The sequence below is a fragment of the Pseudomonas huaxiensis genome (genome assembly GCF_003231275.1).
Taxonomy (GTDB): Bacteria; Pseudomonadota; Gammaproteobacteria; order Pseudomonadales; family Pseudomonadaceae; genus Aquipseudomonas; species Aquipseudomonas huaxiensis.
In genome coordinates this window covers 1-57,671 of the sequence record NZ_QKVL01000017.1, presented here as the reverse complement: position 1 = coordinate 57,671, position 57,671 = coordinate 1, and the positions used below count along the sequence as shown (strand labels likewise).

Sequence of the window (57,671 nt, the reverse complement as noted above, 5' to 3'; positions counted from 1 at the left end):
GACCGTGAGGTGGCAGACCTGACCATGGTCTGGAACGTGCTGGACTTCGGCGTCGCCTATGTCAGCGCCAAGCAGCAGGCCGACCAGCGTCTGATCCTCGAAGAACGCCGGCGCAAAGTGGTCCACACCATCACCCAGGACGTGCGTTCGGCGTACTGGCGTGCGGTGGCGGCTCAGCGCCTGCTGACCCAGATCGACGGTCTGATGGCGCGTATCCACGAAGCCCGTACCAACAGCCAGCACATGGCCGCTCAACGCGTCGGTGATCCGGTGCAGTCGCTGAGCTACCAGCGCGCGCTGATCGAAGCTACGCGCCAACTGGAAGAGCAACGCCGCGCGCTGTCGCTGGCCAAGACCGAGCTGGCGGCGCTGGTCAACCTGCCGCTGAACACCAACTTCTCCCTGGCGCCGGAAGAAGGTTATGCGGTGCCGGAGTTCAAGGCCGACTTCGCCAAGCTGGAGCAGCAGGCCCTGGCCAGCCGTCCCGAACTGCGCGAGCAGGACTACCAGGCGCGCATCAGCGCCGCAGAAACCCGCAAGGCCATGCTGCGCCTGCTGCCGGGCCTGGAGTTCTCGCTGGGCGGTCATTACGACAGCAACTCCTTCCTGACCAACCAGAGCTGGGCGGACTACGGCGTCAAGGTGACCTGGAACCTGTTCAACGTGCTCTCGGCACCGGCCGCGATCAAGGTTGCCGAAGCGGGTGAAGACGTGGCTGCGGCTCGCCGTCAGGCGATGTCGATGGCGGTGCTGGCGCAGTTGTACGTGGCCAACGCCAACTACAACGAAGCCGTGCGTCAGTTCCATACCAGCGAAGAGCTGGCCAGCCTCGATGGTCAGATCGCCGAGCAACTGCGTAACCGCTACAAGACGCAGAACATCGGTGAACTGGAGCTGATCCAGGGCGAACTGAACAACCTGCAAACCCAGCTCAAGCGTGACCTGTCCTACGCCGAACTGCGCAATGCCTACGCGCAGTTGTACGTCAGCTCGGGTACCGACCTGCTGCCGAGCAGCCTGCCGGACAACAACCTGCAGACGATTGCGACGGCGTTGCAGAACAGCGAGGCTAACTGGAGCCATTGATGGTTCTTGGGGGCTGCTTTGCAGCCCTTCGCGAAGGGCCGCACAGCGGCCCCAAATCTGTTGGCACAGATTGAAATACTTTCCCTGTGTAGTAAAACGCCGCTACAACTGTAGGATCAACGTCCCTTTTTGATCTCAGGTTGATATGACAGTTTTCCCGGAGCCCCCCAGTAGCAGGCCTTTGCGGCCTTCCTTTCTTCATCGTCCTTGCGACGCTTCCTGCATGAGTGCCCAACCATGGAATGGCTAGCCGATCCCACCGCGTGGCTGGGACTGGCCACGCTGATCGTCCTTGAACTGGTTCTGGGCATCGACAACCTCGTCTTCATCGCCATCCTTGCCGACAAACTGCCGCCCCATCAGCGCGACCGCGCGCGGGTGATCGGTCTGTCGCTGGCGCTGATCATGCGTCTTGGCCTGCTGGCCTCGATCTCGTGGATGGTGACCCTCACCGCGCCGCTGTTCGAAGTGTTCGAAAAATCCTTCTCGGGCCGTGACCTGATCATGCTGTTCGGTGGTGTGTTCCTGCTGTTCAAGGCCACCATGGAACTGCACGAACGCCTCGAAGGCCATGTGGTGCAAGCCAACGGACCGGTCCGGCATTCGGCGTTCTGGCCCATCGTGGCGCAGATCGTGGTGCTCGACGCGGTGTTCTCCCTCGACGCGGTGATTACCGCAGTCGGCATGGTCGAACACCTGTCGATCATGATGATCGCGGTGATCTTCTCGATCGGCATCATGATCGTCGCCAGCAAGCCGCTGACCCGCTTCGTCAACGCCCACCCGACAGTGATCATGCTGTGTCTGGGCTTCCTGATGATGATTGGCTTCAGCCTCACCGCCGAAGGCCTGGGCTTCCACATTCCGAAGGGCTATCTGTACGCGGCGATCGGTTTCTCGATCCTCATCGAGCTGTTCAACCAGTTGGCCCGGGCTCGCCGCAAGCGCAGCCTGCAGGAACACCGGCCGCTGCGTGAGCGCACCGCCCACGCCGTGCTGCGCCTGCTGGGCGGGCGCCGGATCGAGGCCGACGAGGTGGGTGAAGAAATCGCCGACCTGGTAGGCGACGGCGAGGAACAGGTGCTGTTCGACCGCCGGGAGCGGGTGATGATCAGCGGCGTGCTGCACCTGGCCGAGCGGCCGATCAAGACGGTGATGACGGTGCGTGCCGAAGTCGATGCGATCGACCTGGCGCAGCCGCCCGAGGTGATCCGCAGTGCGCTGATCAACTCGTCGTACTCGCGCCTGCCGCTGATCCGCGGTGGTCGCATCGAGGAGCCGTTGGGCTACGTGCACAAGAAGGAACTGCTCAAGGCAATGCTCGCGGGCGAGCAGCCGGACCTGGAGCATTTGATGCGTGCGCCGTTGAACCTGCTGGAGAGCTTCAGCATTCTCAATGCGCTCGAACAGATGCGTGCCCAGTCCACGCACATCGCCTTCGTGGTCAACGAGTTCGGTGATTTCACCGGTGTCCTGACCATGACCGACATCCTTGAGTCGATCGCCGGCGAGCTGCCTGATGCCAGTGAAGTGGAAGGCCCCGGCATCGTCGCCGACCAGGAGGGGTATCTGGTCAGCGGTGCACTGAACCTGCGCCAGATCCAGGCGCAGATCGGCTTTGCCGCCAAACCGACCGACGACTATCAGACCCTCGCCGGGCTGGTGATGAGCCTGCTGGATCGCCTGCCGATGGTGGGCGACCAGTTGGCCTGGAACGACTGGCGGATGACGGTGGTGGAGGTCGAGGAACGGCGGGTGCGGCAGGTTCGCCTTACACCGGCCGCCGACGCTGACGGAGCAGGTGCCTGACGCCTTCGAGCACCAGCACCACTACCGCCAGCCAGATCGGCAGGTACGTCAGCCACTGATCCTGGGCGATGCTTTCGCCCAGGATCAGGGCCACTATCACCAACAGCACCGGCTCGACATAACTGAGCAGGCCGAACAGGCTGAAAGCCAGCATCCGGCTGGCCAGCACGTAGCTGATCAGCGCCAGGGCGCTGATTGCCCCCAGCAGTGGGATCAGGCCGTAGAGTTGCGGATGGCTGGTCAGATCGTTGGCGTTCAGCGGGCCCTTGATCACGAAATACAGCGCCGCCGGCATCAGCAGGCACATATCCGCCCACAGCCCGCCCAGGTGGTCGGTGCGCAGCCGTTTGCGCAGCACGAAATAAATTGGATAACCACCGGCAACCAGCAGGGTTTCCCAGGCAAAGCTGCCGTGTTGGAACAACTCGTGGCCAACGCCGGTCATGGCGAAACACACCGCCACTTTCTGCAGGCGCGACAGGCGCTCGCCATACACCAGCCGCCCGGTCAAAACCATCGTCAGCGGCAGCAGGAAATACCCCAGCGACACTTCCAGGCTGCGCCCGTGCAGCGGCGCCCAGAGAAACAGCCACAATTGCACGCCCATCAGCGCCGAGGTGCCGCACAGCCCGAGCAGCAGCGCGGGGCTCTGGCGGATGCGTGCCAGCAGTCCTGTGACCAGGGGCCAGTCGCGGGTGATCAGCATGAACAGGGTGACGCACGGCAGGGTCAGGAGCATCCGCCAACCGAAGATTTCCTCACCGTCGAGTGGGGCGAGGAGGGAGGTGTAGTAATACATCACGGCGAACAGGCAGGACGCCATTACCGATAAAGCAATGCCTCTGGACACGGGGGCCTCTATACAGCGAAAAGCGGGGGGAAGGATTGACCGGTCATGATCTCAGGGGCACCACCGGTTCGGCAACCGTCGCCCCGGTCGGTTGTTCGGCCAGGGCGTTGACGAAGTCGCTCAGGGGCATGGGCCGGCCAAACAGATAGCCTTGCTGGAAATCCACCCCGTAGCGGGCCAGGTAGTCGCGTTGCGCGGCGGTTTCCACACCTTCGGCGACGATGCCCAGGCCGAGCTTGCCCGACAGCTCGATGATGCTGTCGAGAATGTGCAGCGATAGCGCATCGACGCCGATCATGGCGACGAAGCTCTGGTCGATCTTCAGGTAATCCACCTCGAACTGACGCAAGTAGCTCAGGCTCGACTGGCCGGTGCCGAAATCGTCGACGGCCAGCAGCACGCCGAGCGCGTGCAGGCGTTCGAACAGGCGGTCGGTGGTGTCGCTGGGGATGATCGGCGTGCGCTCGGTCAGCTCCAGGGTGAGTTTCACCCGGCCCGGCGGGAACCGCGCCAGCAGCGCCTGGCAATCATCGCACAGGGACAGGTCCTGGCAGTGCGCGGCGGTGATGTTGATGCCCAGATGAAAACCGTCCTCGAAGGTGTCGGCCAGCGGCGCCAGTTGCTCGCCGACCTTTTCCATCAGGCGTCGGGTCATGGGCACGATCAGGCCGCTGTGCTCGGCATAGGGGATGAACAGGTCAGGCCGCACCAGGCCCTCACGTGGATGCTGCCAGCGCATCAGTACTTCGGCGCCGGCCCAGCGGTAGTCGCCCTGGCGCACCACGGGCTGGAAATAGGGGACGAATTCGTCGGCATCCAGCGCCCGTTGCAGTTCCGCCCGCTGCGACGACGCCCGGCGCAACTGCCAGTAGCAGGCTGTGCCGGCGCTGGCCCCGAGAAACAGTAGCAGGCCGAACAGTGCCGGGTATTCGCTGCGCATCAGTTTCCAGGCCTGCCCAGGGCCGAAACCGCTGTGCAGGGAAAAGGCGTAGTGCTGCGAGTGCACTTGCTCGGCCGCCAGGGCATAGCCTGGCACCGGGCCGTCGTTGACCTTGCCGCGCTGGTCGATCCAATGCTCGCCGACCTGCAAGCGCAGGTCGATGCTCGGTGCGATCAGGCGCAGGGCGCTGGTCAGGTGGTCGCCGTCGAGGGTACTGATGGCACCTTTTTCGCCCTCGGTGAGGCGGTACACCAGCAGGGGATGGCCGGGCGACACCGAGTTACCGTTCATCAGCCACAGGCTGCCGTCGGTGTAGTCGGCGGCATTGACCTTTTCCCGAAAGTCGCCGAACAGCGAGGTGCAGTAGATCTCGTCACGGAAGGTGAGGTTGGTGGAGCGCACGAAGGAGCGTCGGGTGACCTGCTCGCGCAGCGCCAGGTTGATCTGCTCGCAGGGCTGGCCGGCCAGTGGCAGCAGGTCGCGGGCGGCGCCGGCGACGTTGTCGAGCACCCGGTCCAGATGGCTGACAGCCTGCTGGGCGCTGCTCAGCGCGCGCGCCTGCAATTCGCGCTGGGCCTGCCAGTGCATGATCGCCAGGCCGCAGATCACCGGGACCGCGCCCACCAGCCAGGGCACCAGGCGGCGCAGGAGGCGGCCGCGGTTACGGGATTTCTGCAGGGGCATGCCGGTTCCGTCCGTGTGTTCTGTGTTCGCTCATGATAGCGGAGAGATAACCGGGCGCCGGGGCGGGGTAACTGCTATTGGTTGTAGACAGGGTGTGGCGCGTACGCGATGCGCGACAAATCCATTTACGCCCTGTAGAATCGCGTTACGCATACAATAATAAGGTTCCCCGCCTCATGGGGAATCAAGCCCGCCGGGAATGGTCCCCTATGAAGTGTCATGGGTTCAAACTGATTTATGGTGACTACCTCGCCCGCAGTGTGAGGGGCATCTCTTGCGCGCCACCGCATTCTTCCGCATCGACCGCAGGTAACGCTGGCTACAACCGTTATTGAACCGTTTTGATGATGAGGAATACGAACATGGCAGATATCTTCGAGAACCCGATGGGCCTGATGGGCTTCGAATTCATTGAATTCGCCTCGCCGACCCCCGGTGCCCTGGAACCGATCTTCCAGATCATGGGCTTCACCAAGGTTGCCACCCACCGCTCCAAGGACGTCCACCTGTACCGTCAGGGCGACATCAACCTGATCCTGAACAACGAGCCGAAAAGCGTCGCGTCCTACTTCGCCGCCGAGCATGGCCCGTCGGTCTGCGGCATGGCCTTCCGCGTGCGCAACGCTCACCAAGCCTATGCCCGCGCCCTTGAGCTGGGCGCGCAGCCGGTCGAAATCGAAACCGGTCCGATGGAACTGCGCCTGCCGGCGATCAAGGGGATTGGCGGCGCGCCGCTGTACCTGATCGACCGCTTCGAAGAGGGCAGCTCGATCTATGACATCGACTTCAACTGGATCGAAGGTGTAGACCGCAATCCGGTTGGCGCCGGCCTGAAGATCATCGATCACCTGACCCACAACGTGTATCGCGGACGCATGGCCTACTGGGCGGGCTTCTACGAGAAGCTGTTCAACTTCCGCGAGATCCGCTACTTCGACATCAAGGGCGAGTACACCGGCCTGACCTCCAAGGCGATGACCGCGCCGGACGGCATGATCCGTATCCCGCTGAACGAAGAGTCGTCCAAGGGGGCCGGGCAGATCGAAGAGTTCCTGATGCAGTTTAACGGCGAGGGGATCCAGCACGTGGCGTTCCTCACCGACGACCTGATCAAGAGCTGGGATACCCTGAAGCAAATGGGCATGCGCTTCATGACCGCGCCGCCGGAAACCTACTACGAAATGCTCCAGGGTCGCCTGCCGGACCACGGTGAGCCGACCGAAGAACTGCAGTCCCGCGGGATCCTGCTGGACGGCTCGTCCAACCCGGATGACAAACGCCTGCTGCTGCAGATCTTCTCGGAAACCCTGATGGGCCCGGTGTTCTTCGAATTCATTCAGCGCAAAGGCGACGATGGCTTCGGCGAGGGCAACTTCAAGGCGCTGTTCGAGTCGATCGAGCGTGACCAGGTTCGTCGTGGTGTGCTCAGCACCGACTGATACCTCAGCGCATGAAAAAACGCCGGCATGCCGGCGTTTTTTTATGGTTGTTCACGGGGTACGGAGGACTGTGATTTTTGAGCGTCGGTGCTGCGGGGTTAGCCATTCGATACGGCAGCGTCGCCGCCTAGAATGGGGAATCTCGCAGAACCGACACCCCAGAGCCCAAGCCTCCAGGTGAACCTTCTTTATTATGCGCAGCGCGACTCAGCCCTCCCAGCGTCGCAGCAACGCCTCCAGCGATGCACCATAAGCAGGTCGCGGAACGTCCGGCGCAGTCCGCGAAAAGCGCGGCGCAGGGGCCGGTTGAGTAACCCCGTCAAGGTTGATGAAGGTTTCCCTGGCAAGGTTATGCGCATGCTGCGGCGCTTCATCCCAATCCAGCACGGGCGCGAAGCAGGCATCGCTGCCTTCGAGCAGCACGCACCATTCATCCCGCGTGCGGGTCGCGATGATTCCCGCCAACGCCTGCTTCTGCGTGGGCCAGGTTGCCGGGTTCATCTGTTCGTCAAACAGGCTGCCTTCCAGCCCGCAGCGCTCGCGCAACAGCGCGTAGAACTGCGGCTCGATGGCGCCCAGAGAGATGAAGCGGCCGTCGGCGCAGCGATAGGTGTCGTAGAAAGGCGCCGCACCATCGAGCAGGTTGGCGCCGCGCTCATTGCGCCAGTGTCCGGTAGCCCTGAGTCCGTGTATGAAACTTGTCAGCAGCGCAGTGCCGTCGGTCATGGCGGCATCGATGACCTGGCCCATGCCGGAACGCGCGGCCTCATGCAGCGCCGCCAGCACTCCCACCAGCAACAACATCCCGCCACCGCCGAAGTCGCCGATGAAGTTCACCGGCGGCGGCGGCGTTTCGCCCGGGCGACCAATGCCATGCAAGGCGCCGGTCAGGGCGATGTAGTTGAGGTCGTGGCCAGCCGCCTGGGCTAGCGGTCCGTACTGGCCCCAGCCGGTCATGCGCCCATAGATCAGCCGTGGATTGATGGCCTGGCATTCGCTCGGACCGAGGCCGTTCTTTTCCATGACCCCGGGCCGGAAACCCTCGATCAGGATGTCGGCCTGGGCCAACAGAGCCAGGACAGAGGCTTGTCCTGGGGCGCTGCGGATGTCGATTTCCACGGTGGGGCGATTACGGCTGAGTACATCGGCCGGGTCCACGCCGGTGCCGGGACGCACGATACGCACCACGTCCGCGCCGAGATCGGCCAACACCATGGCGCAGAACGGGGCGGGTCCGATGCCGGACAATTCAACGACTTTGACGCCTTGCAGGGGTCCCATATCAGCTCCTCGAACGGGGCGATGCTCAGCCAAGCACGGCGCGAGCGATGATTTCTTTCATGATTTCCGAGCTGCCGGCGAAGATCCGCGACACTCGCGCGTCCTGGAAACGCTGGCAAATCTCGTATTCCTGCATGTAGCCCGCGCCACCGTGCAGTTGCACACCGGCATCCATGACCCGGGATTCCAGCTCACTGGTGATCAGCTTGGCCTTGGCCGCCGACGGCACGCTGAGCGCGTTGTCGTTGTGCAGGGCGACGCAATGGTCGACATAAACCTGGGCCATTTCCAACGCCGCCGCCAGTTCCGCCAGCACGAAGCGGGTGTTCTGGAAGTCGGCGATGGTCTTGCCGAATGCCTTGCGCTCCAGCACGTAATCGCGGGTCAGGTCGAAACCGCACTGGGCGTTGGCCAGCGAGCCGACGGCGCAGATCAGGCGCTCTTCCACCAGCGAGGTCTTCAGGTAGCTCAACCCCTGCGCGGCGTCACCCAGCACATTGGCCTTGGAGACGCGCACGTCGTTGAAGAACAGTTCGGCGGTGTCCTGGGCATGCAGGCCCATCTTGGCCAGCTTGCGGCCGCGCTCGAACCCCGGCATGCCGCGCTCGACAAGGAACAGGCCGATCCGTCGCGGGTTGTCCGGGTCGGTTCTGGCGGCGACCAGTACCACGTCGGCGTTGATGCCGTTGGAAATGTAGGTCTTGGCGCCATTGAGCACCCAGTGATCGTCCCGTGCCTGGGCACGAGTCTTGATGCCGGCCAGGTCGCTGCCGGCATCGGGCTCGGTCATGGCGATCGCCAGGATGCTTTCGCCCTTTGCGCAGGCGGGCAGGTAGCGGGCCTGTTGCGCCGGGCTGCCGAAGTGCAGGAGGTAAGGCGCGACCAGGCGGCTGTGCAGGGTGTGATAGAAGCCCACCTCGCCGAAGCGGTTGTCTTCCTCGATCATGATCTGCTGATAGCGGAAGTCCCACAGGCCAAGGCCGCCGTGTGCTTCGTCGGCCCACACCAGCAGGTAGCCGAGGTCGCCCATTTTCCGGAACATTTCCCGCGGGACGATGCCCGCTTCGCGCCACGCCTGTTTGTGTGGCTGCACCTCTTTTTGCAGGAAAGCCCGATAGCTTTCGCGGAAGATCTGATGTTCTGTGCTGAAGCCGGGACGTTGCATTAAACCTCCTGAGCGGGGCGCGACAGGCGCCCCGCGCTGTTCACCAGAGTTTCCAGGAATAGACGATGTTGACCCGCAAGTCGTTGTTGTCGCGGAAGGTCGCGGCCTGGGTGAAGTCGTTGCGGTACCAGGCGTGGCGGACCTTGACGCCCAGCCCCTGCAACGGCCCGGACTGGATGACATAGGCCACCTGGGCCTGGCTTTCGCGCTCGTAGAGGCCGCTACCGCCCATGCGCTCGGGCAGCTCGATGTTGTCGCCGCGCATGTGCCAGAGCATAGCCGTCAGCCCCGGGATGCCCTGGACCGCGAAGTTGTAGTCCCAGCGCACCTGCCAGGTGCGCTCCTTGGCATTGAGAAAGTCCGTGGCGATGGCCCCTTCGACGGTTGGCGACGGCTCGCTGCGGCCCATGTACGGCTGGGCGGTGTCGCCGAACAGCGCCATGTAGCCGGTGCTGAAGGTGTGCCCGCCGAGGGCGTACCTGAAGACCACACCGAGGTTGTCGTTGTCGACGTTGCCGGCGTTGGCGGCGCCGTCCTCACCGGACCTCACCCAACGGAAATCGGTTTTCAGACTGCCCGGTCCCAGCGGCAGGTCGTGCACCAGCCACACGTAATCCTGGCGATAGATGTCGTTCAGCGTGGCGTGGTAGTAGCTGGCGGTGAAGTTGGGGGCGACCTTGTATTTGGCGCCGACATAGCTGAAACCGCTGGAGTCGACATCGCGGAAACGGCCGTTCTGCGCGGTCACGCGGATGTTTTCGTAGTTGCTCGAATCGCGGAACTTGATGCGGTCGAGGTAGCCGCCCATCAGCGTCAGGCTGTCGAAATCGTCCGACTGGAAGGTCGTGCCCTGAAAGGTCTGCGGGAGCAGGCGGCCGGGACTGGAAAAGGCGATGGGCAGGGTCAGCACCATTCTGCCGGTATTCAGTTTGGACTGGGCGAAGCGCACTTTGGCGACACCGCCGAAGCTGCTGAAGCTGTCCTCGGCGCGGCCCTGGGAGTCGAGTGGCAGCAACTGGGTGCCGGCACGGCTGGGGGAGGAGTCCAGTTTCAGGCCGGTCATGCTGGTCAGGTCCAGGCCGAATCCGACCGGCCCTTCGGTGTAGCCGGACTTGAAGTCCAGGGTCACGCCCTGGGCCCATTCCCGTAGCTCACGTTTCAGTGCGGGGTTTGCGGGGTCTTTGTAGTCGCGGTCGAAATAGTAGTTGTGCAGCAGCACGGAGGCGCTGCTGTCGGTGATGAAGCGGGTCTGTGCCTGTGCCGGGAGAGACAGGGGCAACGAGCAGGCGAGCAGGGTTGCGGTGCGCAAATTCATGGCGGCTCCGGTTCTTGTTTTTGTAGGGAGTAATGGCGGCCTCGCGGCCGCAGGTGACGCTCAGTCTTTCTGCGCGTTCATCATCTGGCCGAAGTGGCGGCGGGCGAAGAGAAAGCCGAGCAGGGCGCCGGGACCGATGATTGCCGCCATGGTCGCGAGTGCCGAGGCGATCGCCGTCGGGCCGCTGAACACGCGGTCGGCCAGGACGCCGCTGAGGAACGGGCCGACGGTGTAGCCGAAGAGGTTGATCACCAGTAGATTGACCGCCACGGTGCGTGCCCGCAGCCGGGATGGGCTGATCATCTGCATGCCCAGGCAGGTCATGACCGAGATGCTCGGCAGGAACATCATGCACACCGCGAACGCTGCGACCAGCAGCCAGTAATCGCCCACCAGCAAGCCGGCGATGATCGCGGGCACCGGGATGGCTACCGCCACCATCAGAATCAGCGCAATGCCGTCCGCCCGACCGGCCTTCTGCAGCCGGCTCGCCAGCCATGGCAGGCACAGCGTGCCCAGCACCGAGGTCGGCAGGCCTACCGAGCCGAACACGAAGCTGGCTTGGGCGGCGCTCAGGTCATGCAGGCGGATCAGCAGGGTGGGCGCCCAGGAAATCACCCCCAGGGTCAGGGATGAAATCAGCCCGGTGGCGATGAAGAAGGGGATGAACATGGCCTTGTTGCCGACCAGGAACGGCAGCAGTGCGTCGATGCCGGCGCCTGTTGTGGACGAGGGTGTTTCGACCCGTGCCGGTTCGCGGACTGCCAGGGCGAACAGCACCATCATCAGCAGCCCCGGCAGGCTCACGGCGAGCAGGGTGAAGCGCCAGGGCTCCATGCCAGGAATGATTTGTTGCCCGCCGGCGAACTGGTACACCGCGCCGCCAATAATGAACGCGCCGGTTGCCATGATGTTGCCGGTGGCCATGTAGAAGCTGGTGGGCAGCGCGCGCTCCTTGCGCTGGAACATGTCGCCTATCAGCGACATCGCCGCCGGGGTCAGCACCGCTTCGCCGATCGCAACGCCGGCGCGGCAGATGATCAGGGTGGTGAAATCGACGGTGAAGGCAGACGCCGCGGTCATCAGCGACCAGAGCAGCACGCCGGCGAGGATCACCCGGGTGCGGTTGCCCTTGTCGATCAGGTAGGCCACCGGAATCCCGGCGATGGAATACAGCACGGCGAAGCCCGCACCCAGCAGCAGGCCCATCTGCGTGTTGGACAGTTCCAGGCTCTGGGTGACCGGCTGGGCGACGGCGGAAAGGATGAAGCGGTCGACCATCGAAATCGCGTAGAAGATGATCAGGCAACCCACCGCCGTCCAGCGTCCGGGGTGGATCTTGCTTTCGGTGTAGGGGAGGGTGGTGCTTTGCTCGTTCATTGCTCAATCCCGTTAATTATTGTTGTTGGATCTGTCAGATGACCGACGGCGGCCCTGACGACCGGACTGCAATCGCAAGCCTGCTGCACGTGGCGCGGGATAGCGGGTTTCGGGATCAGTCTAGGGGGCGGGGGGAGGGGAAAAATCGTCACAAAAGACGATTTTTCTTAGGCTCTGTACGAAAGGTATTCGAGCGAAGGCCAGGCAAGGCGAAAACAGGCGAGGGAGCGGAGTTGACTGGTTGTCAATGAGCATCCCGAGCCTGTTTTCAACGCAGCATGGGCGAGCTCGGATGCGTTTCGTACAGAGCCTCGTGGTTATGACACTAGCCCCATCTTCCTCGCCACGGCCAGCGCCTGGTTGCGGCTGCCGGTCGACAGCTTGGCGTTGATGTTGCGCAGGTGGGTGCGCACGGTGCTCAGTGACACGTGCATGCGCCCGGCCAGGTCGAGGTTGGAGCAGCCATCGGTGAGCAGCACCAGGACTTCGATTTCCTTGCGCGTCAGCGGCTCGGGCAGCGGCGCGGCGGAGGCGGGCCTGGCCTGCTCGGGGGGGAGCGCCGGGCCAAAACCGATCAGCAGCGAACGCAGATAATCCAGCAACAGCGGCGTGCGCGAGCTGCGTGCCTCGTACAACTGCTTGAACTCCAGCACCACCTGGCCGAGCGCCGCCCCTTCATCGAGTACGGTGCGCACGTAGCCTTCGCGCGCGGCGAACGTCAGCGCCTCTTCCAGTGTTTTGTGCGCGGCGAGCAGGTTGTCGCAGCGCTGCAACGCCAGCACCTGCAACAACTGCAGCACCAGCGCACGGTGGCGACGGCCCGAGGCGTTGGCTTCTTCGAGGTCGACGGCCAGTTGCTTGAGGGCGGCGACCGGATCGCCAAAATGAATGTCCCAGCGCAGCCGTGCCAGGCGCAGGTAGTGGCTGTCGTGGGCGAGCAGCCGCTGCCGGCATTCCCGCGCCCAGATCACTGGGTCATCGGCGCGGCTCAACTCGTCCCGCGCCGCCTCGCCCTCGCCCTGGATCAGCAGGATCTTCGCCCGCTCCAGTTGGGCCGCAGCCACCGCGCGGGGCAGGCTGCGGCGGTGGCCGAGGTATTCGAGTTCGGTCAGTGCGTGCAGCGCGGTTTCCAGGTCGTTTTCGGTGAACGCCAGCCGGCATTTGAGCAGGTAGATCAGGATCAAGTGGTCGGGAATGCCGACTTCACGGGCCAGCGGCAGGTAGACGTTGATCAGGTGCCGCGTCTGGGCGAGGTCGTTGGCTTCGTACACCGTCGCGGTGTGCAGAACCCCGGCCCAGGCATTGCCGTGGACGTGCCGATGGTGGCTGGTGCGGGTGACATCGACGGCCAGGCGAAAGCGCGCGGAGGCGTGGCGCAGACGACCGTGCAACAGGTCGATCAGGCCCTCGGTGGTTTCCGAATACATGCGATTGAAGTGGCTTTCGCCGCCGTGCAGGCGGCGCGCGGCATCGACCATGCGCTGGGCATCGCGGGTGTCGCCGATGATCAGGGTCTGGTGGGCGATGGCATTGAGCAGGGTGGTGCTGGCGAAGGTATGCCGGGCTTCAAGGTTGTTCAGGGTGCGCATGCCGACCGTCACCGCTTCTTCGCAGTGGTCACGCATGCCCAGCAGGGTCGGGTAAAGCGCGGCGCCGTGGTTGCGCACGTGCGGGTCGGGGCTGTTGCGCCAGTCGAGCCGCTCCAGTTCCTGCCACGCCAGGTGCGCGCCCTCGGTCAGCGCCAGGGCCCACAGCGACATCACGTGCAAGCGCGGCCGTGCGGCCACCAGGTGTTCGGGAATGGCGGTGAACCAGCGGCGCAGCAAGCGCATCCGGCCTTGTTCCAGCAGCGATTCGGTATGGTGTTCGAGCAACAGAATGGCCTGCTCGTACTGCTGGCCGAGCACGGCGTGATCAATGGCCTGCACCGCCTGGCCTTGACTGTCGAACCAGCGCGAGGCGGCAAGGTGCAGACGGGCGTTTTCGCCGGGGCTTTCGCGGTCGAGCTGGTCACGGAGGAATTCCGCGAACAGGCTGTGGAAACGCCACAGGCCGTGTTTCGTTTCAACCGGCACGGCCAGCCCCTGGGCCTGGAGCTGCTCGATCATTTCCCGCCCGTCGACGCCCGGGTTCAGCGCCTCGCACAGCACCGGGTTGAAGTGCCTCGGCACGCTCATGCGCAGCAGCACCCGGCGCACGGTCGGCGATTGCTCCGCCAGCACCACTTCGCTCAGGTACTGGGCCACGGTGCTGGTGGAGCCGGAGAAGCGGGCGATGAACTCCAGCCGCGACTCGCTGCGCTTGAGCGCAATCGACGCCAGCCACAACGCTGCGGCCCAGCCCTCGGTCTTGCCGTGCAGGTGCTCGACATCGGCGCGGGACAGGGACGCGGCGCCGAGCTGGCCGTCGAGCAGCGCCTGGCTTTCTTCGATATCGAAACGCAGCTCGCCGGCGCCGATTTCCGTCAGCCGACCACTGGCCCTCAGCCGCGCCAGGCCCAGAGCCGGGGTCAGCCGGGTGGTGGCGATCAGGTAGGCGCGATGGGGCAGGTGAAGGGCCAGTTCCTGGAGCAGGGCGAGTACCGATGGCTCCTGGATGGTTTCCAGTTCATCGATGAACAGCGCGTATGAGGCGGTGGGCATCGTCAGGCAGGTGATGGCATCGCAGCCGGGCCGGGCGATGCCGAGATGGCTGGTGATCCTGTCGAGGCTGGCGAGCCAGCGCGGCAGGTCGTTGTCCGCCGCATGGGTGTTGAGCCAGGCGGTGGCGATGCCGGCCTGGCTCAATTGCGCGCAGGTCTGGGCCATTACCGTCGACTTGCCGAAACCGGCGGGCGCGCTCAGCAGGGTGAGCGTGCCGCCCGCGCGGGCGATCAGCGGGAGCAGCCGAACGCGTTCGATCTGCTGCGACAGTGGTACAGGTCCGATGAACCTCGTGTCAGGGCAATCAGGCACATTGAGCATGTTGCGACACCCTCCTTCCTTCGCCGCTTCCGACAGTTGCGTTGCATTGCGTAGCTTGGCTCAGCGCGGCGCGAATCCGCTGGTCAGCAGGTCGACCATTTGCGCGGCCACCTCTTCCTTCGTTTGCTTGCCATCCGGGGAGAACCAGCGCGCGGGCCAGTTGAGCGCGCCGGCCAGGGTGAAGGCCAGCAGCCGCGCGTCGCAGGGCGCGACGGAGCCGTCGGCGATGGCTTCTTCGATCAACCCGCGCATGGCCCGGTCGATATCACTTTTCAGGGCGCGGAAGCGGGTACGGCCTTCCTCGGACAGGGCTTCGTCGCCGGTGCGGATCACGCAGCGGCCGAAGTCATCCATGTTGATTTCCGCGTAGCGCCGCAGGTAGCTGCGCAACCGGTCGATGCCTTGGCCGGGCTCCTGGCGCGCCTTGTCTGCGGCGTCGATCAGTTGTTCCAGGCCGTGGATGACGCACTGCAGCAGCACCTGTTCCTTGTTGCCCAGGTAGTGATAGATCGTCGGTTTGGAGATGCCCAGGCTGACGGCCACATCGTCGAGCAGGGTGGCGTGGAAACCACGCTCGTTGAAGATCCGCACCGCCGCGCGGAGCACGGCCTGGCGCTTGGCTTCACGCTCCTGTTGCTTCTGCGTTGCGCTGGTGAAAGGGGAGGTTTCGGTCACGGCGTTCGTTCCATTTTTCGGGTGTGGGGTGCGGCGTCTGATTGAAGCTCGCTTTCCACTTTCAGGGATTTTCGACCTTGACAGGCCAGTGATCGGAATTCTAGCCTACTGGCGAGTAGATATTCTACCGATGAGTTAAATCAGTGATTTTTCCTGCTCGCGGCAGAGCTCGCTGTCCCAACAAGAACAAGCAAGAGGATGTGCTCGATGAAGATTCAAGATGTGGCTGCAGTAGTAACCGGCGGCGCGTCCGGTCTGGGCGGCGCGGTGGCCTCGCGGCTGGCGGCGGCCGGTGCCAGGGTGGCGATTCTCGACCTCAACCAGGAACTGGGCGAAGCCCACGCCGCGGCGATCGGCGGCCTGTTCATCAAGGCCGATGTCACCGACGAGGCTGGCATCCGGCACGCTCTCGAAACCGCTGAAGGGGTGCACGGCAAGGCCCGCATCCTGGTCAACTGCGCTGGAATCGGCCCGCCCGGCAAAGCGATTTCTCGCGACGGTTCGGCGCTGCCACTGGCCGACTTTGCGCGAATCGTGAACATCAACCTCAACGGCAGTTTCAACGTGCTGTCGAAGTTCGCCGAGCGCCTGCACCTCGCTGATGCCGACGGGGAAGAGCGCGGCGTTATCATCAACACCGCGAGCGTCGCCGCCTTCGACGGGCAGATCGGCCAGCCGGCCTACGCCGCGTCCAAGGCCGGGATTGTCGGCATGACCCTGCCGCTGGCGCGGGAGTTCGCCCGCTACGGCATCCGCGTGATGACCATCGCGCCGGGGATTTTCCTCACCCCGTTGCTGGCGTCGCTGCCCCAGGACGTACAAGACTCCCTCGGTCAGCAGGTGCCGTTCCCGAGCCGTCTCGGCCAGCCGGACGAATTCGCCTTGCTGGTCCAGTCAATTGTCGAAAACCCCATGCTCAACGGCGAAGTCATTCGCCTGGACGGCGCAATCCGGATGGCCGCCCGATGAGCTTCCACGATCTGCAACGGGCCACGGAGATTGCCGACCGGGTCGAACGCTTTGTCCGCGACGTGGTGGTGCCTTACGAGGCCGACAACCGCCGTGATCACCACGACTGCCCCACCGACGAACTGGTGCTGGAACTGCGGGAACTGGCCCGCGAAGCGGGGGTTCTGACCCCGCATATCCTTGCCGATGGCAGCCACCTGAGCCAGCAAGGCACGGCGCTGGTGCTGGCGAAGACTGGCCTGTCGCCCCTCGGGCCGCTGGCCTGCAATACCTGCGCGCCGGACGAGGGCAACATGTATTTGCTCGGCAAGGTCGGCAGCCCGTTTATCAAGGAGCGCTTTCTCGAACCCCTGGTCCAGGGCACCGCGCGCTCTGCCTTTTTCATGACTGAACCCGCCGAGGACGGCGGTGCCGGTTCCGACCCGTCGATGATGCAGACCACCTGCCGGCGCGACGGAGACCACTGGGTGATCAACGGCCGCAAGGCGTTCATCACCGGTGCCCAGGGCGCGCAGATCGGCATCGTCATGGCCAAGGCCGAGGAGGGCGCCTGCATGTTTCTCGTCGCCCTGCCTGACCCTGGCATCCGCATCGAACGCATTCCGCGCACTATCGACAGTTCCATGCCCGGCGGCCATGCGATCGTCGCGCTGGACAACCTGCGGGTGCCCGCCGAGCAGATGCTGGGCGAGGCCGGCGAAGGTTTTCGCTACGCCCAGATCCGCCTGGCGCCGGCGCGGCTGTCGCATTGCATGCGCTGGTACGGCGCCTGCCTGCGGGCCAACGAGATCGCCACCGACTACGCCAACCGGCGCATGGCGTTCGGCAAGTTGCTGATCGATCACGAAGGCACCGGTTTCAGCCTGGCCGAAAACCTGATCGACCTGAAGCAGGTGGAATTGCTTATCAACTGGTGCGCCAGCGTGCTGGACAGCGGCGCGGCGGGCGGCACTGAGAGTTCGATGGCCAAGGTCGCTGTCAGCGAAACCCTGATGCGCGTGGCTGATCGCTGTGTGCAGGTCATGGGCGGCAGCGGCCTTACTGAGGACTCGATCGTCGAACAGGTGTTCCGCGAGATCCGCGCGTTTCGCATTTACGACGGCCCCACCGAAGTGCACAAGTGGTCGCTGGCGAAAACCATCAAGCGTGAGTGGGCGAGGGCACGGCAATGACGGCAGTGGAGCAAAAGGCCAATGCCGGCGCGGGGGAAGTGCGCGCCGACATGACGTTCGATGAGCGCGCCCTGGCCCACTGGCTGCGGGACAACGTGGATGGATTCGCCGGCCCGATGACGGTCCTGCAGTTCAGGGGCGGGCAGTCGATCCCCACGTATCAGATCACCACGCCGACCAGCAGTTACGTGCTGCGGCGCAAGCCTTCCGGGGTCTTGCTCAAAGGCGCCCACTCGATCGAGCGCGAGGCGCAGGTTCAGCAGGCGTTGGGCGGCGTGGGGTTCTGCGTGCCGAAGATTTTCGCGGTGTGCACCGACGCTTCGGTGGTGGGCACGCCCTTCTATGTGATGGAGCGCGTCGAAGGACGGATTTTCTGGGACGCCACTTTTCCAGAAGTCAGCGCCGAAGAACGGCCGCGCTATTTCGACGCGATGAACCAGACCCTGGCGGCCTTGCACAGCATCGAGCCCGATGCGGTCGGGCTGGGTGATTTCGGCAAGTCGGGCAACTACTTCTCGCGGCAGATCAGCCGCTGGACTTCCCAGTACCTGGCGGACGAAGCCGCAGGCCGCGATCCAGACATGGACCTGCTGGTGGAATGGCTGCCGGGAATGATCCCGCCCGGCGACGAGACGCGGATCGTGCATGGCGACTTCCGTTGCGACAACATGATCTTTCACCCGAGCGAACCGAAAGTCCTGGCGGTGCTGGACTGGGAACTGTCGACCCTCGGTCATCCGCTGGCCGACTTCGCCAACCACGCGATGATGTACCAGATGCCCCCCGAGATCGTTGCCGGCCTGGCCGGTGCCGATTTGCGGCGGCTCAACATTCCCGCGCAATCGGCGTATGTCGAGCGCTACTGTGAACGCACCGGCCGCGCGTCCATTCCGGCGTGGGAGTTCTATATCGCCTTCAACCTGTTCCGCATGGCGGCGATCTTCCATGGCATCAAGGGTCGGGTGATTCGCGGCACCGCCGCCTCGGCCCACGCCCGTGAACGGGCCAAGAGTTTCCCCGTGCTGGCCGGGCTGGCACGCCGCGCGCTGGAGGAATGCCGATGAACGATTCAGTGCTGCTGGATATCCACGAAGGTGTCGCCACCCTCACGCTGCACCGCCCCGACCAGGGCAACGCGATCGACCTGCCGATGGCCCAGGCGTTGCTTCGCGCAGCCATCGTCTGCGACCAGACGCCGGACCTGAAATGCGTGGTGCTGACCGGCAGCGGCAAGCTGTTCTGCGCCGGCGGTGATCTGCAAGCCTTTACCGAGGCGGGTGACGGGATTTCCGGTTTTCTCAGTGAATTGGCGGGCACCCTGCACCTTGCCATCTCGCGCCTGATGCGCATGGACAAACCCTTGGTGACGCTGGTCAACGGCGCGGCGGCCGGCGCCGGTCTGAGCCTGGCGCTGATCGGCGACATCGTTCTGGCTGAACCCGCCGCGTCCTTCACTCCGGCCTACGGCGCCATTGGCCTGAGCCCGGATGGCGGCCTGAGCTGGATCCTGCCGCGGCTGATCGGCCTGCGCCGGGCGCAGGAATTGATCCTGCTCAACCAGCGTTTGACGGCGGCGCAGGCGCACGGCCTGGGCCTGGTTTCGCGGGTGGTCGACGCCGGCCAGTTGCAGGCCGAAGGCGCTAGCGTCGTGGCAACACTGACCGCGATGAACTCAGCGGCGCTCGGCAGCGTCAGGAAACTGTTGCTGGAAAGCCACGGCACCCCGTTGGAAACGCAACTGGAAAACGAGGCCCGCAGCATCGCGGCCCTTGCGACACAGCCTTGTGTCCGTGACAAAGTCGCCGCCTTCGTTGCGCAGCGGCTCCCTAAAAACAAGAAGGAGTTGAGTCATGGCTGATGCCTACATTGTTGCAGCCGTTCGCACTGCGGGCGGGCGTCGTAACGGCAAACTGGCCGGCTGGCATCCAGCGGACATGGGCGCTGAAGTACTCGACGCACTGGTCGAACGCTCGGGAATTGATCCGGCTGCCGTCGATGATGTGATCCTCGGCTGCGTGACCCAGGCCGGTGAGCAGGCGTTCGCCTTCGCCCGCAACGTGGTGCTGGCGTCGCGGCTGCCACAGAGCGTGCCGGCGGTCACCATTGACCGCCAGTGCGGCAGCTCGCAGCAGGCGGTGCAATTTGCCGCGCAGGCGGTCATGTCCGGGTTCCAGGACGTGGTCATCGCCGGTGGCGTGGAAAGCATGAGCCGGGTGCCGATGTTCTCCAACCTGTCCTTCCACGAAAAGGAAGGCATCGGCATCGGCCCGTTCAGCGCCCGGATCCAGGAGCGCTTCCAGGTCAGCAGCTTCAGCCAGTTTGCCGGTGCGCAGACGCTGGCGGAGAAGTACGGTCTCGACCGCCTGACCCTCGACCGCTTCGCGCTGGCCAGCCACCAGCGGGCGGCGCAGGCGACCGAAAGTGGCGCCTTCCGCGATGAAATCATCGGCCTGGCGACCGCGGATGGCCTGCACCTGATCGACGAAGGCATTCGCTTCGATGCGTCGCTGGAGGGTATCGGTTCGGTGAAGCCGTTGCAGGAAGGCGGCGTGGTCACCGCCGCCAACGCCAGCCAGGTGTGCGACGGCGCTTCCGGGGTGCTGGTGGTCAGCGAACGCGCCTTGAAAGCCCATGGCCTGACGCCCATCGCGCGGATCATCGACATGACCGTCACTGCGGGCGATCCGGTGATCATGCTCGAAGAGCCGATCTTCGCCACGCGCAAGGCCCTGAAGAAAGCCGGCCTGAGCATCGCCGATATCGATCTGTATGAAGTCAACGAGGCGTTCGCTCCCGTTCCGCTGTCCTGGCTGGATGCGCTTGATGCCGACCCCGAGCGGTTGAACGTCAACGGCGGGGCGATTGCCCTCGGCCATCCGCTCGGCTCGTCGGGGACCAAACTGATGACCACCCTGATCCACGCCCTGAAAGCCCGCGGCAAGCGCTATGGCTTGCAAACCATGTGTGAGGGCGGCGGCATCGCCAACGTCACGATTCTGGAGGTGCTGTGAGATGAGCTTTCGTAACCGTGTGACCGAATTGCTCGGCATCCGCCACCCGATCGTGCAGGGCGGCATGATGTGGGTCGGCCGGGCCGAGCTGGCCAGCGCTGTTTCCAACGCCGGCGGCCTGGGGACGCTGACCGCGTTGACCCAACCGACCCCCGACGCGCTGCGGCGGGAAATCGACCGCTGCCGGAGCATGACCGACAAGCCGTTCGCGGTGAACCTGACCCTCCTGCCGTCGGTCAACCCGCCGCCTTATGCGGAGTACCGCCAGGCGATCATCGATTCCGGCGTGCGTATTGTCGAAACCGCGGGCAACAAGCCGCAGGAACATGTCGAAGCGTTCAAGGCCCACGGCCTGACCGTCATTCACAAATGCACGGCGGTGCGCCATGCCGTGTCGGCGCAGCGAATGGGGGTCGACATCATTTCCATCGATGGCTTCGAGTGCGCGGGGCACCCCGGTGAGGACGACATTCCCGGCCTGGTGCTGATTCCCGCCACGGCCGACAAGGTGACCATCCCGATCATCGCCAGCGGCGGCATTGGCGACGGACGCGGCCTGGCTGCGGCCATGGCCCTGGGCGCGGAAGGGGTGAACATGGGCACGCGCTTCTGCGCGACCCGTGAGGCGCCGATTCATGAGGCGATCAAGCGCTTCCTGGTGGAGAACGATGAGCGTGCCACCCACCTGATCTTTCGCCGGTTCCACAACACCGGGCGGGTCGCGCGCAACAGCGTGTCGGATGAAGTGGTGCGCCTGTCCCAGGCGGCCGAAGCCACGTTCGAGGACATCCGTGGCTATGTGTCAGGCGCCAAGGGCCGCGAGGCGCTGGAGACCGGTAATCTCGACGCCGGGCTGGTCTGGGCCGGACAGATCCAGGGTCTGATCCGTGACGTGCCCAGTTGCGAAGAACTGCTGGAGCGCATGGTCAGTGACGCCCGCGACATCATCAATCGCCGTCTCAGCGGCATGCTGGCCTAGGTCGGGAGAGAGAACGATGGAATATCAATTCATCCGCGTGGTCCGCGAAGGGCACCTGACGATCGTCACCCTGCAGCGGCCAGATGCCTACAACGCCATGAACTACGCAGCCCATGAAGAGCTGCAGCGCGCCTTTGACGACTTCGCCAGCGACGACGAGCAGTGGCTGGCGATCCTCACCGGTAGCGGGAACAAGGCGTTCTGCGCCGGGCATGACCTCAAACAGCAGGCCAACGGCGGCGATCTTGGTACCCCGCCGGCGGGTTTCGGCGGGCTGACCGCGCGATTCGACCTGCACAAACCAGTGATCGCGGCCGTCAACGGCGTGGCCATGGGCGGCGGCTTCGAGCTGGCGCTGGCCTGCGACATCATCGTCGCGTCGTCCAATGCCGCCTTCGCGCTTCCCGAGGCCAAGATTGGTCTGGCCGCGCTGGCCGGCGGCATGCTGAGGCTTCCTGCGCTGATCGGCCTCAAGCGCAGCATGGGCATGCTGCTCACCGGGCGTCGCGTCAGCGCCAGCGAAGGGGTGCAGCTTGGTTTCGTCAACGAAGTGACGGAAGGTGACGTGATGGACCTCGCCCGGCGCTGGGCCGATGACATCCTCACGTGCAGCCCGCTGTCGGTTCGGGCGACCAAGCAAACGGTGATGTGTGGCCTGGATGTGTCGGTGGAGCAGGGCATGGGCGAACAATGGGACTATCCGCAGGTCCGCGCCATGCTTGCCTCTGCGGACGCCGTCGAGGGTCCGAAAGCTTTTGCCGAGAAACGTGCCCCGGTCTGGTCGGGGCGTTGAATCCGCGTGCTGCACGCCCTGACAACGACAATAAGAGAAAACGCCATGCACCCGTTGATTCACGCCCGCACCAACCCCGACAAGCCTGCCTGCGTCCTGGTCTCCAGCCAGGAAGTCCTGACCTACGGCGAACTTGATGCCCTCGCGAACCAGGCCGCCCATCTGTTTCGCAGCCTTGGCCTCACGCGCGGAGACACCGTCGCGGTGGTGCTGGGCAACGATTTCGAGATATTCGTGGTGGCCTGGGCCACTCAGCGCATCGGGCTTTATCTGACTGCGGTATCGACCAAGACCTCCGTGGGCGACCTGGCCTACGTACTGGAAAACTCCGGTGCCAAGGCGCTGGTGGCCGGCCGCGCCTATGCGGATGTGGCTGAACAGGCGGCGAAGCAGGTTGGCTCAGATACCCTGCAGGTCTTCAGCACCGCCCCTGGCCGGCGTTCATTGCGCGAAGCCTGCGAAGGCCTGCCGACCACCCTGGTGTGCGACCCCAGCCCGGGCTCCGACATGCTCTATTCCTCCGGCATGACCGGCCGCCCCAAGGGCGTCAAACCGCAGTTGCCGGAAGGCTTGATCGAAGCGCCGATCCCGTTGATGCGCCTTGGCGAGGCGCTTTACGGGATGAATGGCGACAGCCGCTACCTGTCGACGTCGCCGCTGTACCACGCGGCGCCGCTGCGCTGGGCGATGGTGATCCAGCGTTTTGGCGGGACCGTATTCATCATGGAACGCTTCGACGCGGAGCAGTCACTGGCGCTGATCGAGCAGCAGCGCATCACCCACTCGACCTTCGTGCCCACGCACTTCGTGCGCATGCTCAAGCTCGATCCAGCGGTTCGGCAACGCTATGACTACCGCTCGCTGCAGGCGGTGATCCATGCCGCGGCGCCGTGCCCGGTGCCGGTCAAGCACGCCATGATCGACTGGTGGGGGCCGGTCATCCACGAGTACTACTCCTGCACGGAAACCTGCGGCATCACCGCCCTGGATTCGGCGCAGTGGCTGAGCAAACCGGGCTCGGTGGGACGCGCGGTGCTGGGCACGATAAAGATCCTTGGCGCGGACGGCGAAGAACTGCCGCCAGGCTCCCAGGGCGATGTCTACTTCGCCGACGGCCCTCGTTTCGAGTACCACAACGACCCGGAAAAAACCCGCCAGGCCTACAACGACAAAGGCTGGGCGACGCTGAACGACATTGGCTGGGTCGATGATGACGGCTACCTGTTCCTGACCGATCGCAAGAGCTTCATGATCATTTCGGGCGGCGTGAACATCTACCCGCAGGAAATCGAAAACCTGCTGATCACCCACCCCGACGTCGAGGACGCAGCGGTGATCGGCGCCCCTGACGACGAGATGGGCGAGCGGGTGGTGGCGGTCGTACAGCCCCGGGCGGGTACAGCCGGGAGTGCCGAGTTTGCGGAGACGCTTCGCCGCTTCGTCCGTGACGGCCTGGGCGGGGTCAAGTGTCCGCAACAGTTTGATTTCCGCAGCGAGCTACCGCGTGAGCCTACGGGGAAGCTGATGAAGCGGTTGTTGAAGGCTGAGTATGAGGCGGCTCATCGCGGGTTGTAGAAGAGTAGGGGCCCGTCGCCCGGACAAGCTCGCTCCTACCGGGGTGTGAGTTTTTGTAGGAGCGAGCTTGCTCGCGAAGGGCCCCAAGCGGTTGAACCGACTGGCAATAGACCTGACGCTGGTTCTTTCGACTATGTGCGCGGCCCGGAAGGAATGAGCCCAACCAGATCAGTATCACCAACGTCGACACCCGCTTGTGAAAGCAACGTAGTGACTTGTCCCCGGTGATGAGTCTGGTGGTTGAAGAAATGCATGACCAAGCCATAAAAGCTCTTGTCTGCGGGGACTCCTTTCATGCTTGTGTAATTGAGCATGTGATCCAGATCCGGGTCTGTAAGGGAGCGGGACCACTCGACAATTACCTGATCGAGCCAAACGCGATGTGCTGAAAGTTCGCGGATATTTGAGAACAGCAATTGCCGTAAAGGGGACGGAATTATTTTTTTGGCTGCGGCCGGTCAAATATCAATGCGTCCCCGTTTACTCAATCGCGGCGCCGGCGCAGCCGTATGGTATCGCCTTAGAAGTCGTAACTCGCTGTAATCTGGAAATTACGAGGATCACCATAGAACGCTGTAGGCCAGCTTGATGTGTTTTGCGAGATGGTCTGATAGTACTTCTTGTCCAGCAGGTTGTTCAGCGCAAAGCGGATATCCAGTTGGCGGGATGCCTGGTATCCCGCAGTCAGGTCAACCACGTAGTAGGACGGCTGGTCGATTTCGTAGTGCACGCCTGCGGTTGTGCCTTTGTTGAACACCGAGCTTTGCTTGTAGAAGCTGCCACCCACACGCCACCGGTCCAACTGAGCAGGTAGCTTGTACATGGTCGTCAACTTGAACTGATGGCGAGGCAGGTCGGTGTCATACAGATCGCCGCGCTGGTAGGTGGCTTGATCCTTGCGGTACTCCGCTTGCGAGAACGTGTAGCCCGCTGCCAATTGCCAGTCGGGGGTGATAGCGCCGCTGAGTTCGATATCAATGCCTTGGGTTCTGACCTTGCCCGCTGCTTCATAGCAACTGCTTTGCGGATAGGTCGAGCAAGTGGTTGGGTCACTTACGGACGTGCCACGGTTGCGCTGAATGATTTCAAACAGCGCCACGCTGCCGTTCAGTGCGCCGTTGAAATACTCGCCCTTGAGGCCAATTTCGTAGTTCTCGCCCTCGACCGGCTCCAGAAGCTTGTTGGCCGTGTCGCGATAGGTTTGTGGCTGGAAGATGTCGGTGTAACTGGCGTAGACGGTGTGATTGTCATCCAGGTCGTAAAGCGCGCCGGCATATCGGGTTGGGTGGCGGGTAGCCTTGGCCTGGGTAGTGGACATACTGCCCCGGAAGTCATAGTCATAAATGTACTCGAACCAGTCCAGACGGGCTCCGGCGATAAATCGCAGACGGTCGGTGATGTTCAACCGGGCGGTCGAGTAGATCCCTTCCTGTTTGGTTTCGCGCTTGTCCCCAACGGCATGGATATCCAGCGATGGCTTGGCGGTTGATCTGCTGTCGAAGGTGTAGGGGTCAATGTTGGTCGCAACGTTGCTGACGGTCGAGCTGTTCAGGAAGTAGTTGTCGACACGCCGGCTAGCGCCTACAACAAGTTCATGGGTCCGGCCAAATAACTGAAATGGCCCGTTGGCGAAGAAGTCGTAGCTGCTTTGGGTGTCTTCTGCACTGCCGCCGCTTGCGCGGATGCTGAGGGTGCTCAGATTGGAGGTCAGCCGACCGGGATAGCTGCCCAGGTAGTCCTGCTCCGACCAGCTTTTGCTGCCGGCCAGACGAATTTTCCAGTCATTGTCCAGACGGTGTTCAACATCCACGAACAGCATTCGGGTGCGCTTGTCCCAGTACTCCCAGTCACCTGCGAAACTGCGCGAGCGCGGCAAGTCCAGGTCGGCGCCGTTGGCGGCACTGGGCAGGCCGTTCCAGGCGACGTCGTTATTCTCATTCTGATAGGAAATACCAGTCGTTACCGTGGTGTTGTTACTAAGGTCGATATCGCCGACGGCGTAGAACAGGCTGTGCTCCTTGTCCACGCTGTCCATATAGCTTTTGCGGTCCTGATAGGTGATTACAGTTCGGCCGCGTAAGGTTTTGCTCTCGTTCAAAGCACCGGATACATCGAGTTCACTGCGGTAGTTGTCCCAACTACCGGCACTCACAGTGGCCTTGGCCTGGGGCTCTGCAGTGGGTCGCTTGCGTACCAGGTTGATAGCCGCAGAAGGATTACCCGCACCCTGGACAAGGCCGGTTGCGCCGCGAGTCACTTCGACCCGGTCATACATGGCGAGGTTAGCCGGCGTTATCGCATCGGCGGCGTTGGTAATGGACGTCGGCAGCCCGTCGTACATCAGATTGTCGATCTGGAAGCCTCGCGCGAAGAAGGTGTAGCGCTCTGGCCCGACCTTCTGCATGGTCAGTCCCGGTGTTTTGCTGACCGCATCCTGCACCGTGGTCAAGCCCTGATCGTCCATCTGCTGACGTGTAATCACCGAGACGGATTGCGGCGTTTCACGAAGCGACAGGTTCATCTTGGTAGATGTACTGGTGGTGCCCGTGGTGTAGGAACCCGTCCCCTCGGTTGTCTGCCCCAGGCGTGTACCCGAAATGCTGGTTGCCCCGAGCTCAACGCTTCCCGCCGGCGCAGCCTGCACCAACACGTAGACGTCATTCGCACCGGCAATCGCCTGTAATCCGGAGCCGGCAAGCAACGCCGAAAAACCCTGCGCGACACTGTAGCGTCCGTTGATGCCCGGGCTTTGTTTGCCTTGGGCCAGGGCCGTGTCAAACGACAGTACGACGCCCGCTTCGGTAGCAAACCGGTTCAACACCGTGACCAGTGGCCCCGCGCCGATGGCGAAGTTCTTTTGCTGGGCTTCGCCCTGCGAGGAAGGGGGTTGGGCGGCGTGAGTCATCACGGGGGCGACCATCAAGAGCGAGGCGCCGAGTATCGCGAGGGTGAGCGTGCTTGGGGCTTTCAGGCCACTCTTGCGTGGGCTTGAGGGGATGTACAGCATGTTGTCTCCTGTTGGCGGGTGCAGGCATTTTTTGAGTTTCTGCTAAGGGAGTCGCAGTGCTGCCGGGAAACCGACAACGCCCTTCAGAATTTTTTTGCCATCGCCATTACGGCTGAAGCGCATTGCCGCGAGTCGCTCATTTGAATATATTGCGACTCATTCTTATCTACGCATTAGCACGTTCATGTCTACCCGCAATCCAGTAGAAACGCTCTACAGCGATCATCAGCGTTGGTTGGTGAGTTGGCTACACAAGCGAACGGGCTGTTCGCAGCAGGCGGCTGACTTCGCGCAGGACACGTTTTTGCGCGTCCTGCTCGCCGAGCACCGTCAGCCGGTAGCGGCCACGCTCAGCGAGCCGAGGCACTTCCTGGTCACCGTCGCCAAGCGGGTGATGATTGACAGTTTTCGCCGCCAATCCGTGGAGCGCGCCTATCTGGAAGTGCTGGCCCGTCAGCCGGAATCTTTTGAGCTATCTGCCGAAGAGCGGTTGATCATCTTGCAGACCTTGCAGGCGCTTGACCGGATGCTCGACGGCTTGGGCAGGCGGGCTAAAGCGGCGTTCTTGATGTCGCAGTTGCAGGGACTGACCTACCCGCAGATTGCCGAGCAGTTGCAGATTTCCGTCAGCTCGGTCACCAAATACATGGCTCGCGCAACCGAGCATTGCTTGCTGTTCGTCATGGATAACCCTTTGTGAGCGTTGACCCTAAACGCCAGGCCCTGCGCGATGCGGCCCAATGGTTCGCGCAGATGTGCGCCAACCCTGACGACCCGGCCCTGCAGATGCAATGGAAGGCCTGGCATGGCGACCGCCTTGAGCATCAATGGGCCTGGCAACACCTCACCTCGTTGCAGACGCATATTGGCAAAGTGCCACAGCAACTGGGTTGGCAGGTCATGGAGCAGGTCAACTTGCAGGGCGCGGGAGTGAGCCGCCGCAATCTTCTCGGCGGCCTGGTGCTTGGCGCGGGGTTGGGGGCGTTGGGTTGGCGGGGGATCAATTCCGCACCGGTGTGGATGGCTGACCTGCGTACCGCCACCGGTGAGCAGCGCCGGGAGCGGTTGTCTGACGGCACCGTGCTGGTGCTGGACACCTCCACTGCAGTGGACGTGGCTTTTGATGCCGGCACGCGTTTGCTGATCCTGAGGTCCGGGAACATCCATGTGGTTACCGGCAAAGACCCTCGGCCTTTTATCGTGCGCAGCGCCCAAGGCGATATGCGCGCGCTCGGCACTCGCTTTGCGGTACTCGAACGGGAGGGGCAAACCCGCTTGAGTGTTTATGAACATGCCGTCGCTGTCCGTGCTGGAACTCAGGTCAGCGAAGCCGTCATCACTGCGGGGCATTCGGTCACTTTTGATCGTCAGGGCGTGTTGGACGCCCGTCCCCCGAGAGCGGACGAAGAGTCCTGGTCTCAAGGGCGTCTGACAGTGGATGACTGGAGCCTGGGTCAGTTGATCAACGAGCTGCAGCGCTATCGTCCGGGGTACCTCGGGTGCGCGCCTGAGGTGAGCCACTTGAGCGTTTCCGGCACTTATCCGTTGAACAATATCGACGTGGCGTTGAGCGCTGTGGCGCTTTCGCTGCCTGTCAGGCTCCAGCAGTACACCCGGTTCTGGACGCGGATCATTCCAGCCTGACGGCTTGGCAGAGCTGTGCCGCCACGCTGTAAAACCAGACATTGCTACAACGCGGGTTCTTATCCTGATAGCAGTGCGTGCATTTACCCCAACGCCTTGGAGAATTCCTCCGGCGTTGGGCTTTCCTCCCATTGCGCAACCCCTTCCGGCAGTACCAGCCACGGTTGCTTGCGGCGTGTCCAAATATGAGCAATTGGCGCGAATCGCTCCGCGCCTTCTAGCACGCCGCCCCGTACCACGAGCATGCCTGGCGCTGCGGTGGTCTCATTAAACAATCGGGTATGGCATACGCCGCATGCATGTTGCGTGGAAGATTGTCCATGGTACTCATGCCTGTAGGTGGCCGTCTCACCCGTTACCTGTACCCCCGAAGCCTCGCACAGCATGTGCAGACCGAACGCGCTGCCGCTCCAGCGCTGGCAGTTCAGACAATGGCATGCATACAGCGGCGGTAGTTGCTGCGCTTCGATTTCGATGACGACGTGTCCACATCGGCACTGACCGGTGAATCTCATGCGTTGACTCCTTACAATGACGCCCGGAAAAGTTCGGGACGCATGATCCCTCTTCGTGAGGTTGGGCAGAAGAGCAAAAAAGGAGCAACGGTTGGTCAAGAATTTATGAGCGGACTTGAATGGGAGAGCCAGCGAGTATTCCTCGCAGTGCTGCGTTCAGGCAGCCTGAGCGGCGCTGCAAAGCTACTGGGCATTGCACAGGCCACCGCGCGCCGGCGCCTTGATCATCTGGAGCAGGCGCTCGGGCTAAGTCTGTTCACCCGCACGCCTTCTGGCCTGACACCTACCAGCGGTGCGCAGCGCCTGATCGAGCATGTCGAGGCCATGGACCTCGCCGCGCAAGCCTTTACCCGTATGGCCAGCGCTGAAACATCGGTGGGCCATGGCACGGTGCGACTGACGTGTGGCGAATTGCTGGGTGTCGAGGTACTGCCCGGATTATTGCGCAGCTTCCATCACTGCCACCCAGACCTGAAACTTGAGCTGAGCATAGGCGACGCACTAGAGGACATTTCCAGGCTGCAATCGGATATCGCCGTGCGCCTGGTGCGGCCCGTGGAATCCGATATCGTGGCGCGTCGCGTAGGTAGCTTGCAGATCGGCATCCATGCCAGCGCCGAATGCCTGCAACGCTACGGCAAACCAGCCAGCTTGCCGGCCCTGCGCCAACGGCCGCTGATCGGGCCGGACAGGCGCTCCGCCGACCTGCGTCGGTTAGTCGAAGCCGGCCTGTGTGAAGCTGACCAGCAGTTCACGATCGCCGCCGATAACCACCTTGCGCAACTTGCTGCGCTGAAAGCGGGGTTGGGCTTCGGTCTCTGTCCAACGCGGATCGCGGCAGACCATGGGCTGCTGGAAGTACTACCAGACAGTTTCGGCTTCGAGGTCGATGTGTGGATCGCGATGCACAGTGACCTGCGCAAGATCAAACGGATCGTCCACACGTTTGAAGTGCTGGGCGAGCAATTGCATGACTATCTGCGTGCGGGCGATCGCTGAGGCAAGTAGTTTGAAACGGGCACTGTTTTTGTTGCCGGTAGCTATGGGTCGGAAGTGGTGGCTCTTGAAAGGCAGCTTACGGTCAAAAGCTGCCTGTGATGATCTACAGAAAACGGCCTGAAGCGAACGCCACTAGTCCAACACAAAACCTGGCCTGCGACGCTGCATGTATTCATAAAGGCAGGATAAGATCGGATCTGCAACGCCTTAATGCTTTAGCGTGGCGAGTCTGTGAGTACAAGAGTTCCATTGCTGAGCGCAAAATACCCAGCGTTATTTACGTGTATATTTTCCGAATTATTATATGGAGGAGTGCATTCTACATATGCACGCAAGACAAAATGATTTTGCCCTGCAGGGTATTTACTTAATACTGGAAGCGCGTGAGCAATGCACTCATTTATTTCATCTGGATAGATGCACTCCACACTATTCGGACTGATAAGGCCACCAAGATAAGTATAGTCTTCCTTCACTACACTGAATGTATTATTTCCAGCAGATATACGAAGAATTAACTTAACCTTGAATGACGAAACACTATTTCTGGGGCTTATGTTAGCAACATCAACCCTGACGCGATCATTTTCTGGCATAACAGAAACTTTGATGATGGGGAAGTGCTCGTATTGCTCCAGGCGTTTCTGTAAATCAAAAGTTGCATTCGATGCCTGCCTGACCTCTCGCCGTGCCTTCCAAGAAATACCAAGTGCAAATACTGCAATTGCCGTTGTGATCAAGAACTTCCAATCCATGCTTGCTCCTATGGGAAATGGGGCGGACTTATTTATGGAGTAGGCCGCTACTTTTGGCCGCCTCGAGCCTGACAAGACAAGAAAATACCGGCAAGAGTAGTCATTATATACTTCTAAAAATAACGGGGGTGTTTAATTACGCGATTTCTAATCCGTATTGAAATAGCGCCATGTCCATAACTCGAGCAGTGGGGTATGGGAGTTTTAGACGTCCTGTTTCTAGATGCAAGGTGGGGGCGCTTAGCTCCCGAACCACGCCGGCCAAAGCGGTAAGTCCCTTCCCGCTGGCGGCGGTTATGAAGGGACGTCGGGGAAATAAATCACGGCAAGCCGCGATGTAAAAACGGTCAAGTGCCGGGCATTCTCCCCAGACCCCCATCAGAATTTTCGTCTTGAGAGTAGCAGTCCAAGAGACGTTAGATGCTAACGATTCCATGGAGCCCAGTACTGAGTCCATCAACGTCTGATGGTATGCCAGTTTCGGGGCGCCTGGGGCGAAATCATCCATAGAAAGCTCCAACAAGTTGGGACCTTGACCTTCAAACAGAAGCTTGGCTAAAGCCTTCATCAGATCTAGGTTGCTATTCTGCAAAAGCCCTGATGAGCCGCGAAACATTCCCCAGTTCGCTAGGTAGAAGCCAATGTGTAGCGCAGTGGTCTCTATCTGATCCTCTGAGATGAGGTCAGCCCAGTTAGCACGGGATTCGTTCCAGATGTACTCGTAAAGGAACTCCCAGGCTTTGAGTCTTGGATAATCGTTGCCCGGCGAGGGCAGGATGTTTTGGTAATAGGCTTCAGCGTAGATGTTAGCGTCAAAGGTCATGCTCGACTTCCCTGTAAACCTTGAGGGTGTGATTGCTAATATGGCGAGGAGAGCTACGCCGGACGTGATCGCAACTGCCACTGAATTTGTCTTCTGGCAGTGGAAAAGATATCGACGAAAAGCATTGCCGAAACGTTAGGTTCGAGGTTGGCAGCGGGAAAATCCTCAGACCGCTTGCCTCCGATTATCAGCACCTTGATTGGTTTGCTGACATGTTTAGCGAAGTCATGACGATAGCTGGTCGCTTGCTGGTAATCGACGTATTTGAGTGCATGACTGGGGCGTTTGAACTCAATCAGCAAATATGTTCCATGGAGGTCTTCGCTTAGGAGGAGGTCAGGTCGTTTGGAGGCGAGTTCGCCTATGTACCGGTCACCGAGATAGTCTTCCACCTGGCGTTGCAGTGTCTTGTTAGAGCTGAACAGTGAGTACTCTGGCCCAAGTATCCAGAGGCTGTTCTCTATCGCTCGATGCATAGTCGCCTCAAGGGTGTTGGTCGTTGCTGCCAACATCTCGAGTTGATCTAAGTAAGCGGATCGAGCGTTGGCTTGTTCTACAAGGAAGGCCATATCTGCAAGGCCAAATTCGCTGAGTGAGTCCACTACGGCAGAGATGTCACGACGCTTTGCATCGGCAACATGCTCAAGAAGAATTCGGTAGTCGGACCGTTCAAGTGCTTCCAAAATTACGAATACGATTGGCTCGACTTTGCTAGGGGCTTCGTCATAGTACTTTTCCAAGATTCGTTTGATGGCACGATCTGCATACTCACGCTTGAACTCTGGCATTCCAGCCAATCGCTCATGAATTGTTTTCTGCAACCGAGCGTGAGCCAGACGCATCTCCATTCCGTGCGTCTCTACAAACGCATCCCTAAGCTTCGCCTGTACGTGCTCTGACACTTGGTGGAATAACTCACTGTTTTCTACAATAGCATCCCATCCCGCAGTGACATGTTCGCTCAACCCATCGGCGTCGATTTCACCAAACATTTTTCTGAGAAGCTTGGGCGGAAAATCATCGCATTCGTCTAGGCCGAAGAAGCTTGGCTTTCCCACGGCTTTGCCGTCGACCATCAACGTGATTCCCGGCTGGCGTAGACCGGTCTTGGCATCACTGATGGCGAAGCGCAAGGTTACATCACCTGCATCAGGTAGAGTGGTGCTGTCTTCGCGATAAGTGCCAGAGAGATCGTCGATGGCCAGAGGCTTGCCATTGACCGTGATACTGAAGTCTTTCTGTCTGCCATACTCTTGGAGAAGAATCTGGCGAAGCTTATTGGCATCGGGGTAGGCTAGTTCTTGGTGTAGATCCGACAGCGTTATTGTGGTGCCGTGAAGCTCTGGTGAGCAAGGCACCACTTCAGCATCAATTGGTAAGTTTTCGATATCAGCTTGCTCCTCCAGCGCTTTTAAACTCAACGTGAAGCTGACTTCGCTGCTCCGCGCGTGGGTTTTCAGTTTCATAACTGATGCAGCCATCAAGCCTGCGAACTTACCGATTCCTTTTCGACCTTTGATTAGTCGTTGCTTTCCAGTCGTCCGCAGGCCGCGTTTGGAGCGTCGATCAGATGCAATTTTTAAGTAATGAGCGGAGAGTTCCTGGGCGGTCATCCCCGTCCCGTCATCTATGACTAAAATTGGATCATTGCTGAGGGGGGCAGGTAGAGTGATCGACACCTGCTCCGCATCAGCATCCCAAGCGTTATCTACTAGCTCCTTCAATGCCTTCTCAGTGGATGAGTACTCTTGGCTGAGTAGAGTTGCCAATCGTGAGTCCACTTGGAAATGTAATTTTTTCATCGCGCGACCATGTCCCTATTTCTCATCCGCTCAAATACGAATCCTTCCGGGCAGGACGCCTCACGGATACCGGTTAATACGAAGTTTTAACCGATATGACCATTGATGGCAATTGGCCTCAATTGACGTTGTGCCAAGGAGCATGAAGGGCCGCCACAGAGAGGCCTATAGGTACGTTGTGTAATCAGTTGACAGATTTACTCACGGGCTAACCGTCCGCTTCTGGCCGCTTTCTGCCTGTCGCGAAAGGCAGAAAGCGGCCACAAGCCACCATTCGCGAATGCCTGTCCGAGGTTGGCGCCTTCACCGGCAGATGGCGACATCAGGTGCGCAGCATCGCCGAGCGGGGCCACACCGAGTACGCGGACCATTGGTAGCCAACCTGGAGCACAAGGATTGAGCGCAACGCCGGGTCGTGACCGGAGTCGGTAATCAGAGCTTTCAGGGCCGCTGCCCAATCTTCAAAAATGAGGCCGAGGAACCGTTCGAACAGGCCCGCAGCTTTCATGGGCAATGACGCAGCCTGGCGTGTCGCTTTTCCGCTGACTCGCCAGGCCGTGATCGAGGGCTTAGAAGTTGACCGTGTAGCGTACGATGAAGCGGTTTTCGTTGGCGCTGTCGGCATAGGTGGAGCGGTTGGTGGAGTTGCGCCATTGCACCGCGAGGCCTTTGACCGGGCCGCTCTGGATGACGTAGGCGATATCGGTGACACGTTCCCACTCTTTGCCCGATTCAGCCTCCTGGCGCAGGGCCGCCGCCTGGCGGGTGGTCAGCAGGGCTGGATCGACATCGTCGCCTTTGACGTACTTCAGGCTCAGCGTCAGGCCGGGGAGGCCGAGGGCTGAGAAGTCGTAGTCGTATCGGGCAAACCAGACGCGTTCGTTGGGCGAGGTGAAGGTGCTGACCAGCGACTCGCCAAACAGATAGGTGTCTGCACCGTTGACGAACGCGAAAGGCGTATCGCCCCATGCCTTCTGGTAACCGCCGCCGATAGTGTGACCTTTCAGGCTGTAGGCGAAGTAGCTGCTCAGCGTGCGGTTGTCCACCTCACCCAGCAATTGATCACCGGTTTGCCTGGCGTCGAACAGGCGCACGTCCGCGATGACGGCGCCTGTCGACAGCGGTTGATTGAGCTTGAGGCCTGCGTAGTGGGTGCGATACAGGTCGGCGAGTTCGGCAATGTGGTAGCTCAGGGTGAGTGTCGGCAATAGCTTGTAGTCGAACGCCAGGTAATCGAAATGATCAGCGTCGATGGCGCGATAGCCGAAGGTCGTGAGCGATTCGAAATCCGTCGAGTTTCTCTGCTTGACAGCGTTGACGCGAATCGCCGAGACGGTCAGTGAATCGACATCATTGGACACCAGGGAGCCGCCGCGAAATACCTGCGGCAACAGCCGGCTGTTGTTGCTCCACAACAGCGGCATCAGTGGGCTGATGCCGCCCAGGCGAAGTTCGCTCTTGCCGAGCCTTGCCTTGGCCGTCAGGGTGAACTTGCCGTACTCGTTTTCGACGTTGCGCCGGGAATCGAACGCCAGAAGGCCCGAGCCGATGCGGTCCGGGCTTGAATCCAGCTTGAGCCCCAGCAGGCCCTGAGCGTCCACGCCAAAGCCCAGCGTGCCTTCGGTGAAGCCTGATTGCAGGTTGAGAATGAAGCCTTGCGCCCATTCGTCACGCTTCGATTGGCTGGCGCCGTCGTTGCGGAAGTCGCGGTTGTAGTAGAAGTTTCGAAGTTCCAGGCTTGCTTTGGCATCATCGATGAAGTCCGCACACGCGAGGGGCGCGCACGTGAGTGCCGCCACTGGCACGAGGAAGTGGGCGTGGTATGTCGTCATTGCAAGCACCTTTTGTTGTTTTAGTGTGCATGAACCCCTGCCGCCGCTAATGGGCAACATGAGTGATAACGCTGGGAAAAACGCTGTCAGACGGGTGTTGTGCTCATTACCAGCGCAAGGCGCTGGCCAGGCCTTTACCGCGACGCTGCCGGCTGCTCAGGCGCCGGAGGCCAGGCGCACGATCGCGTCACGGCTGCCTGCCCGTTGGCGGAGCAGGAACTTCTGGATCTTGCCGGTGGCAGTTTTCGGCAACTCGTCGAAAATCACCCGTTGCGGGCATTTGAAACGGGCCAGGCGTTGTTGGCAGAACGCGATCAATTCCTGCGGCGTGGGCGTTTCCACGCCAGCTTTCAATTCAACGAAGGCGCAGGGGACTTCACCCCACTTGTCGTCCGGTTGAGCGACAACCGCCGCATGCAGTACCGCGGGGTGGGCATGCAGTGCTTCTTCGACTTCGATGGAGGAGATGTTCTCGCCGCCCGAGATGATCACGTCCTTGCAGCGGTCAGTGATCTGGATGTAGCCGTTCTCATGAACGACCGCCACATCGCCGGTATGAAACCAGCCGCCGGAAAAAGCCTGTCGGGTGGCAGACGGGTTTTTCAAGTAACCCATCATCACGGTATTGCCCCGCATCAGCAGTTCCCCGGTGGTCTGGCCATCGCGCGGGACCGCTTGCAGTGTCTCGGGGTCCGCCACCATCAGGTCTTCGAACACCGCGCCGCGGGCACCCTGGCGAACCCGCAACGTGCACTGCTCAGCGGGCGGCAGCGTGTCCCAGGCGTCTTGCCAGACACAGCTCACCGGTGTTCCGCACACTTCGGTGATGCCATAGACATGATCGACATCGAAGCCCAACGCCAGGACTGCCCGCAGCACTGCGGCGGGCGGCGGGGAGCCGGCGGTCAGCACCCGGACCGGCGTCGCCAGGGCGGCGCGGCCGGTCGCGTTGGCGATCATCGCCATGACGATGGGCGCGGCGCAGAAGTGATCGACCGCATGCGTGTCGATGGCGTCGAACACCGTTTCAGCCGAGACCTTGCGCAGGCACACGTGGGTGCCGGCGGCTGCGGTGATCGCCCAGGTGAAACACCACCCGTTGGCATGGAACATGGGCAGCGTCCACAGGTAGCGCGGCGCCCGGGCCAGCGGCCAGTTGGTCATTTGCAGCAGGCTCATGAGGTAGGTGCCGCGGTGGCTGGCAACCACGCCCTTGGGATCACCGGTGGTCCCGGAGGTGTAGTTGAGGGCTATCGGCTGCCATTCGCTGGCCGGCCAGACACCCGCGAAGCCAGGGTCGCCGCCGGCCAGCAAGCGCTCGTAATCGGTTTCGCCAATGGCTGGTCCGTCGGGCGAAAGGTGGTCGTTGATATCGATCACCACCGGGCGCTGTTCCAGCAGTTCGAGCGCCGCCGCCGCCAGCGTAGCGAATTCGCGATCCACCAGCAGCAGCTTGCATTCGCCGTGGCGAAGGATGAAGGCGACGCCTTCGGCATCCAGGCGATAGTTGATGCTGTTCAGCACCGCGCCGGCCAGCGGTACACCATAGTGAGCTTCGAGCATTGCCGGGGTGTTTGGCGAGAGGATGGACACCGTGTCGCCCTGGCCCAGACCTCTGCTGGCCAATGCCGAGGCCAGTCGATAGCAGCGTTCACGGGTTTCAACCCAGGTTCGCCGCAGCTCGCCATGCACAACGGCATGCCGGTGTGGATGAACCAGTGCAGCGCGGTCGAGGAAGCCGAGCGGCGTGAGGGGCAGGTGGTTGGCAGGGCTGCGCTCGAGCCCGCTCTCATAGGCACCAGGGTTCATGGGGTTGTCTCCTTGTTATTGTGATGAAAAGTGGCGAATGCGCTGACGGGCTCGCGGTCGGTTACCAGGGTGTTCTCGATGCGGGTTTCGTCGGCGTAGCCAAGGCTCATCCCGCACACCAGCATGTGCTCGGGGGGAATCGCCAGCATCTCGGTAATCACCTCGTGGTACTTGAGAAACGCGGCCTGTGGACAGGTGTGCAGTCCTCTGCCGCGAGCGGCCAGCATGATGCTCTGCAGGAACATGCCGTAATCCAGCAGGCTGCCTTCTTGAAGCACGCGATCAATGGTGAAGATCAGGCCGACCGGCGCATCGAAAAACCGATAGTTGCGGGCGTGCTGCTGATGCATGCGCTGCTTGTCGCCCTTGTTGATGCCCAGCAGGCTGTACAGCTCCCAGCCGACCTGGCGGCGCCGCTCGACGTAGGGTGCGACCCACTCACGCGGGTAATACTCGTAAGGATCCGCAAGGTTTTCAGTGAGCGCCGGGTCGTTGTCGAGCGCGGCGATCGCGTTGGACAAGCGTGCCTTCACTGCCCCGGTGATGACATGAACGCGCCACGGCTGCATGTTCACGCCGGTCGCACAGAAGCGCGCCACATCGAGGATCGATTCGATGTCCTCGCGGGGTACCGGGGTCGGCAGAAAGGCTCTGATGCTGCGGCGCGAGGCGATCGCCCAATCAACCGTCTGCTCTAGTAGCCGCGCCGAGAGTGGTGGTTGTGATAAGCGGTTCATAGTCATCTCTTACAGGTTCAGGTGTGGGGGGCAAGTGCAGGCTCGCGGGGTCTTTCCGTTCAGTTGGACGCCACGGCAGCCTTTGCCTCGGCAGAGTCGGAGCGTGACTGGTTGATCAGGGTGACGGCCGCGGCACCGATCAGGCCGGCCAGGCTGATCGCCATGAAGTTCTGCTCCAGCGGCAGGCTCAAGGACACCAGCCAACCGATAAGAACCGGTGCCACGATCGCGCCGATGCGGCCAACCCCGGAAGCAAAGCCAACGCCGGCAGAGCGCAGGGTCGAGGGGTAGAAGTCGCCGGCATAGGCATAGGCCAGCAGTTGTGTGCCGAGGGTCGAGGCACCGACCACGAACACCACCGCAAACAGCAGGCTGGTGGAGCGGGTATAGCCGAGCAACGTCAGGGCGATCGCGCCGATCAGGTAGAAGCACACCAGCACATGCTTGATGTTGAATTTGTCGCTCAACCAGCCGCCGCCGAGGGCTCCGACATTGAACACGATGACGAAGTTGAGGGCGGAGCCCAGGCTGAAACCGGCCATCGCCATCAGCTTGGTCAACCAGGAGTTGAGGGCGTACACCATGAACAGCCCGGTCATGAAGGCCGCCCAGATCATCACGGTACTGAAGCCGCGGCCGTCCTTGAACAGGTTGCGCACCGGTGCTTCCTGCTTGCCGAGCACGCTCGGGTTGCCGGTCATCACGGCCTGGTCGTCGATCGCCAGGTCAGGCCGCAGTTGCCGGGCGATGTCGCGCAGTTCGTCCTGGCGGTCATGCTTCAGCAGGTAGCCGATCGAGTCGGGCATGCTCTTGAGGATGAACGGAATCAGCAGCACCGGTAGCCCGGCGATATAGAACACCCACTGCCAGCCGTGGCTTTCGATCAATTGCTTGGCGGTCAGTGCGACGAGAATGCCGCCTACCGAGTAACCGGCGAAGACCAGCGTCACCAGGCGGGTGCGCAGTTTCAGCGGCGAGAACTCCCCCATCTGCGCGGTGCATACCGGCAACACGCCGCCAATACCCAGGCCGGCGATGAAGCGCATGACACTGAAGCTCACGGGGTCATTGGTAAGGCCTGCCGCGGCGGTAAACAGACTGAACAGCGCGACGCAAAACGCGATCATTTTCGGGCGGCCGATCCGGTCTGCCAGGGTGCCGAGGAAAATGGCGCCGAGCATCGTGCCGAACAGCGCCGAGCCGGCCATGATGCCGGCACTGGTCGGGTCGATGTTCATGTCTTTCATGATCGCCGGGAGGGCCGCGCCGACTACCGCGAGATCGTAGCCATCGATCACCAGGATCAGCACGCACCAGAATAGAATCAGCCTGTGGAAACGGTTGAAGCGTGACTCGGCCGCCAACGTATAAACGTTCACCGGTTGCATAGCGTGTCTCCTTCAATCTTGTTTTTGTTTGTGAAGTGCACTGTGGGGCATCGGGCATACCGCGCTGTACGACGTCCTGCGGAGCCGATCATAGGGGTGGTGAGCAGGCGCGGCCCATGCCCGCAGGCATCGTTGTGATTGACCGATTCGGGCAGTCTTTGGTGGGCGGGCAGAGGAGGAGGGAGAGGGAAGGTGGCGTGCGCGGACACGCGGGAGGCCGGTCGCGTGCCGTCAGAGGTCGGCGTCTTCACCCTGGGATCGGCGATAGGCGCCGGGGCTTACCCCGGTCCATTTCTTGAAGGCACGGTGGAAGGCGCTGGTTTCCTGGAAGCCTGTCCGGGCCGCGACGTCGGTTACCGTCAAACCTGGCTGGCTGAGCAGATTGATGGCGATGTCCCGACGCAGGTTGTCTTTGAGCCGTTGGTAGTTGAGCCCTTCGGCCTGCAGCCGGCGCTGCAGGGTCGAATAGGACATGCGCAGCATCTTGGCCAGCGCCTCGAGCTCCGGCCACTCTTCGGGGCTTTGGCCGCGCAGGCGTTGCCGGATCCGGGCACTGATGCTCTCGTCATTGCGGTATTTGACGAGGATGCTGGCAGGCGACTCTTTGAGGAATGCCGCCAGGGTGAGTGGCGTCTGGGCCACCTTCAACTCAAGAAAGCCGCGCTCGAAGAACACCTGCGAGACCGGCGCCGCAAAGTTGATGTTTTCGCAGAAACGCATCCGGTAGTCGCTGTCATCCTCAGGTTGTGGAGCCCGCAGGTCCAGGCGCTGAATGGGAATGCGCCGATTGCCCAGCCAGCACAGCAGGCCATGAACCAGGATGAGCCAGGTTCCGTAGCAGAACAGCCTGCGCTGCACGCCGTGATCGTGGAGAACGATGACCGCCGACTCCGCGTCGAACACCAGTTCACCGTACACGTCATCCAGAATCGAGCGAAGGAACGCCAGCATGCGCCGCAGGGCGTGCTCCAGGTTGTCGCAACCGAGCGCGAGCTGGCACATCAGCTTGAAACTGCCGCGCCGCATCGGGTGGCGATCGATGGCGAAAAACTCATCGTCGAGCACATCAGAGAGGGCTACCCACAAGCGCGAGAATCCCGCGGCTGATACCCGTGCCTGAGGCGACGCCAACAGCGCCGGATCAATGCGCGCCTGGCGCAGCGCCCATGCCACGTCGACGCCCTTGTGCCGCGCGCCGAACAACGCCTCCTGTACCAGCCCGATCGAGGTGGTGCCTTTGTCTGGCGGCAGTGCCATGCAGTCTCCTTCCTCTGCCCGCGCCCGGTGGCACGAGCAACCCCGGTGGATTGCGATAGTCGCCTGCTGGCGTTACCGGCAGTCCGCAACAGTGCTGTAGCGCCGCTACGTTCTGTTTTCGGCTACCGCTTGTCAACCGGGAGGGCGCGCTGCCGTCCCGGGGGCTCACTGTCGGGGAGGAAAAGAGCGCAGATCCAAGACCAACGCTCGTCCGTGTTAGCAGGGCTGCGCCGCCGCGCTATTACTGACGTTACGCCCCAGTACCAGCACCGTGACAAAACCGCAGCCCACCAGGGCCGTGGCCAGGCTCAACAGCACCGAGCTGCCCATCTGGTCGACGATGCGTCCGCCGAAGAACGAGCCCAGCGCGATGATCACCTGGAACAGGGCGACGAACAGTGGCATGCCGCGTTCGACATCCTTGGGTGCTACCACAAACATCCAGATGCTGGCGCAGGCCGGGAACGCACCGAAGGCGAAGCCCCAGAGTGCGATCAGCATCGCGGCGCCGGTCATGCCGGTGGCGAAGTGGGGGAACAGGGCGGTGCTGATGCCGATGGTCAGTGCCACCAGCAACAGCGTGTGACGCACGCTGCGGTTGGCGGCGAAGCCCGCGAAAATATTGCCGATGACCCCGGCCACGCCATAGAGCAGCAGGAGCGAGCCAATCGTCGGCCCATCGAAACCGGCGCTCTGTTTGAAGAAGGGTGCGACATAGGTGTACGCGGCAAAGTGCGCCAGGCCAATCAGCAAGACTGCGATCAATCCAACCCGCGCTTGTGGATTGATAAACAAGGCTGGCAGGTCGCTGATGCGAATGGCCTTGTCCGGGTTGAGCCGCGGCAGCAGGAAGACCTGCGCCAGCAGCACCGGAATGCCCAGCAGAGCGGTTACCAGAAAGGTCATGCGCCATCCCATCAGGCCACTCAGCCAGGTGCCTACCGGCACGCCCAACACCGTGGCCAGGGTCACCCCGACCATGATGATCGAAGTGGCCTGGGCTACGCCGACTCCCTTGGGCGCCAGACGGCCGCTGAGGGCAATGGCCGTCGCCCAGAAACCGCCGATGCTGATACCCAGCAAAACGCGGCCGAACAGCAACAGACCGAAGTCGCTGGCATAGGCTACGACCGAGTTGGCGATGATCATGATCAGCGTCAGGCCGATCAGCAGATAGCGCCGGTCCAGAGCGCCAATCCCCACCGACAGCAACGGCGCGGCGAGGGCGGCCATGATGCCGGGGAGGGTAACCATCAGGCCGGCGTGGCCGGCACTGATGCCGAGGTCGCTGGCGACATCGTTGAGCACGCCCACCGGGAGAAATTCACTGGTCACCAGGGCGAAAGCGCCCACGGCGACTGAAAGGATCGCCAGCCACTGCTGTTTGACGCTTTGCTGACTATGTTCGGGGAGGCCGCGAGGGGCCTGGCTGGCGCTTGGCATGGGTGCTGGGTTCCAAGGGATGAATGTCGCCTGAGGGCAGGCGGGGGAGAGGGGAAAAGCTGGGAGGCGATTATAGGAGTCGGTTTTGGCAGGCAGACAGGCGAGCACTTCGATAGTAATCATCAGTGCAATCGATGGGATGGGCGGGGGAGGCAGCTGTACGCGGGTTCGCGGACCGAGGCAAAAGGAACCCGGCAGACCCAAGGTCTCCCACGCACAGCCGCCATGACGCAACTCAGCGGGCAGAAAAACCACTTGCTGGATTGAGTGAAGCGCTTGCACGTCTGGAGTAGCGGGCTACCAAACCCGATCGCTGATTGGGCAGCGACCGGCGAAGACTAGGTAGCGAGTTCCAAGTGCGCAACGACTCATGGGGCGGAAAAGTATGATTGGGAAATTACCTACAAGAAAGCCGGAAAACAGAGAGGCTTTGTAGCCTGAGGCTGCAACTATGGTGGGTTTCCGCCGAGGTGGTTGTCGGGGAAAGTCGGGGGGCGTCAGAGAGGCAGCACCTCGCTCAATTCCACTCAGCTTCAGGTGGCAGCCGACTGCCCCAACCTCCGACTCAACCCAGGCGTCTTACCTGTGACACGCTTGAACGCCCTACTGAACGCTGCCTGAGACGTATAGCCCAAACGCTGCGCGACCTCTTCAATAGGCATCCTTTCCAGCGTCAGCAATTGGCTGGCAAGCCGCATTCGCACTTCGGTGACGTAGCGCAGCGGGGTCATGCCAATCGTCAATTGAAAACGCTCCGCAAAGACCGAACGGGACGTATTGCATTGCTCCGCCAACTGCTCGACGGTCCAGTCGCGGCCCGGTTGTTGATGCAGCGCCAGAAGCGCTCCTGCCAGCCGCGGATCGCGCAGGGCGGCAACCAGACCGGAGGCGTTGCCGCAGGCGCACTCGACCCAACCTCGAACGACCATGGCGGCGACCACGTCGGCCAATCGCGCGAGGATGCCGGCGAAGCCGACGCGTGCGGCGCTGACCTCACGCTCCATGGCGCTGAGAATAGGCACCAGCCCGGGGTAACGCTGGCCCCCGGCATCAATCAGCATCAGGCCCGGCATCAGCTTGCCAAGGCCATGAAGACTGCCCAATTCGAACTCCATGCATCCGCTGAACAAAAGCGTGGCCGGCATGGGGGCGGCATCGGTTCCGGTGTCCACCGCGGTGACGGTGTCGCCGAGAGGCTCGCCGTCCAGAAGGTCGATGTTCTGCACGGGCACGTGCGTATGCGAGAGCAATTGATGGGCCGCGCCATGGGCGATAAAGACGGCGTTACCGGCGGAGAGCGCATAGGTTGTCCCGTCTTCCATGCGCAGCACGGTGTTGCCGACCGCCAGAAAATGGAACCAGGCATGCCCGGGTTTGGCCGCGAAGCCCAAGCCGAAGGCCGGGCCCGCCTGGATACGCCGGTACTCGACACCGCGCAGGCGCATGCCGCGCAACAGCTCGTTGATGAGATCGGAAGAGAGGGCAAATGGGTCTGTCGGCATTGTTCAGGTGTTTTAGTCAAAAAGTTGAGCTTTTCGATCATAGATCATCCGAATTCTCGCGCCTAGACTGCGGGTCGCACTTGAAGATTGGGAGATCCGTGCAATGACTGACCTTGTATGTAATGCCGTACCCGACAGCCGTTCCGCCGCCTGCCCGGATGCAGAACCTGCAACCCCCGCGTGGATGGCCGTATTCTCGTTGGCCATGGGCGTGTTTGGCTTGCTGACTGCTGAGTACCTCCCGGCCAGCCTGTTGACGCCGATGGCGACCGAGCTGGGGGTATCCGAAGCGCTGGCTGGCCAAGCGGTCACGGTGACAGCCGTGGTGGCGCTGTTCGCCGGCCTGTTGGTGCCAGGCCTGACTCGCAGTATCGATCGCCGCTGGGTGTTGCTGGGTTTTTCCACGTTGATGATCGCTTCCAATCTGTTGGTCGCCGTTTCCTCCAGTTTCACGGTGCTGTTGTTGATGCGTATCTTGCTGGGCATAGCGCTAGGCGGGTTTTGGAGCATGGCGGCGGCGGTGGCTATGCGTCTGGTGCCGGGGCCTTTGTTGCCGCGAGCGCTCTCGATCATTTTCAGCGGCATCGCCATCGGGACGGTGGTTGCGGTCCCGCTGGGCAGTTATCTGGGCGGGTTGTATGGCTGGCGCAGCGCGTTCTTTGCAGCGGCGGCGGTGGGGGGGGGGACCCTGGTCTTCCAGTCACTCACGCTGCCGAGCCTTGCGCCGCGTCAGCCGGCACGCCTGCGCACGGTGCTTGAGGTGTTGCAGCGGCCAGGCATTGCCATGGGAATGTTCGGTTGTGTGCTGGTGCACAGCGGCCACTTCGCGATGTTCACGTATGTTCGGCCATTCCTCGAGGGTACCACCGGCATTGGCCCGCAGGGGTTGTCGCTGATGTTGCTGGGTTTTGGTGTGGCGAACTTTGTCGGCACATTGGTGGCCGGGTGGATGCTTACCCGTCACCCGTTGGCCACCCTGGTGTTGATGCCTGCGCTGGTAGGCGTTGCGGCACTGGCGCTGGTCCTGTTGCCGGCGTCGGTGCCAGGGCAGGCCGTACTGCTGGCGGTCTGGGGCCTGGCCTTTGGAGGTGTGCCGGTGGCGTGGTCGAACTGGGTCGCCAGCGCGGTCCCTGACCAGGCGGAAAGCGCCGGGGGCATGGTGGTAGCGTCTGTACAGTCGGCCATCGCCACAGGCGCGGCCGCTGGTGGGGCAATATTCAGCCTCGGTGGCAGCGCAGGCGTATTCGTGGCGGCGGCCGTGCTGATGCTGCTGGCCGCGCTGCTGATTGCACTGCGTGTGCGAGTTCCTTCGGTAGATGGCGCTGGGCCGAACGGGTCGGCATTCCACTTGTGATTTAGCTCTCCAGGCGGCGCCGATCCGCCATAGCGACTTATCGACTCCGCCAGCTACCGGCGACCCAACGCTGCCAACCGCAGCACCCGCCGCTTGACTCCATCACCCGCCGTTACTTGTCAGACACAATCGGCCCTGTATAAGATGCGATGCATTCTCATATGCATTCTTATTTGAATCCAAGGACCGCAGTGCTTCCATCACCCTCTTCGTTACCGTCGCGATCGGATATTGAAGCGCTGTACATCGAGCACCACGCGTGGCTCGTCAACTGGCTGCGTGGGCGGTTGAACCAGGGCGAGAATGCCGCGGATCTGGCGCAGGACACGTTCGTCAACGTCTTGGGAAAACCTGAGCGGGTAAAGGATGTGCATCAGCCACGCGCCTGGCTCAGTACCATCGCTCGGGCGCTGGTTGTCGACCGTGCGCGCCGCGACCGCGTCGAAAGGGCTTACCTCGATGCGATAGCCAACTTGCCAGAGTCACTGGTGCCATCACCCGAAGCGCAGATGATCCTCCTGGAAACCTTGGCCCAGGTCGATGCCTTGCTCGACGGTTTGCCGCCCAAGGTGCGCACGGCATTCATGTTGTCGCGTCTGGACGGGCTGGGCTACAAGGAGATCGCTGCACAGCTTGGCGTCAGTTTGAGGTCGGTGGAAAGCTATATGGCGAAGGCTATTCGTCACTGCTATTTCGCGAACAACCCATGACGGCCCCCCGAGCCGAATTGCCGGAGGAGGTGCTCGATCAGGCGATCATGTGGATGGTTCGCTTGCAGTCCGGGTACGCCGATGAGCAAGCCGTTCAAGGGTGCATGGCCTGGCGCCAGCTTCATCCGTTGCATGAGACTGCCTGGCAAGCCTTGCAGAGCAATGAGTCAACGTTCGACAACCTCGCCCGAATTTCGGGGATCCCCGATGGCATAGCGCGCAATACCCTGGACCGCATGCAGCATGGACAACTGGGCCGTCGGCGGCTGTTCCAGGTGCTGGGAGCCGGGCTGGTCATTGGCGGGATGGGCTGGCAAAACCAGGAGACTGTTCGGCGCTGGCGCTCCGATTACAGCACTGCGGTGGGCGAGCGGCGATCGGTGCTGCTCGCCGATGGCACGCGCTTGCAGCTCAATACCAATACGGCGATCGATGTTGTCTTCAACGACAAACAGCGGTTGATCAAGCTCGTGCAAGGAGAGGTCTTCATTGCAACCGGCGCCGACGACGGGGCGCCAGGCGGGCGACGCAGTTTCTGGGTGCAAACCGCCCAGGCCCGGCTGCAGGCGCTGGGCACCGCTTTTACGGTGCGCCAGGATGCGACCATCACGCGGTTGCTGGTTGAACAAAGCAGGGTGCTCATTGATCAGCCCGCGCAACAGCAGATGGTGGCCGCAGGCGAAGCCTATGCGATCGACGCCGAGGGTAGCCGCAAACTGCAGAACACCGAGATGGATCCCAGTGCATGGACGCGAGGACAACTGGTCGCGCGCAGCATGCCGATGCAGGCGCTGCTCACCGAGCTGGCGCGCTATCAACACGGCTGGCTTGCATGTGACCCGCAGATTGCAGGGCTGGAAGTTTCCGGGGTATTTCAGCTGGACGATATTGATCGGGCACTGGATGCCCTTGGTCACTCGCTACCCGTCAGGGTCGAGCGCTTTACCAAGTGGTGGCGCCGCGTGGTGGCGCGCTGATCGTTTTTGTAAAAAACCGGTTTCAGACTGCGGGTTTTTTCGAGCTCTTCGGCTAACAGGGAAAACACCCTGCCAAACGAATGGAGCTCAATCGACATGTCACACTCGTTCTCACCTCGGCGTGTGCCCAGGACCCGCCTTGCCCTTGCTCTGCATAGCGTATTGCTTGCGGGGGCCAGCAGCCTGGCATTGCCTGTCTGCGCGGTACACGCCGAACAGGTCGAAGCCCGCCATTACGATCTGCCGGCGGGCGCTCTGGAGCAATCGCTCAATTCGTTCGCGCAGCATGCGGCAATCAATTTTCCCTTCGACCCCGCGCTGGTACGCGGCAAGCAAGCCCCAGGCCTGAAGGGTGATTACACCGTGCAACAGGGGCTGGATGCGCTACTGGCACACTCCGGCCTGGTTGCGACCCAGACGGCAAGCGGGTACTGGGCGCTGAGCCCGGTTGCCGCAAATGCCGACGCGGTAGTCGAGCTGGAGAGTACGCAGATCAGCGGGCAGGGCATGGGCGAGGCTACGGAGAATTCGGGCTCTTACACCACCGGCTTGACCAGTGTTGGTTCGAAGACCCCGACATCGCTGCGGCAGACGCCGCAGTCAGTGTCGGTAATTACCGCCCAAGCCATGAAAGACCGGCAGATCACCAGCCTTGGCGACGCCATGCGTGCCACCACCGGCATCACCGTCAAGAATGCCAACTACCGTACTCCACGCTTTTATTCGCGCGGTTTCGAGATCAAGAACATCCAGATAGACGGGGCCGCCAGCCTCGATTCCAACGGTGGTTACTCCAATCACCTCTACAACCTCGATGAGTTCGACCACATCGAAGTGTTGCGAGGCTCGGCTGGACTGTTCGGCGGCGTTGGTGATCCGGGTGGCATCATCAACCTGGTGCGCAAGCGCCCGCTGGACCACTACCAGCTCAAGTTCGAAGCCTCTGCCGGCTCCTGGGATAACTACCGTTCGCAGGCTGATGTCACCGGCCCGATCGGTTTCGACGGCGCCTTGCGTGGACGCCTGGTTGCCAGTTACACCGACCGCCAATACTTCATGGATCACCGCGGTACCGAAAACCCGTCGATCTACGGCGTCCTGGAGGCGGACCTCGGTTCCGACACCATGATTACCCTCGGCGGGCGGTTGGAGAAAAACAAGGAAACCGGTACCGGCGACGGCTTGCCGTTTTACTCCGACGGCAAGAGCCCGGGCTACAGCCGCAACTACTGGCCGACGACCAACTGGTCGTATTCCGATCACGCTTCCAATGAGCTGTTCTTCAAGCTCGACCATTACTTCAGTGATGACTGGAAGTTCAATACCTCGCTTACCCACGTGTACGACACGGTTGAGAGCCAAGGCGCATTCATCTACGGCAACATCAACCGGGCCGACCTCACCGGTCCCTATTGGTCCGGTAGCTACCAGCGTGCCTGGAGCGACCAGACCGTCCTGGACATGAACCTCTCCGGCAAATTCCAGTTACTGGGCCGAGAACACGAACTGCTGGTTGGCGCCGACGCCCAGAAAATTCGTAGCCGCTGGCGCGCGGCCGATGGCGTGAGCGGTCGCTTCGGTTCGTATCAGGAGCCGTGGCGCGAGGGCAGCATGGACAAGGAATTCTGGCGCGACTACAGCCCGAACAAGCAGAAGCAGTACGGTGTCTATTCGACCCTGCGCCTGCAACTTGCCGATCCGCTGAAATTGATTGTTGGCGCGCGGGCCACCCGGTATTCGTTCGATCAGGTCTACGCGACCAAGGACAGGACGACGGATGTCTGGTCGGACGTGAACATTGTCCATTACCGCGAGCCGACCAAGGTGGTTCCGTTTGGCGGTCTGGTCTACGACCTGGATGAGGAGTGGTCCACCTACATCAGCTACTCGGAGATCTTCAACCCGCAAGCCTCTTCGCTCGCTGGCCCACAGCCAGGCACATCGCTTGAGCCGATGGAAGGCAAGACCTATGAAACCGGGGTCAAAGGCGAGTTGTGGGGCGGTGCGCTGAACGTGTCGGCGGCGCTGTTCTATTCCGAGCGAGAGAACCAGGCAACGGTAGACCCGAGGTATGTCCAGGAGACGCTGATGTACGGCGGTAGCTGTTGCTTCCTGTCGCGGGGCAAGGTCACCAGCAAGGGTATCGACCTCGAAGTCAGCGGCGAACTGATGCCAAACTGGCAGGTGATGGCCGGCTACACCTTCAACCGCAACGAAGACCGTACCAACAAGGCGATTTTCAGCAGCGTGACGCCCAAGCACCAGGCCAAGCTCTGGAGCACCTACGTGCTGCCAGGCGAACTGTCGGACTGGAAGGTCGGCGGTGGCGCGACCGTCCAGAGTGCCAACTTCGTCAACGGCTCTATCGAGTACAGCGGCGTGGACTACATAGGCCCGACGCAGGTGAAGATGTCCCAGGGGGGATATGCGGTATGGGACGCGATGGTGGAGTACAAGGTGGATGCACACTGGACTGTTGGGCTCAATGCCAACAACCTGTTCGACCGCAAATATTTCGACACCCTGACCCACCCGGACTACGCCAACTACTATGGGACGCCGCGTAACTACATGCTCACGCTGCGGGGTGTCTGGGACTGAGTCGATAGCGTCTATCAACGTTCGCCGCAATTGACCCACGGCTGCCGCTCGCGACCGGCAGCCTGGGTTGAAAGCTGGCGGTCGTGGGAGGCTGTAATCGACCTTTGGCTGTCTGACGGCAGAGAACAGGGGATGGCGAGATTTTCTCAGGCAGAGTCCGCTTTACTGAGTCCCAAACGCCTCGGAAACCAGCCGATAACTCCGCAACCGATCCTCAAACCGGTACGTCACCGTCACCAGGCCAATTTCCTCACAGCCATACTCCTCAGCAATGTGCCGAATTCTCTCCCGGCAAGTCTCAGGCGACCCCACCACCATGTCGCCCAGCGTGTTATCGAACTCAAGCTGTTCCTGCGCCGTCATCCGCTCATACCGCCGCTGTACTTCTTCAGGCGACAACAACGGTTCGCGGGGCATGCTGCCGGCCATCATTTTTCTGTAGACCGCAGTGCCGGCGACGAAGCGCGCTTCGTCATCCGACGCGGCGCAGATCACGGCCAGTGCGACAAGACGAGGAGGGGAAGTGGTGATCCCCGACTGGCGATACGCTTCGGCATGCTGCCGAAAGATCGCCGGCGAGCAGGTCGCGGGGGCGATGAATTTTGCCAGTGCCAGACCCATTCCCAACTGCCCGGCCAGGGCTGAACTGCCGCCGCCCGATCCGAGCATCCACAGCGAAGGCAGGGTCGACGGGCTGGTGCCGCAGGCCAAGGCTGCATAAGGATGGTTCGCCGGGAAGTCGCCTCGCAGAAAAGCACAAAGCTCCGCGGCCTGCTGGGGGAAGTGATCGTGTTGGGCAACGCTGCCGGGGGCGGCGAGGGCAACCGAACTCAGGTGGCTGCCGCCAGGCGCCCGTCCAATTCCCAGGTCGATGCGACCGGGGAAAAGCCCGCCGATAAGGGCGAAGGTTTCGGCCACTTTGTAGGGGCTGTAGTGCGTGAGCATGATCCCGCCGCTGCCGACTCGCATCGTCGTGGTTGCGCTGGCGATCCGCGTGAGCAGGATCTCCGGCGCCGTACCGGCGAACTGAATGCTGTTGTGATGTTCGGCAACCCAGTAGCGGTGGTAACCCAGGCTTTCGCAGGCGATGGCAAGGTCCACCGAGGCGGCGGCGGCCGTTGCCGCAGTTCGGGCTTCGTGGATGGGCGTCTGATCGATTACGGTTAATTTCAATGACACTGCACGTGGTTCCGAAAAGGCCAGTTGAGACAACTGAGAGGGAAGGGCGAAATATTTGTGCAGATGTTAACTAATTGGCGCGGTGAAGTGTGACGGGTAATGGGCTTTATCCGGCACAGTGCGAGCTGGCGTTGTTTCTGGTTTTGAATCACCTATGGGGATTGTGCAATCATCGCGCCATGATGATAATGAGACAAATTCCCATTCGCGCGCTTATCTCGTGTCCGACCTCGCCCAGCTGTATATCGAGCATCACCGTTGGCTGTGCAACTGGCTTCAGCGTCGCTTGCATTGCCGGCACGATGCCGCCGACATCACCCAAGACACCTTCATGCGCCTGTTGCGCTCGCCTGAAAACAGTCCCATCGAAGAACCGCGGGCCTACCTGGCTACGGTAGCGCGCCGGCTGTCGAGCAACCTTTACCGGCGTCGTGCACTTGAGCAGGCGTATCTCGAAGCCTTGGCGCTGTTGCCTGAGCAGGCTCACCCATCGCCCGAAGACATCCACCTGGTTCGCGAAGCCCTGGGGCAGATCGACCGTCTGCTGGATGGCCTGCAGCCGCGGATGCGGCAGATCCTGTTGATGCATCGGCTTGAGGGGCTGACCCAGCCCGAGATCGCTGAGCGTTTGGGTGTTTCCTTGTCCACGGTTGAACGCGACTTACGCTTCGCATTTCTCCATTGCTTAAGGGCACAGGATTTATGAACAGTGACCCGTCCCTGGGCGAAGCTGTCGATTGGCTATTGCGCCTGGAGTCTTCGCAATCCGGTGACCCTGATTGGCAAGCCTTCCAGCGGTGGCTGAACGCGAAGCCATCCCATGGCGTCGCCTGGCAGCGGGTCAATAACCTGTTCAGCGCGCCCATGGCGGATCTGGCGGCAGTTGATGCCCGCGCTCCCGGACAACGCGCTCTGGCCAGTCAGATGTTGAACCAGCCGCTGCCACGTCGGCGCTTGTTGGGTGGCAGTGTGGCGGCGCTGCTGCTTGGGGTGACCGGGGCGACTTTCGGCAACCGCGTAACGCCTCTGACGCAAATGCTGGCCGACTTGCACACCTCCACAGGCGAGCGGCGCAACGCGAGTCTGCCCGATGGCAGCCGCTTGACCCTGGATGCACGCAGCGCGGTCGACCTTATGTTCACGCAAGACCTGCGCCGGCTGCGTTTACGAGAAGGGGCATTGCATCTGACGATTGCCGACCAGGGACAGCGAGTGCTGCAACTGGAGAACCGTGATGCCCGCCTCTATAGCCAGGATGGCCGGTTTCTTTTGCGGCAGATGGCGGAAAGCAGTCTGCTCAGTGTGTTGCAGGGCCGGGTGCGGATTGCACCGCTCAATGGTGACGTTCGTTGGGCGCAAAGTGGTGAGGTGCTGCGCTTCGATCAGCACACCGTTCGCATCGAAGCCCCCTCACTGTGGTCGCGAGGTGACTGGATGGAAGGCCGCGTCGATGCGCATGACGAGCCACTCGGCGAGCTTATCGACGCGTTACGCAACTACCACGCCGGCTGGCTTCGCATCAGTCCCGAGGCGGCGCGGCAAAGGGTGTATGGCAGTTTCATGCTCGCCGACCTTCGGCGCACCCTCAGGGCATTGGAAGAGTCGTTGCCGATCCGGGTCCAGAATGCGGGCGGTTGGCTGGTGAATATTGATTTGAGAAATTCGTGAAGGGATTCGACGGCTGGCGTGTCCTCTTGGCTGAGATCAACTAACCAAGAGTGCCTCCAATGTCGCTGTACTGCTTGCGTCCCTGTCTGCTTGCCCTCGCTTTGGCCACCGCCCCGTGGCCAACACTGGCACTGGCCGCTTCCGAAACCACCCAAGAGGCGTTCGATATTCCAGCCGGTCCTCTGGGCGAGAGCCTGGCGCGCATCGCCCGACAGAGCGGGCAGATTCTTTCAGTGGAGCCTGGGCTGATCCAGGGCCAGAGTGCGCCAGCCATCCGTGGTCAGTTCACCGCCGATGAGGCCGTTAAGCAGGTACTGGCTGGCAGCGGTCTGGTGCTGGTGATCAATCCCGGGGGAAGCTGGAGCTTGAAGCCGCAAACGACTGGCGCCGGCCTTGAACTGGAAAGCACATCGATCACCAGCAACCAGCTCGGGACCATCACCGAAGGCTCCGGATCGTACACCCCAGGAACTATTGCGACGGCGACTCGCCTGGTGCTGACGCCGAAAGAGACACCGCAGTCGATCAGTGTTGTCACCCGGCAGCAAATGGATGACTTCAACCTGACGGCCATTGATGACGTGATGCGTCGTACGCCGGGCGTCAGTGTGGCCACGCTGGACAGCGAGCGAACGGACTACTATGCCCGTGGCTTCGCGATAAACAACTTCCAGTACGACGGCATTCCCATGCAGCGCAATATCGGCTACTCCGCAGGGAACACGCTGAGCGATATGGCTATTTACGATCGCGTCGAAGTACTCAAGGGCGCTACCGGCCTGCTGACCGGTAGCGGTGATCCGGGAGCAACCATCAACCTTATTCGCAAGAAGCCGACCCACGAGTTTCAAGGGCACGCGACCCTGGGCGCTGGTTCCTGGGACAACTACCGAACCGAGTTGGACTTCAGCGGGCCGCTGACCGACAGTGGCAATGTGCGTGGGAGGGCGGTTGCGGCCTATCAAGACAAGCAATCGTATCTGGACCATTACCAGCGCAAGACGTCCGTTTTTTATGGTGTTGTAGATATCGATCTTTCCCCGGACACCGTATTAACCGTCGGTGCCGATTACCAGGACAATGAGCCCGAGGGTTCCAACTGGTTTGGTATCCCCGTCTATAACAGCAATGGCCAATTCAACAAAGTATCCCGGTCATTCAACTCGGCTGCGAGTTGGAGTAGCTGGGAACAATATACCCGCACGGTATTTGCGACGCTGGAGCACACCCTGGCGAATGGCTGGGTGACCAAGCTTCAGTTGAACCATCAGATCAATGGCTACGACCTGCGGGCAGGATCAGTTGGCGCAGGTTTTCCAAACCCTGTTACGGGCAAGGGCGCCAGTATCTGGCGAGGAAGTTATGTCGGCGAGGTCACGAGCGACGCCGCCGACCTCTATGCCAGCGGGCCATTCGAGCTTTTCGGTCGAACCCACGACCTCGTTGTCGGCGCGAGTGTTTCCCGAAGCAAAATGGTCAGCGACGGGCAGTGGGTGGGTGCGAACGCCATCGACAACTTTTACGCGTGGACGGGGGACTACGCTGAGCCCAATTGGGCCCGGGTGGACAATGCCGACCAGATCACCCGAGAGAAGGGCACCTATATCGCTTCCAGGTTCAATCTGCGAGACGATTTGAAGCTGCTGTTGGGTGCACGTCTTACCAACTACAAGAGCACGACTGCTACAGAATCTGGCGTTGTCGTTCCTTATACCGGCTTGGTGTATGACTTGAATGATGTCTTGTCCGTTTACGGAAGTTACACCAGCATTTTCAAGCCGCAGACAAACCAGGATGAGCAAGGTCGCACGTTGCAGCCCTTGGAAGGCGACAACAAGGAAGTGGGGATGAAGGCCGCGTTCTTTGATGGCCGGCTGAATGCGAGCATCGCCTATTTCCAACTGAATCAGGACAACTACGCTCAAAGCACCGGTAACCGCACTCCGAGCGGGGCCTCGGCCTATCGAGCGGTCAGTGGCGTTGAAACCAAGGGCTATGAACTGGAAGTCTCGGGCCAACTGACGCCGCAGTGGCAAGTGCATGGTGGCTTCAATCATCAGACCCCGCGCCGTAACGGCGAGCGCGTGGCAACCCTGGCCCCCGAAACACAGTTCAGCCTGTACAGCAGCTACAAGCTGCAAGGCTTGTTCAATGGCCTGACACTGGGCGGTGGTGCGCGCTGGCAGGATTCAACCTGGAACTCGGTGAGCCACCCGACCTTGGGCAAAGTGCAACAAACCACAGACAGTTATTGGCTGGTTGACGCCAACGCTCGTTATGCCTTCGACGATCACCTCTCCGCCATGCTGACGGTGAACAACCTGCTGGATAAGAAGTACTACTCACTCTTCGACAGCACTTACGCATGGGGAGAACCGCGTAACGCGACAGTGACGCTGCGCTACGATTTTTGATAGCGGTGTTGAGGGCGCAGACGTGCGTTTGAACGAGGGCACCTGCAGCAATGTGGATCAGGCGCTGGCGTGACTCCGGGCCGCGCAGTCACGCCAGCGACCGGCCTACGCAACAATCGGCTCACCATGAATGGTCGCGATCAGTTGCGTTTCACCCGGTCGGGACTCGATCCACAGTTGCCCGCCCATGCGCTCGATGCGCATCCGCATGCTGCTCATGCCCACACCGGTGCCCACCGCCAGCACGTTGTTCACGTCGAAGCCGCGACCGTTGTCGCGTATCCACAGGCTCAGGCCATGCTTTTCATCCGCCCTCACGCCGACTTCCAGGCGGGTGGCGCCGGCGTGTTTGAGGACGTTGGTCAGGGCTTCTTCGAGAAAGCGGGTGAGGGCCAGCAACTGCGGCGGGGTGAACACACCGGGCCAGCGCTCGGGCAGGCTCCAGTGTGACTCGATGCCCAGATCATCGAACAGGTCGATGAAGCGCCGTCGCAACGGCGCCAGCCATTCCTGGGGTGATTGCCAGGCCGGCACCGCGGATGATCCGTCGATGACGTCACGCAGATCGCTGCGCAGTGTCTTCAGTACCGACAGGAACTGGCTGTCTTTCAGTCCGTCGCCGTGTTCCATGCGGGCAATCGAACGCATCAGCGAACTGCCCAGACTGTCGTGCAGGTCATGGGTCAGCCGTAGGCGCTCGTTGAGGCGGATGTTGTCGGCTTCCAGTTGATGCTCGCGTTGCAGCGTCTGGGTCAGCTCTGCACGCGTGCTGTCCACGGTTGCCAGCAGGTCATCGTTGAAGCGTTCGATGCGTTGCAGGCTGTTGGAGAAACGGGTGGCCAGGATCAGGAACATCAAAACCGACATCAGGGGCGTCGACAGCAGGGCATAGGACCCTGGAATGCCGAGCACGCCTGTGAGCGTCAGAAACTCGAAGATGGACAACGCCGCCATGCCGACCGCAAGCACGATCAGGTACGTCTTGCGGGTACGGCAGGCATGCCACAAGAGTTGCAGGCACACCACGAAAAACGCCAGCCGGAGCGAAAACGCAGAGATCATTTGCAGCGACGATATGTCCGCCTTCGGCACCAGCATCGCCGCCAGGGTCAGCAGGATCGCCCAGCCCCAGAGCAGACGTTCGAAACGCACGAAGCGCAGGCCGCCAAACGACCAGATGAACATGCAGAACGCCGGGCAATACAGGGAGAACGCCGCCAGGCTCAGACGGTCCCAGATTTCGCCATTGCTGAATGGCCAGGATGACGTCACCAGCATATTGAGGATGGCGAGCGACCACAGCAGCGCGGCCAGCGCGAACCAGCCGAAGGCGCGCTCCTGGCGACGGAACAGCCAGAACGTCATGAACAGCACGCCCAGCACCAGGGAAATCAGCAGGCTGAGGAAACTGAGTTCACGCTGCTGCAACAACTGTTGGCGGTACTCGGGCCAGACCTGGGCGGGCGTGCCCACCTGCACCGTGCCCAGGCCAGGTGCCGCATGCTCCGAGCCCACCAGACGAATCCACAAGGTGTTGCTGCTCTGCTGCATGGAGAACGGCAATAGCCAATAACGCGGCAGGTTCCAGCTCCGCGACAGGGGTTCGACCAGGTGCTCGTCACGCCAGAGCAGGTTGTCGTTGAGCCACACTTCACCGGCCATGGCCATGCGATCGATATTCAGCGCAAGTGGCTCGCCCGGGCAGTCGGCCTGCCAGTCCAGCCGATACCATGCCGGCCCCAGGAAACCGGGCCAATGCCGCTGCCACATGTCCGGCAGGCTCACCGGCTGCCAGCCTTCGCGCGGGCGCACGCCGTCGCCGGCCCGCTCAGGGGCTACCAGGACGCGGGTGATGGTCGGCTGGCAGCTCGCTTGCGCCAGGCTCGAAAGCCACGGCAACAGGACGAGCAGCAGGGTCAGGACAACAAGCCGCGTTGCCGGGCTTCGTTCACCGCGCGAGTGCGCGAGGAGACGGCCAGCTTGCGGTAAATCCGTTTGATATGGCATTCGACGGTATAGCGGGAAATGGTCAACTGTTCGGCGATTTCCCGGTTGCTCAACCCGCGGGAAACCCATTCGAGAATCTCGCTCTCGCGAGCGCTGAGTGCTTCGGTTTCGCCCATTCCGGCAGGCTTGTGCGGTTGTTCGGTCGGCAGCAGGGTGAGGATGCGCCGCGCGATGAACGGGTCGATCGGCGCGCCGCCACGCAGCACGCTGCGAATCGACAGGCTCACCTCCAGGTCATCGCGCTCTTTGAGCAGGTAGCCCGTGGCGCCCGCGCGCAATGCACCGAGGATCGCTTCCTCGGTGCTCCAGGCCGAAATCACCAGAATCCACAACGCCGGATCCTGCGCCCGCAATTCGCGGATCAGTTCGATGCCATTGCCATCCGGCAACCCCAGGTCCACCAACACCATCGCCAGCGGCTGGCTGCTGGCATGCGCGCGGGCCTCGGCGAGGTTCGCCGAGAACGACACTGCCTCAGCGGCGTAGCCAATTTCGCTGAGGATCCGCGACAGCCGTTGGCGCATCAGTGGATCGTCTTCGACGACCAGTACCGGTGCCGGCAGCAGCGCGTCGTCTGGAGGAGGGGTGTTGAATGACATCAGCGAAGGGCACTCCATGGCCGTAAATGAAGGGCGGCTAGTTTGTCACGCAATAGTGGCATCAGACCATCACCAGAATCAGGTATAGCACGGTCCGGAATCGTTTCATCTGCCCTTACGCGGCACGTAAAAACATCGGAGATTACCCAATTTCAGTGATAGCCATGTGCCAACGGCTTCGCGTCCAATATCGGTCTTTCAGGCCAGCGGGTCAGCACCCGCCTGCGCTGCAAATTCCCGGCTCACCCTTTGTCGCCGCTCTTATCGGCAAACCGGTCAGCCTTGATCGTCAAAGGGAGGCCCCCATGAACCGCACTTATGCCCTCGTCTGGAACCCAAGCCTCGGCGCCTGGAGCGTTGCCGATGAACACGCCCGTCGACGTGGCAAAGGGGCCGGCGCAGTGCTCGCGGCAGCCTTGCTTCTGCCGATCATGGCGTGCGCCGCCGACCTGCCAACCGGCGGTCAGGTGACCGCGGGGCAGGGGCAGATCAGTACGCCCGCGAACAACCAGATGGTCATCGACCAGGCCAGCAACAAGCTCGCCATCGACTGGCAGAGCTTT

At 61.8% G+C, this 57,671-nt stretch carries 46 protein-coding genes and 1 pseudogene (1 of these 47 running past the window's edge); 22 read left to right on the top strand and 25 right to left on the bottom strand.

The genetic code is table 11. The features are described 5' to 3' along the window. Positions 1–1,086, top strand: the 3' portion of a protein-coding gene (locus DM374_RS18445) for a TolC family protein (protein ID WP_110971180.1). Its footprint begins 390 nt before the window's first position; the window shows 1,086 of its 1,476 coding nt (coding positions 391–1,476); its start codon lies off the left edge, out of view; its stop codon occupies positions 1,084–1,086. Positions 1,087–1,323: 237 nt separating this feature from the next. Further along, positions 1,324–2,895 (top strand): TerC family protein, encoded by a 1,572-nt coding sequence (locus DM374_RS18440; RefSeq protein WP_110971179.1) that lies wholly within the window; start codon positions 1,324–1,326, stop codon positions 2,893–2,895. Here DM374_RS18440 and rarD read toward each other — a convergent pair. Continuing rightward, the gene (gene rarD / locus DM374_RS18435; protein WP_110971178.1) at positions 2,858–3,745 is read right to left on the bottom strand and encodes an EamA family transporter RarD; all 888 of its coding nucleotides are present in this window, start codon (positions 3,743–3,745) and stop codon (positions 2,858–2,860) included. The two genes, DM374_RS18440 and rarD, sit on opposite strands and share 38 nt — an antisense overlap. A gap of 43 nt (positions 3,746–3,788) precedes the next feature. Then, a complete protein-coding gene (locus tag DM374_RS18430; protein WP_110971177.1) occupies positions 3,789–5,369 on the bottom strand; it encodes an EAL domain-containing protein in 1,581 nt (526 codons plus the stop codon). 362 nt (positions 5,370–5,731) lie between these two features. Here DM374_RS18430 and hppD point away from each other — a divergent pair, with 362 nt between their 5' ends. Continuing rightward, positions 5,732–6,808 carry a 4-hydroxyphenylpyruvate dioxygenase gene (hppD, locus tag DM374_RS18425; protein WP_110971176.1) on the top strand — a complete coding sequence of 359 codons (1,077 nt, stop codon included), beginning with the start codon at positions 5,732–5,734 and terminating at the stop codon, positions 6,806–6,808. A gap of 207 nt (positions 6,809–7,015) precedes the next feature. Here the strand turns inward: hppD and DM374_RS18420 are convergent, their stop codons facing one another. From DM374_RS18420 to DM374_RS18395, 6 genes are all read right to left on the bottom strand, one after another. After that, positions 7,016–8,089 (bottom strand): CaiB/BaiF CoA transferase family protein, encoded by a 1,074-nt coding sequence (locus DM374_RS18420; RefSeq protein WP_110971175.1) that lies wholly within the window; start codon positions 8,087–8,089, stop codon positions 7,016–7,018. A 25-nt stretch (positions 8,090–8,114) separates the two neighbouring features. Beyond that, entirely contained in the window at positions 8,115–9,254 is a 1,140-nt protein-coding gene (locus tag DM374_RS18415; RefSeq protein WP_110971174.1) for an acyl-CoA dehydrogenase family protein, read from the bottom strand. Positions 9,255–9,294: 40 nt separating this feature from the next. Further along, the gene (locus DM374_RS18410) at positions 9,295–10,569 is read right to left on the bottom strand and encodes an OprD family porin (RefSeq protein WP_110971173.1); all 1,275 of its coding nucleotides are present in this window, start codon (positions 10,567–10,569) and stop codon (positions 9,295–9,297) included. Between the two features lie 60 nt (positions 10,570–10,629). Next, positions 10,630–11,949, bottom strand: a complete 1,320-nt coding sequence (locus DM374_RS18405; protein WP_110971172.1) for an MFS transporter — start codon at positions 11,947–11,949, stop codon at positions 10,630–10,632. 317 nt (positions 11,950–12,266) lie between these two features. Then, positions 12,267–14,912, bottom strand: coding sequence for a LuxR C-terminal-related transcriptional regulator (locus tag DM374_RS18400; protein WP_110971171.1), 2,646 nt, complete (start codon positions 14,910–14,912; stop codon positions 12,267–12,269). Positions 14,913–14,972: 60 nt separating this feature from the next. Further along, a complete protein-coding gene (locus DM374_RS18395; protein ID WP_110971170.1) occupies positions 14,973–15,587 on the bottom strand; it encodes a TetR/AcrR family transcriptional regulator in 615 nt (204 codons plus the stop codon). A gap of 207 nt (positions 15,588–15,794) precedes the next feature. Here DM374_RS18395 and DM374_RS18390 point away from each other — a divergent pair, with 207 nt between their 5' ends. The 8 genes from DM374_RS18390 to DM374_RS18355 are packed head-to-tail and all read left to right on the top strand — an operon-like array spanning position 15,795 to position 24,086. Further along, positions 15,795–16,556 carry an SDR family NAD(P)-dependent oxidoreductase gene (locus DM374_RS18390; RefSeq protein WP_110971169.1) on the top strand — a complete coding sequence of 254 codons (762 nt, stop codon included), beginning with the start codon at positions 15,795–15,797 and terminating at the stop codon, positions 16,554–16,556. Continuing rightward, a complete protein-coding gene (locus DM374_RS18385) occupies positions 16,553–17,728 on the top strand; it encodes an acyl-CoA dehydrogenase family protein (protein ID WP_110971168.1) in 1,176 nt (391 codons plus the stop codon). The genes DM374_RS18390 and DM374_RS18385 overlap by 4 nt, the downstream gene beginning before the upstream one ends. Continuing rightward, the gene (locus DM374_RS18380) at positions 17,725–18,792 is read left to right on the top strand and encodes a phosphotransferase (RefSeq protein WP_110971167.1); all 1,068 of its coding nucleotides are present in this window, start codon (positions 17,725–17,727) and stop codon (positions 18,790–18,792) included. The genes DM374_RS18385 and DM374_RS18380 overlap by 4 nt, the downstream gene beginning before the upstream one ends. After that, complete coding sequence (locus DM374_RS18375; RefSeq protein WP_110971166.1) at positions 18,789–19,586, top strand: enoyl-CoA hydratase/isomerase family protein; 798 nt, start codon at positions 18,789–18,791, stop codon at positions 19,584–19,586. The genes DM374_RS18380 and DM374_RS18375 overlap by 4 nt, the downstream gene beginning before the upstream one ends. Further along, on the top strand, positions 19,579–20,739 hold the full coding sequence (locus tag DM374_RS18370; RefSeq protein ID WP_110971165.1) for an acetyl-CoA C-acetyltransferase: 1,161 nt from the start codon (positions 19,579–19,581) through the stop codon (positions 20,737–20,739). The genes DM374_RS18375 and DM374_RS18370 overlap by 8 nt, the downstream gene beginning before the upstream one ends. A gap of 1 nt (position 20,740) precedes the next feature. Beyond that, a complete protein-coding gene (locus DM374_RS18365; RefSeq protein ID WP_110971164.1) occupies positions 20,741–21,718 on the top strand; it encodes an NAD(P)H-dependent flavin oxidoreductase in 978 nt (325 codons plus the stop codon). A 16-nt stretch (positions 21,719–21,734) separates the two neighbouring features. Continuing rightward, the gene (locus DM374_RS18360; RefSeq protein WP_110971163.1) at positions 21,735–22,511 is read left to right on the top strand and encodes an enoyl-CoA hydratase-related protein; all 777 of its coding nucleotides are present in this window, start codon (positions 21,735–21,737) and stop codon (positions 22,509–22,511) included. A gap of 45 nt (positions 22,512–22,556) precedes the next feature. Further along, the gene (locus DM374_RS18355) at positions 22,557–24,086 is read left to right on the top strand and encodes an acyl-CoA synthetase (protein WP_110971162.1); all 1,530 of its coding nucleotides are present in this window, start codon (positions 22,557–22,559) and stop codon (positions 24,084–24,086) included. A gap of 131 nt (positions 24,087–24,217) precedes the next feature. Here the strand turns inward: DM374_RS18355 and DM374_RS18350 are convergent. Continuing rightward, a pseudogene (locus tag DM374_RS18350) lies at positions 24,218–24,520 on the bottom strand (DinB family protein); the annotation flags it as partial. Positions 24,521–24,606: 86 nt separating this feature from the next. Then, entirely contained in the window at positions 24,607–27,093 is a 2,487-nt protein-coding gene (locus tag DM374_RS18345; protein WP_110971161.1) for a TonB-dependent siderophore receptor, read from the bottom strand. Positions 27,094–27,277: 184 nt separating this feature from the next. On the opposite strand from DM374_RS18345, the gene DM374_RS18340 reads away from it, so the two are divergent. Together DM374_RS18340 and DM374_RS18335 are read left to right on the top strand one after the other, a co-directional pair. Further along, entirely contained in the window at positions 27,278–27,793 is a 516-nt protein-coding gene (locus DM374_RS18340; RefSeq protein ID WP_110971160.1) for a sigma-70 family RNA polymerase sigma factor, read from the top strand. Continuing rightward, entirely contained in the window at positions 27,790–28,737 is a 948-nt protein-coding gene (locus tag DM374_RS18335; protein ID WP_110971159.1) for a FecR domain-containing protein, read from the top strand. Before DM374_RS18340 ends, DM374_RS18335 begins: the two co-directional genes overlap by 4 nt. Positions 28,738–28,820: 83 nt before the next feature. On the opposite strand, the gene DM374_RS18330 is transcribed toward DM374_RS18335, so the two are convergent. After that, entirely contained in the window at positions 28,821–29,252 is a 432-nt protein-coding gene (locus DM374_RS18330; RefSeq protein ID WP_110971158.1) for a GFA family protein, read from the bottom strand. Positions 29,253–29,357: 105 nt separating this feature from the next. Between DM374_RS18330 and DM374_RS18325 the strand changes: the two genes are divergently transcribed. Continuing rightward, positions 29,358–30,251: a LysR family transcriptional regulator gene (locus DM374_RS18325; RefSeq protein WP_110971157.1), complete on the top strand. Its 894-nt coding sequence runs from the start codon at positions 29,358–29,360 to the stop codon at positions 30,249–30,251. 215 nt (positions 30,252–30,466) lie between these two features. Here DM374_RS18325 and DM374_RS33200 read toward each other — a convergent pair whose 3' ends face one another. From DM374_RS33200 to DM374_RS18280, 11 genes are all read right to left on the bottom strand, one after another. Then, on the bottom strand, positions 30,467–31,006 hold the full coding sequence (locus DM374_RS33200; RefSeq protein ID WP_157969721.1) for a hypothetical protein: 540 nt from the start codon (positions 31,004–31,006) through the stop codon (positions 30,467–30,469). A 136-nt stretch (positions 31,007–31,142) separates the two neighbouring features. Further along, a complete protein-coding gene (locus tag DM374_RS18320; RefSeq protein WP_110971156.1) occupies positions 31,143–31,829 on the bottom strand; it encodes a hypothetical protein in 687 nt (228 codons plus the stop codon). Positions 31,830–31,882: 53 nt separating this feature from the next. Further along, positions 31,883–33,631: an ATP-binding protein gene (locus DM374_RS18315; protein ID WP_110971155.1), complete on the bottom strand. Its 1,749-nt coding sequence runs from the start codon at positions 33,629–33,631 to the stop codon at positions 31,883–31,885. A 322-nt stretch (positions 33,632–33,953) separates the two neighbouring features. Then, entirely contained in the window at positions 33,954–34,139 is a 186-nt protein-coding gene (locus tag DM374_RS33775) for a hypothetical protein (RefSeq protein ID WP_225422532.1), read from the bottom strand. A 61-nt stretch (positions 34,140–34,200) separates the two neighbouring features. Then, entirely contained in the window at positions 34,201–35,463 is a 1,263-nt protein-coding gene (locus tag DM374_RS18310; RefSeq protein ID WP_110971154.1) for an OprD family porin, read from the bottom strand. Positions 35,464–35,619: 156 nt separating this feature from the next. Beyond that, positions 35,620–37,272, bottom strand: a complete 1,653-nt coding sequence (locus tag DM374_RS18305; RefSeq protein WP_110971153.1) for an AMP-binding protein — start codon at positions 37,270–37,272, stop codon at positions 35,620–35,622. Continuing rightward, positions 37,269–38,009 carry a nitroreductase gene (locus tag DM374_RS18300; RefSeq protein ID WP_110971152.1) on the bottom strand — a complete coding sequence of 247 codons (741 nt, stop codon included), beginning with the start codon at positions 38,007–38,009 and terminating at the stop codon, positions 37,269–37,271. The genes DM374_RS18305 and DM374_RS18300 overlap by 4 nt, the downstream gene beginning before the upstream one ends. A 59-nt stretch (positions 38,010–38,068) precedes the next feature. Next, on the bottom strand, positions 38,069–39,397 hold the full coding sequence (locus DM374_RS18295; RefSeq protein ID WP_110971151.1) for an MFS transporter: 1,329 nt from the start codon (positions 39,395–39,397) through the stop codon (positions 38,069–38,071). A 231-nt stretch (positions 39,398–39,628) separates the two neighbouring features. Beyond that, on the bottom strand, positions 39,629–40,654 hold the full coding sequence (locus DM374_RS18290; protein WP_110971150.1) for an AraC family transcriptional regulator: 1,026 nt from the start codon (positions 40,652–40,654) through the stop codon (positions 39,629–39,631). Positions 40,655–40,870: 216 nt separating this feature from the next. Beyond that, positions 40,871–42,097 (bottom strand): MFS transporter, encoded by a 1,227-nt coding sequence (locus DM374_RS18285; RefSeq protein WP_095156641.1) that lies wholly within the window; start codon positions 42,095–42,097, stop codon positions 40,871–40,873. 533 nt (positions 42,098–42,630) lie between these two features. Next, entirely contained in the window at positions 42,631–43,599 is a 969-nt protein-coding gene (locus tag DM374_RS18280; protein WP_110971149.1) for an AraC family transcriptional regulator, read from the bottom strand. Between the two features lie 103 nt (positions 43,600–43,702). Here DM374_RS18280 and DM374_RS18275 point away from each other — a divergent pair, with 103 nt between their 5' ends. The 4 genes from DM374_RS18275 to DM374_RS18260 all read left to right on the top strand — a co-directional run bounded on the left by DM374_RS18275 (position 43,703) and on the right by DM374_RS18260 (position 49,241). Further along, the gene (locus DM374_RS18275) at positions 43,703–44,953 is read left to right on the top strand and encodes an MFS transporter (protein ID WP_110971148.1); all 1,251 of its coding nucleotides are present in this window, start codon (positions 43,703–43,705) and stop codon (positions 44,951–44,953) included. Positions 44,954–45,144: 191 nt separating this feature from the next. Continuing rightward, the gene (locus DM374_RS18270; protein ID WP_225422531.1) at positions 45,145–45,663 is read left to right on the top strand and encodes a sigma-70 family RNA polymerase sigma factor; all 519 of its coding nucleotides are present in this window, start codon (positions 45,145–45,147) and stop codon (positions 45,661–45,663) included. After that, complete coding sequence (locus DM374_RS18265; protein ID WP_110971146.1) at positions 45,660–46,640, top strand: FecR domain-containing protein; 981 nt, start codon at positions 45,660–45,662, stop codon at positions 46,638–46,640. The genes DM374_RS18270 and DM374_RS18265 overlap by 4 nt, the downstream gene beginning before the upstream one ends. A gap of 96 nt (positions 46,641–46,736) precedes the next feature. Then, the gene (locus DM374_RS18260) at positions 46,737–49,241 is read left to right on the top strand and encodes a TonB-dependent siderophore receptor (protein WP_110971145.1); all 2,505 of its coding nucleotides are present in this window, start codon (positions 46,737–46,739) and stop codon (positions 49,239–49,241) included. 162 nt (positions 49,242–49,403) lie between these two features. Here DM374_RS18260 and DM374_RS18255 read toward each other — a convergent pair whose 3' ends face one another. Beyond that, positions 49,404–50,414: an MsnO8 family LLM class oxidoreductase gene (locus DM374_RS18255; protein WP_157969720.1), complete on the bottom strand. Its 1,011-nt coding sequence runs from the start codon at positions 50,412–50,414 to the stop codon at positions 49,404–49,406. A 226-nt stretch (positions 50,415–50,640) separates the two neighbouring features. Between DM374_RS18255 and DM374_RS18250 the strand changes: the two genes are divergently transcribed. Genes DM374_RS18250 through DM374_RS18240 form a run of 3 tightly spaced genes read left to right on the top strand, consistent with a single transcriptional unit; the run spans position 50,641 to position 54,502 of the window. Then, positions 50,641–51,126 (top strand): sigma-70 family RNA polymerase sigma factor, encoded by a 486-nt coding sequence (locus DM374_RS18250; protein ID WP_225422530.1) that lies wholly within the window; start codon positions 50,641–50,643, stop codon positions 51,124–51,126. Continuing rightward, positions 51,123–52,088: a DUF4880 domain-containing protein gene (locus tag DM374_RS18245; RefSeq protein WP_110971142.1), complete on the top strand. Its 966-nt coding sequence runs from the start codon at positions 51,123–51,125 to the stop codon at positions 52,086–52,088. The genes DM374_RS18250 and DM374_RS18245 overlap by 4 nt, the downstream gene beginning before the upstream one ends. A gap of 59 nt (positions 52,089–52,147) precedes the next feature. Further along, complete coding sequence (locus tag DM374_RS18240) at positions 52,148–54,502, top strand: TonB-dependent siderophore receptor (RefSeq protein WP_110971141.1); 2,355 nt, start codon at positions 52,148–52,150, stop codon at positions 54,500–54,502. A 105-nt stretch (positions 54,503–54,607) separates the two neighbouring features. Here DM374_RS18240 and DM374_RS18235 read toward each other — a convergent pair whose 3' ends face one another. Both DM374_RS18235 and DM374_RS18230 read right to left on the bottom strand, forming a co-directional pair. Then, positions 54,608–56,401 (bottom strand): sensor histidine kinase, encoded by a 1,794-nt coding sequence (locus DM374_RS18235; protein WP_157969719.1) that lies wholly within the window; start codon positions 56,399–56,401, stop codon positions 54,608–54,610. A 17-nt stretch (positions 56,402–56,418) separates the two neighbouring features. Continuing rightward, a complete protein-coding gene (locus DM374_RS18230; protein WP_110971139.1) occupies positions 56,419–57,108 on the bottom strand; it encodes a response regulator transcription factor in 690 nt (229 codons plus the stop codon). 305 nt (positions 57,109–57,413) lie between these two features. On the opposite strand from DM374_RS18230, the gene DM374_RS18225 reads away from it, so the two are divergent. Continuing rightward, positions 57,414–57,671 (top strand): ESPR-type extended signal peptide-containing protein (locus DM374_RS18225; RefSeq protein WP_157969718.1); only part of this gene is annotated, 258 nt, incomplete at its 3' end.

Coding starts and splice junctions, on each gene's coding strand:
- DM374_RS18440 (WP_110971179.1), top strand. CDS start 1,324: ATGGAATGGCTAGCCGATCCCACCGCGTGGCTGGGACTGGCCACGCTG.
- DM374_RS18430 (WP_110971177.1), bottom strand. CDS start 5,369: ATGCCCCTGCAGAAATCCCGTAACCGCGGCCGCCTCCTGCGCCGCCTG.
- hppD (WP_110971176.1), top strand. CDS start 5,732: ATGGCAGATATCTTCGAGAACCCGATGGGCCTGATGGGCTTCGAATTC.
- DM374_RS18420 (WP_110971175.1), bottom strand. CDS start 8,089: ATGGGACCCCTGCAAGGCGTCAAAGTCGTTGAATTGTCCGGCATCGGA.
- DM374_RS18415 (WP_110971174.1), bottom strand. CDS start 9,254: ATGCAACGTCCCGGCTTCAGCACAGAACATCAGATCTTCCGCGAAAGC.
- DM374_RS18410 (WP_110971173.1), bottom strand. CDS start 10,569: ATGAATTTGCGCACCGCAACCCTGCTCGCCTGCTCGTTGCCCCTGTCT.
- DM374_RS18405 (WP_110971172.1), bottom strand. CDS start 11,949: ATGAACGAGCAAAGCACCACCCTCCCCTACACCGAAAGCAAGATCCAC.
- DM374_RS18400 (WP_110971171.1), bottom strand. CDS start 14,912: ATGCTCAATGTGCCTGATTGCCCTGACACGAGGTTCATCGGACCTGTA.
- DM374_RS18390 (WP_110971169.1), top strand. CDS start 15,795: ATGAAGATTCAAGATGTGGCTGCAGTAGTAACCGGCGGCGCGTCCGGT.
- DM374_RS18385 (WP_110971168.1), top strand. CDS start 16,553: ATGAGCTTCCACGATCTGCAACGGGCCACGGAGATTGCCGACCGGGTC.
- DM374_RS18380 (WP_110971167.1), top strand. CDS start 17,725: ATGACGGCAGTGGAGCAAAAGGCCAATGCCGGCGCGGGGGAAGTGCGC.
- DM374_RS18375 (WP_110971166.1), top strand. CDS start 18,789: ATGAACGATTCAGTGCTGCTGGATATCCACGAAGGTGTCGCCACCCTC.
- DM374_RS18370 (WP_110971165.1), top strand. CDS start 19,579: ATGGCTGATGCCTACATTGTTGCAGCCGTTCGCACTGCGGGCGGGCGT.
- DM374_RS18365 (WP_110971164.1), top strand. CDS start 20,741: ATGAGCTTTCGTAACCGTGTGACCGAATTGCTCGGCATCCGCCACCCG.
- DM374_RS18360 (WP_110971163.1), top strand. CDS start 21,735: ATGGAATATCAATTCATCCGCGTGGTCCGCGAAGGGCACCTGACGATC.
- DM374_RS18355 (WP_110971162.1), top strand. CDS start 22,557: ATGCACCCGTTGATTCACGCCCGCACCAACCCCGACAAGCCTGCCTGC.
- DM374_RS18345 (WP_110971161.1), bottom strand. CDS start 27,093: ATGCTGTACATCCCCTCAAGCCCACGCAAGAGTGGCCTGAAAGCCCCA.
- DM374_RS18340 (WP_110971160.1), top strand. CDS start 27,278: ATGTCTACCCGCAATCCAGTAGAAACGCTCTACAGCGATCATCAGCGT.
- DM374_RS18330 (WP_110971158.1), bottom strand. CDS start 29,252: ATGAGATTCACCGGTCAGTGCCGATGTGGACACGTCGTCATCGAAATC.
- DM374_RS18325 (WP_110971157.1), top strand. CDS start 29,358: ATGAGCGGACTTGAATGGGAGAGCCAGCGAGTATTCCTCGCAGTGCTG.
- DM374_RS33200 (WP_157969721.1), bottom strand. CDS start 31,006: ATGGATTGGAAGTTCTTGATCACAACGGCAATTGCAGTATTTGCACTT.
- DM374_RS18320 (WP_110971156.1), bottom strand. CDS start 31,829: ATGACCTTTGACGCTAACATCTACGCTGAAGCCTATTACCAAAACATC.
- DM374_RS18315 (WP_110971155.1), bottom strand. CDS start 33,631: ATGAAAAAATTACATTTCCAAGTGGACTCACGATTGGCAACTCTACTC.
- DM374_RS33775 (WP_225422532.1), bottom strand. CDS start 34,139: ATGAAAGCTGCGGGCCTGTTCGAACGGTTCCTCGGCCTCATTTTTGAA.
- DM374_RS18310 (WP_110971154.1), bottom strand. CDS start 35,463: ATGACGACATACCACGCCCACTTCCTCGTGCCAGTGGCGGCACTCACG.
- DM374_RS18305 (WP_110971153.1), bottom strand. CDS start 37,272: ATGAACCCTGGTGCCTATGAGAGCGGGCTCGAGCGCAGCCCTGCCAAC.
- DM374_RS18300 (WP_110971152.1), bottom strand. CDS start 38,009: ATGAACCGCTTATCACAACCACCACTCTCGGCGCGGCTACTAGAGCAG.
- DM374_RS18295 (WP_110971151.1), bottom strand. CDS start 39,397: ATGCAACCGGTGAACGTTTATACGTTGGCGGCCGAGTCACGCTTCAAC.
- DM374_RS18290 (WP_110971150.1), bottom strand. CDS start 40,654: ATGGCACTGCCGCCAGACAAAGGCACCACCTCGATCGGGCTGGTACAG.
- DM374_RS18285 (WP_095156641.1), bottom strand. CDS start 42,097: ATGCCAAGCGCCAGCCAGGCCCCTCGCGGCCTCCCCGAACATAGTCAG.
- DM374_RS18280 (WP_110971149.1), bottom strand. CDS start 43,599: ATGCCGACAGACCCATTTGCCCTCTCTTCCGATCTCATCAACGAGCTG.
- DM374_RS18275 (WP_110971148.1), top strand. CDS start 43,703: ATGACTGACCTTGTATGTAATGCCGTACCCGACAGCCGTTCCGCCGCC.
- DM374_RS18265 (WP_110971146.1), top strand. CDS start 45,660: ATGACGGCCCCCCGAGCCGAATTGCCGGAGGAGGTGCTCGATCAGGCG.
- DM374_RS18260 (WP_110971145.1), top strand. CDS start 46,737: ATGTCACACTCGTTCTCACCTCGGCGTGTGCCCAGGACCCGCCTTGCC.
- DM374_RS18245 (WP_110971142.1), top strand. CDS start 51,123: ATGAACAGTGACCCGTCCCTGGGCGAAGCTGTCGATTGGCTATTGCGC.
- DM374_RS18240 (WP_110971141.1), top strand. CDS start 52,148: ATGTCGCTGTACTGCTTGCGTCCCTGTCTGCTTGCCCTCGCTTTGGCC.
- DM374_RS18230 (WP_110971139.1), bottom strand. CDS start 57,108: ATGTCATTCAACACCCCTCCTCCAGACGACGCGCTGCTGCCGGCACCG.